Raw genomic sequence first — 57671 nt, 5'->3', positions numbered from 1 at the left:
CGATGAGACCATTTTCCAGAAAATCTCCGAAACGATTGCCGTGAACGGTACCGAGATCCTGATGCAGGGCGGGACCAATCCCAACCTGCCTTTCAGCTACTATACAGATCTGCTGCGCGGGATCAAACAGCGTTTCCCTGACATTACCATGCACTCCTTCTCTCCAGCCGAGATTATGAAAATGGTAGAGGTATCCGGCTTGCCGCTGGAACAGGTAGTACGTGAGATCCATGCTGCCGGACTGGACTCGCTGCCTGGCGGCGGTGCAGAAATTCTGGATGACCGGACCCGCCGGAAGATCAGCAGACTCAAGGGCTCCTGGCGAGAGTGGATGGACGTTATGCAGACTGCGCACAAGATTGGTATGAACACGACGGCCACTATGGTCATCGGTCTTGGCGAGAGCATGGAAGAACGGGCGCTTCATTTGCTGCGTGTACGCGAAGCCCAGGATGAATGCATTGCCAATAAATACGATTCCGAAGGATTCCTGGCCTTCATTTCCTGGACCTTCCAGCCGGATAATACGAACCTGAAGCTGGACAGGCAGACACCCGAGGAATACCTCAAGACCGTAGCCATCAGCCGTCTTGTTCTGGACAATATCAAGAATTTCCAGTCTTCCTGGGTAACCATGGGGCCGGAAGTCGGCAAGCTTTCGCTGCAATACGGCTGCAACGACTTTGGCAGCACGATGATCGAAGAGAATGTAGTCTCCTCGGCGGGCGCGACCTACAAGGTCAACATTGAATCCATCACCCAGCTGATCCGTGAAGCGGGCAAGATCCCTGCGCAGCGCAACACGCGTTACGACATCCTTCGGGTGTTCGACGATGCGAATGCGAAGATCGACAATGATTTTGTGATGCAGAACTAAATTTGAAGGCAATAATAACTATACGCCTATCGCTCTAATCCGGCTTTGTGGATTAGAGTAATAGGCGTATTTTGTCGTCTAGTGGCTGTGTATACCATTTCCTTTGTTAAACGCACAAAGCTTCGTTGAGAAGGAGTTGATTTTTGTAGGAGTCTGGTCAAATTCAAAGTCAATGACGGTTCGCTTTAAACTTGATGAAATGTGGTGTGAATGGTACCATTTTGGAAAAAGATAGAAGTGAACTTCGAATGTGTTGACGCACCATTAAATAAATAGGTTGAATATCAATGAAGTACATTTTGGAAGAGGCTTGTGAGAGCTTATTTTTAACGTGCTTCACAGTTGCAAAATCCAGATGGTCTGCTGTGCTTCGCGACGTGATGTTGATAATGTGTGCAGGAGTGCTTATTTCAGTTCAGTCCTATACTAGAAACTTTGGAGGATATTATGAAACTGCACGTACGATCATTAGCTTTAATACTTTTCTTACTCCTCTTAACAAGTTGTTATAATAACTCAATTACGGAAAAGGAATTAACTGCATTTATCGAGAGTCAGGATTTGAAGCATGTATCGATACAGAAGTTAAGCGACTCGGTATATTATATATTTAGTGAGCCTAGAATATTTGTTTATAAAGGTTCATCAGGGTACCACGCTTCCAATAGTTTAGAGCAAGATAAGATTTTAATAGGTGGTCTAGAGAAGGGATCTGTTGGTTTAATAATACGCAATACTAATATCTTAAGAAACGCAAAAACGTACTCAGTAGTGATTGATCAAAGAAATCGTGAATATGAATACAAAGGTGAAAAATTTCTTGTTATTAAAGATTATAGAATTTGGAACCCTACGCCTCAGATGAAAATTATTTTTTACAATGACAATAGTGAAATCATATACGAAACGGCTTATTAGAAAGGAAGGTTGCTTGGTCACAAGAATTCAACGCTGAGTAAAATTATCGGCAAGATCAACTTGACAAGCGGAGCACTATCGTGGAACATAACTATTTTGATAACTCAAGTAATTCTTACTTGCTCAACCACCAGGTTCCCGGCGAACCTGGTTTTTTGTGGTTTACAACAATATCCAAAAGTGATATCATAATTATATCAAATACATATCTTATTGGAGGTAAATTTATGAAAGAAAAAACGCTTCGTCCGGTTAGCGGATTCTGGGTGATTGCCTTACTGGCCATTTGCCTGGGTGGAGGAGTGTATGGTGCGATCCAGATGTATATTGCAGTGCCGATTGTCCTGTTCGTTGTGGCGGGAATACTGTGTACCTGCATCACCATTGTGCAGCCGAACAAGTCGGTGGTGGTCACTTTTTTCGGGCAATATGTAGGAACGATCAAAGTTAGCGGCATGTGGGCGGTGATTCCGTTCAGCATCCGCAAGACGGTCTCGCTGCGGGTACGCAATTTCAACAGTGCTACGTTGAAGGTTAATGATGTCGAAGGCAATCCGATTGAAATTGCCGCTGTTATTGTATTTAAGGTAATCAATTCGGCAAAAGCGTTGTTCGATGTAGACAAATACATGGCGTTTGTGGAGATTCAGAGTGAAACGGCACTGCGCCATGTGGCCAGCAAATACCCGTATGACAATTTCGATATCTCCGGCATGTCACTGCGGGCGAATGCCGATGAAATCGCCAAGGAGCTTGCCTCTGAGCTTCAAGCCCGTCTATCGTTATCCGGTGTGGAAGTCATTGAAGCCCGCCTGACTCATTTGGCTTACGCAACAGAAATTGCCAGCACGATGCTGCAGCGCCAGCAGGCTTCGGCGATCCTCTCCGCCCGTCAGATTATTGTGGAAGGTGCGGTAGGCATGGTCGACATGGCTATCAGACAGCTCAGAGAGAGCGGAGTGGTTGAGCTTGACGAGGAACGCAAGGCAGCGATGATTAACAACCTGATGGTAGCGATTGTATCGGAACGAGGAGCGAGTCCGGTTATTAATGCCGGTTCGTTGTACTAAGGAGGTTATGAGCAATCATGGCGGCCAAAAAAAGCTTTGCGCTGCGGATCGATCCCGACCTGCACGAAGCGTTGGAACGCTGGGCGGGAGAAGAGTTTCGCAGCGTAAACGGGCATATCGAGTACCTGCTGCGTGAATCTTTGAAACGCGCAGGCCGCTTGCCCCAAAGGAAACAACGGGAAGATTAAATTCTCTGTGTGTGTCTGGAACACTCTCTCTATGCACAGATACCCCTGTAGATGCTTTCCGACTTGACGGACAGGATACCGCGATTTATAATTACTCGTAATTAATGTTAACAGCGTTGACAAAGAAATGGATCGTTCGCCCGGGCCGTTCAGAGAGGGGAAACGTAAGGCTGTAATTTCCTCCGGCATCCAGCTTCGATTTACCCCTTTGTAGCTGCGGTTATGAACCTCTTGCTAAGCCTTCCGGCAGGGAGAGCTTAAGTCAGGGCAGTAAGAACCGCCGGGTCATGGCCGTTATTCCCATGCTTATGAAGGATTCCGTTTGCCGGAATCGAATTTGGGTGGAACCACGGGTGCAATCACCCGTCCCTTTGTGGGACGGGTGTTTTTTGTGTGCGCATATTGCATTCCATTCAGCCGTATGAAGCCGGCCGCGCAGGCCTTAACTTAGGAGGAGGAAATAACAATGGCAGTAAATATCAAGCTTCCGGACGGCTCCGTCCGGGAATACGCAGAGGGCAGCAGTATAGATGATGTAGCCGCCTCGATCAGCAGCGGACTCCGCAAGAACGCCGCCGCAGGCAAAATGAACGGAATCGTGGTGGATTTATCCACACCGCTGGAAGAAGGGGCACTGATTGAAATCGTTACCCTCGATTCCCCGGAGGGCCTGGAAGTAATGCGTCACAGCACCGCCCACCTGATGGCGCAGGCCGTCAAACGCCTTTACGGAGCCAAAGAGGTGAAGCTGGGCGTAGGTCCGGTTATCGAAGACGGCTTCTATTATGATATGGATCTGCCGCACCCGTTGAATCCGGAGGATCTGCTGAAGATCGAGAAGGAAATGGAGCGTATCGTTTCCGAGAATTTGCCGATTGTCCGTAAAGAAGTCAGCCGCAAGGAAGCCCTGGATATCTTTGGCGAGCTGGGTGATCCATATAAGGTGGAACTGATCGAAGCTTTGCCTGAAGAGAGCATCATCACCATGTATGAGCAAGGTGAATTTTTTGACCTGTGCCGGGGACCGCATCTGCCTTCGACCGCGAAGATCAAAGTCTTTAAATTAATGAGCGTGGCCGGAGCGTACTGGCGCGGGGACAGCAAGAACAAGATGCTGCAGCGCATCTACGGTACAGCCTGGATCAAAAAAGCCCAGCTGGATGAGCATCTCCGCCTGCTGGAAGAAGCGAAGAAACGCGATCACCGCAAGCTTGGCAAAGAGCTTGAGATCTTTACCTTTAATCAGCTGGTAGGCCAGGGGCTTCCGATCTGGCTGCCCAAGGGTGCGAAGCTGCGCAGCATCCTGGAGCGTTATATTGTCGATCTTGAAGCAAGCCTGGGCTACCAGCATGTATACACTCCGGTATTGGGCAACGTAGAGCTGTACAAGACGTCCGGACACTGGGAGCATTATCAGGAGGATATGTTCCCGAAAATGACCATTGATGACGAGGAATTTGTGCTTCGCCCCATGAACTGTCCGCATCACATGATGATCTATAAGAGTTCCATGCATAGCTACCGCGACCTGCCGATCCGGATTGCCGAGCTTGGCATTCAGCACCGCTATGAGATGTCTGGCGCTTTGACCGGCCTGCATCGTGTCCGTTCGATGACCTTAAACGATTCCCATATCTTCTGCCGTCTGGATCAAATCAAAGGCGAGTTCATCCGTGTGATCGAGCTGATCAAACAGGTCTACAGCGACTTTGGGATCAATGATTACCGTTTCCGCCTCTCTTACCGCGATCCGGCCGATACAGAGAAATATTATGCCAATGATGAAATGTGGGAGACTGCCCAGCGGATGCTGCGCGAGGTTGTAGAGGAAGCCGGTCTGCCGTTCTATGAAGCGGAAGGCGAAGCAGCATTCTACGGACCGAAGCTTGACGTTCAAATCAAGACTGTTCTGGGCAAGGAAGAGACTTTATCCACCGTACAAATCGACTTCCTCCTGCCTGAACGGTTTGAGCTGGAATATGTCGGCGATGACGGACAGAAACACCGTCCGGTCGTTCTGCACCGCGGAATTCTGGGCACCATGGAACGTTTTGTTGCGTTCCTGCTGGAGAACTTTGCCGGTTCGCTGCCACTGTGGCTGTCCCCGCAGCAGGTCAAGGTGATTCCGGTCTCGACTGCTTTTGACGATTATGCGAAGGAAGTTACCGACAAATTGCGCCGCCGCGGGATCCATGCGGATGCTGACCTGCGCAATGAGAAGCTGGGCTATAAGATTCGTGAAGCCCAACTGGAGAAGCTGCCTTACATGTTCATCGTAGGTGAGAACGAGCAGACAGCCGGCACTGTCTCGATCCGCAAGCGCGGCGAAGGCGATATCGGTGCGAAACCGCTGCAAGAGGTCATGGAGCTCCTGGCTCAGGAGATAGCGGACCGCGTAATTTCCTAAGAAATACCTGATTATTAGCAACACCAAAGCTTTTACTATAACCTCTGAGATCAACCCCGTGAAGATTTGCACAATTATCTTCATGTATAAAATTTTATGAATTGGGCAACCTTCGTGAGTAAGGGGGAGGTTGATCTAATGTATAAAATGGGTTTGTTTCAGAGGTTTTGGTGTCTCTTTATTACCATCGTTCTGCTGCTGACGGCAGCCGGTCTTCATCAGGATACGAAGCAGAGTTCAGCGGAAGCAAGCAGTTCAGGCGGAATGGTACATTTAGCATATAAGCAGGTATCAGCCCATGCGGCAGAAACAGCCAGGAAGAAGCAAACTTCCGGCAAGCCGCCGGCCTCTGTTCCGGTAGCGGCACCCGCCCCGGAACAGATTATCACTTCGCTGAAGGTTATGGCTACGGGCTACACGGCGGGGTATGAATCCACCGGCAAGACCACCAAACATCCGGAATACGGCATTACCTACTCAGGCGTAAAGGTACGGCGGGACAAAAATACTATTTCGACCATTGCGGCAGACCCGAAAGTACTGCCGCTCGGCAGTATTCTGTACGTTCCGGGCTACGGTTATGCTGTAGTCGCCGACACCGGTTCAGCGATCAAAGGGCGTAAGATTGATCTCTATTTCAACACCACAAAACAGGTGTATAAAGAGTGGGGCAAAAAAACGGTGGTAGTCCAGCTAATCAAACGCGGCAACGGGAAATGTACCGAAGCGATGTTGAGGAACCTCAGCCAGGGCATAGAGGCCTACCGTTCCGTTCCACAGTCATTGCTTGAAGAAATCATTTAGCGATTGGAATTTGAGGGTATCCGGGATGTAGAGCTTATTACATCACCGGATGCATAATAGTGGCCTGCGTGTCCCATAATATCGACTGGGGCAAAGCGCTAACCTCTGCCCAGACCTTCTCGTTACCAGCCTGGCTTTTAGGCTGGAGGGGAGAAAAAAGGGAGGTGAATACCACCATGGCTAATTCCAAAAAACCAAAGGTTCAAGAAAACTATAAGACACCGAATGAAAAATACAATGCTGAGTTCGCTGTAGAAAATGATGGCGCAACTAAGCAAACTGCCAAACCGGTACAAAAACCGCAACAATAAGGTCTGCTGTAAGCCTGCAAAGGAATAGTTAAACCCACGGACTGTCCCCGTAGCAGCATATACGCTGCGGGGACAGTCTTTTTGCTTCCGGTCTAACAGGATAAATGCGCATCGCTTAGGACTATTGTACTTAATAAAAAGCATATCCCGGAAAAAACCAGTGGTTTCTGTCGTATACTGCCGATATAGGGTTTAGGGTAAGCATAACCCTGACAGGAACAGATATATAGACAGGGAGCTGGGGATATACTTATGAAGAAAAAAAAGTTCAGATTTACCGTTAGGATCAAACTGATGTTGTCTTTTATCCTGATCCTGCTGGTGCCGTCACTTACGATGGGTGTGATTGCCACCGACAGCTCACGCAGCGGGATGGAGCAGCAAATGCTCAGCAGCACGGAACAGAGTGTGGAGACGGTGAATTCCATCGTCAGCAACCAGATCCAATCCAAAATGAATGATGCGGATTTTCTGACCAAGCTGTTCAAATCCACCATGATTAACGGGCCGAGAAGCCCGCAGATTGTCCCGCAGCTGGAGCAATATTTGAGTATGCATACGGACGTAAACGACATATACATAGGTACACCTGATGGGTTAATGATCCGCGGCAAAGCGAAGGACGACACCCAATATGACCCGCGGGAACGCGATTGGTACAAGCTGGCGATGGCAACGCCCGGCAAGATCAGTATTACTCCGGTCATTATTAATACTTCAGGGAATGCTGCTATTGTCATAGCCAAAACCCTGGAGGATGGCTCTGGTGCGCTTGGAATATCACTCAGTCTGGATGCGTTAAGAACATTGACTGACATACATATAGGAAAAGAAGGTTATGTCGTCGTGCTGGATGACTATAAAAAAGTGGTGGTGCACCCGGACCTGAAACCTTCTGAAGAAGGAGACAGCAGCTATGCCGTGCCGATGTTCGCCAAGGAAACGGGCAGCTTTGATTATCAGCTGGACGGCAGAGACAAGAAAATGCTCTTTGTCACCAACGAACTGACCGGCTGGAAGATTGGAGGGTCCTTGTACCTCAGTGAAATCCGCGAGGGTGCAGATCAGATTCAGACTAAGATATATGTGACCGTAGCCATAATTCTGGCAGTAATGCTTGTTCTCAGCCAGGTGATTGTTAATTCCATTACAGGTCCTCTGCGCAGACTCCAGGAATCGGCGGCTGCCATCAGCAAAGGCGATCTTACGATCAATGTGGATACCCGCAAACACGACGAGATCGGCAATGTGGCGCGCAGCTTCCAGAACATGGTCGATAATCTCAGAGCAATGATTATGGGCGTGCAGGAGTCGACTGAAATGGTATCCGCGTCGGCCGAGGAATTGGCTTCCGGCTCGGAAGAGACCAGCAAAGCCATTGAGCATGTGAGTGAATCGGTGCAGGAGCTGGCTACAGGCAGTGAGCAGCAGGCTGGCCGAGTGCAGCAGGGGTCGGAGAGTATGGAGCAGATTTCCGGCGAAATCCGCAACTTGTCGGGCCGGATGCAGGAAATGTCCACCGGCATGCTGGAAACCTCGGCATCCGCCCAAGCGGGCAATGAAGCGGCGGAATATGCAACCCGGCAAATCTACAGTGTACAGGAGACGGTAGAGCGACTCGATTCTACAGTAGTCAAGCTGGGTGAGCGTTCTCTTGAAATTGACAGCATTGTTGAAGTCATCGCCGGGATTTCCCGCCAGACCAATCTGCTGGCGCTTAACGCTTCGATTGAAGCGGCACGTGCCGGAGAGCATGGGCGGGGTTTTGCCGTGGTTGCCGAGGAAGTTCGCAAGCTCGCGTCCAACTCCGAGCAATCGGCGAACCAGATCAGTGAATTAATTCGGGCGGTCCGGCTTCATATTGAAGAAGTAGAAACCGAGATGAAGGCGGCCAAAGCAAAAGTGACCGACGGGATAGAAGCCGTGAACGGGTCGGGCCGTTCATTTGCCGAAATAACAGAGAAGCTGGGCTATTCCTCTTCTGCACTGGAAACCCTGGCCGGAACCGCGCAGGAAATGACGGAGGCGGCAGGTGTTGTGTCGGCGCATATGGAAGAAATCCGTTCCATCTCCGCCCATTCAGCGGAAATTACGGATTCGGTCTCGGCTGCAACCCAGCAGCAGCTGGCTTCCAGTGAGGAGATTGCCTCCTCTGCGGCTGGGCTCAGCAATATGGCCGAGCAGCTGCAGCAACTGGTATTACGCTTCAAAATTTATGACCATGAGAAAAAATAGTAGAATATCCCATTTAACTCGGTCTGGAGGATGAGAAGTATTTCCTTCTCCCGCCGCTGTTTCCCGCCTTTTCTATTCTGTAAAATGAAGTCATAAGGCTAAGAAGAGGATATGACTAATTTACAAGGGGAAATGAAGTATGAAAAGACGATTTACAAGCCAAATTCTAGGCGGACTGATCCTGATCGGGATCGGAGCTATGTTCCTGTTGAGACAGCTTGGGTACGCCGAGTTTAGCGTGGGATATCTGGTTTCCAACTTCTGGCCGGTTGTGCTGATCTTTTTCGGTATGCAGAACCTGCTGACTCCGGAGAACAAAGGCTCTTCGGCTTTCTGGGGGCTTTTCCTAATGGCCCTCGGAGTATTCTACCTGGGACGCAACTTGGATTGGTTCGATCTGTCAGCCGGGGATTTTTTCAAAATGTTTATTCCGGTCATGCTAATCGGCGGCGGGCTGTATGTGATTTTTAAGCCGCGTTCCGGCAACACGCCACCTCCGCCTCCGGCTCCTCCGGGCGGCTTCCCGCCGAAAGTGGACCCGCTGGATACACCTCCGCCGAAGCCGCTGGAGTCTACCTTGGACGAACAATTCGAGCAGAAATTCGGCAAGCCTTCATCACAGGAGAGCGATTGGACTGAACGCCTCACCAAAGATGTGCCTGAAGAACAGGAACGTTTCCAATCTGCGGCGCAGACGCGGTGGCAGGAGAAGCAGGAACGGCATGAGCGCAGACGTCAGGAGCGCCATGCCCGGCATACCCACTCACATGGTGAGTGGGGCAAGGATTATGATGGGGCGGGCAGCTGCAAGGATTCGACGAACCGGTCTGCTTTTATCGGGGATGTCCATATGGGCCGTGAGCATTTTCAATTAAAAAACACCAATATTTCGCAATTTATCGGCGATACGGTGCTTGACCTGACCAATGCGCAAATTGCCTATGGTGAGACCAAAATCAATATTTCCGCTTTCATCGGCGACATTAAGGTCTATATTCCGGATGATATGGACCTTGGGATCTCGGTCAACAGCAGTTCTTTTATCGGGGACATGGAGGTCCTGGATCAGTCGCGCAGCGGCTTTATGAGCAGTGTTCAATGCAAGACGCCTTACTACAAGGAAACCGGCAAAAAAGTACGCATCAACGTCAGTGCCTTTATCGGTGACATCAAAGTTAAAACGGTAGGTTAAAATGGGGACCATCTTTAAGAATACCAAATGGGTGCTGCTGATTTATTTCCTGCTTAGCGGGGGTGTGACCGCGGGACTGATGTACGCCGGAAGCTGTCTGGGCTATATTGATGTGGTAGATTCCCGGATGTGGCTGTATCTCTGCCTCGGTATCGTATTGTTTACTGTGATTATCGGTTACATCGCGGGACAGCGCATCCAGCGCCGGCTCGATCATCTGGACCTGAACATGCTGCAGGTGGCCAAGGGCAATCTGTCCGTACGGATGCCGGAGAGTGATGACCAGTCATTTGCAACCGTGTATCACGAATTCAACATTATGATGGACAGCGTGGAGAACAAAATGAAGCTGCTGCAGCGTTTGGGTGAGCAGGAAGTTATAGAGAAGGAAAAGGCGGCGGAGAGCGCGGTGCTTGAAGAGCGGAGACGAATGGCCCGGGATTTGCATGATACGGTGAGCCAGCAGTTGTTCGCAATTCATATGTCCGCCTCTTCGCTGCCTAAAGTGCTGGAACGCAATGAAGCGCAAGGACAGACGGTTATGAACCAGCTGATTACGATGTCCCAAATGGCCCAGAAGCAGATGAGGGCATTGATTGCACAGCTGCGTCCGGTGGAGCTGGAAGGGCGGAATCTGTTTGAAGCGCTCGAAAAATGGTTCCCCGACTATTGCCGCCAGAATGGCCTCAAAGGCATGAAAGAACTTGAGCTGCAAGGCGAGCTGTCCGAGGCGATTGAACACCAGTTGTTCCTGATTATACAGGAAGCTATGGCGAACATTGTGAAGCACGCAGGTGCGCGTCTGGTCAGCTTGTCGCTGCGGGAGACGCCAAGGCAGGTGGTGCTCAGCATCAGTGATGATGGACAGGGGTTTGAACATATTCAGCACAAGCAAGGCTCATACGGACTGACCACCATGCGGGAACGGGCGGAGAAGCTGGGCGGGCAGGTGGAAATTATCAGCCGCAAGGGTGCGGGGACGACGATTCGCGTACATATCCCTAAGTTTGTTCAAGGCAAGGAGAGTCTTGGGGAGTTGCATGCCGGCCGGCATGGATTGGATACCGTGGAAGGGGAGGAATAACATGAGCACAATAAGAGTGCTGCTTGTGGATGATCATGACATGGTGCGGATGGGGCTGAAGACTTATTTGATGCTGGAGCCGACCTTTGAGGTGATGGGCGAAGCGGCGAACGGACAGGAAGCGCTGGATATGCTGCGCGCCTGGGGAACGGAAGGTCTGCCCGACCTCGTGCTGATGGATTTGATGATGCCGGTGATGAACGGCGCAGAGACAACACGGGCCGTGTTATCCGAATTTCCGGGCCTCAAAATCGTCATTCTGACCAGCTTTTTGGAGGATGATCTCGTAGTCGATGCCATCGAAGCGGGGGCGGTCAGCTATGTGCTCAAGACTGTGTCGGCCGAGGAGCTGATCTATGCGCTGCAAGGCGCTTACCGCGGCATGCCGGTGATGACCGGCGATGTGTCGCAGGCCTTGACCCGCGGAATCCGCCAGCGTACGGTTCAGGGCGATTCCTCGGGGCTGACTGAACGTGAAAAAGAAGTGCTGCTGCTGATTGCCGAAGGCAAAACCAACAAGGATATTGGTGAAGAGCTGCATATCAGCATCAAGACGGTGAAGACACATGTCAGCAACCTCCTGATGAAATGCGAGCTGGATGACCGCACCCAGCTCGCGATCTATGCCCACCGCAAGGGCTGGGCTTGACCCCGCTTAAGGCCGGGGATTGATCATCCAGGCCAAGCCGAACAATACGAAGTTGAACAAGACTATAAATAAGGCTATCCCGAGTCCCCACCAGGCAAATGCCCGGTGGGTTCTTGGCGCTGCCAGACCGGTCAAGCCAAACAGAACTTCGGCAGCTACCAAAGGGGTAGGCAACAGGAGCTGTGTGCTGCGGGAGAGCAGCGCCGCATTTATGAGGGCCAATGCAAGCAGGCCGCACAGCATGGACAGCAGGGCAAAGAAGGCCAGCAGTTTGCCTGCTTTGTTTTTTAAGAATGCCAGTTCCATAATCGGGTATCCCTCACTTTCATGGCGCGAACCATTGGATGTTGTTCCAGCTTTTGCAGTTCGTTGACCGGTCCGGTGATGACCAGACCGTAAATTTTGACCGCATGGGATTGCAGATAAGCTGCTCTATCCGGGAGGGACAGTGATTTGCCCCTCGAAACTGCCGTAGCCAACGCTTCATTCTCTGCCAACTGCTGCACAATGGTCAGAAATTTATCCTGATTACTCTCCGCTTCCCCCGGGACGGAAAAGAAGGGTGACCAATAATCCTTGTCGGTCTGGGCCGGATAACCCAGCGGCGGTGTGAACAGACCTTGTGAATCCAGCATCTGAGCCGGGTCGCCGGTATCCACAGCAAACCAGATGGGGTCTGTATCTGCAGGCAGTGCCTCTTCAATTTCTTGCTGCGTATAGGCTTTTTTCAGCGAAACATAGACTTCCGCCACCGTCTGTGCGGGCAGCCCTTGCAGCACTTCAAGTTCTGTGCCCTGATCAAAAGTCATCTGGCCCTGAGGCAGGATAAAATAGTTATTATCCGAGGTCAGAATCTCCGGCACGGCCGCCTCAAGCAGGGGATTGCGCTCAAGCGCGGTCACCCGGTCCAATGAAAAATGGACAAGATACGAGGTGCTGCGAAGATCTTCTTTTCCTACTCTTTTCAGCGTAGTAAATTTTGCATCCATTGAGAACAAGCCAATCTGTTCCCGGACGGCCCGGGAGTCTATTCTCTGATTCGGCTCGGTAACATAGACGGCTTTTGCCGTAAGATCCAGCATATGATTGGCTTTGCCGGCATAATAAAGGTATGAACCCAAAGTGAGCACGGGCATAATTAACAATAGAATCGCCAGCGTAATGAGAATGGTGCTTCCCTTGGAGCGGAATTTGGCTGTCTTAACAATCTGCCGCTCCCGCTGGGCACTTAGACCGTTTAGAGATTGATAGTCGGCGAGAGCTCCCTGAAGCGCATCTTCATAAGCCTGCCCCTTATCCGGGACGGGTGGGTCCCCTTCCTTCTTGTTCATGTTAACGCTCCTCCTTTTGCAGCAGCAGTCTCATTTTTTTACGTCCCCGGGCCAGATGGCTCTTTAAAGTATTCAGATTCAGATTTAGAATGTCGGCGGTCTCGTGCAGCTTGAGCTGGTGGAAATCGCATAGCAACAGAGCATGGGCTTCATTGGGGGGAAGCGTGCGGATTAACCCCAGTATCCGGTTCAGCCCTTCCTGCTCCAGCCATGTTTTCTCCGGCGTCTGCTCGTCAGGTTTCGGATGCGGCTCCCCGAGATCCACCCGTTTTCCTTTACGCCAGTGGTCAATGAAGACCCGGTACCCTACTTTGAACAGCCAGGGCTTCACATTCTCCAGTTCATTGTTCTCCAAATACAGATAGGCCCGGTAAAAAGTTTCCTGCACCAGATCTTCCGCCAAGTAGTGGTCGTTTGTAAGGGAGAATAAATACCGGTACAGGTCGCTTACATGATCTTGGTACAAAGTATCCAGTTTCATTGTCCCCCTCTCACTGAAACCACGTGCAGCTTCATGAAATAGTTGCATTTTTCCCGCGGTTTGACCCAAAACGCTGTTCTTCCGCTATCTTTTATCTCCGCTTAAATTGTTTTTAATGTGACCTTAAGGTTTAAAGTACAAAATAAGTAACAAGAAAACAAATTTACTCCTTGTCAGACAGGCAGGGTGCGGGAGGAAAGAAACATGGACGATAACAAGAACGGCTATAGCCGCAATGATCAACCGGCACCGGATCGGGAATGGGACAACAATCAGGAACGCAGCACATCTAACCAGTCTTCCGAATCAGGCTCATCATACTACTATTCTTATGGACCTTTTAAATCTGTAAATAAAGACGAATTAAATGCAGAAGGCGTGGAGCATTATAACCGGCGGGAGCCGGAACGCGTAGAAGTAACCCCTCCTCAGCCTGTACAGCCTATTCCTTACAGCAACACTTCACTCCGCGCACCGGGATATGACGGAAACGGCGGCGGAGGCCGCGGCAATGGCGGAAACGGAGGAGAGGGCGGAAGCGGCGGCTGGCAGTATAAAAGCAAGCCAAAAAGCTCTCTGAAGACCGTGCTGATCTCCTTTTTGGCCGGGATGGTGGTTCTGTCGGGTTCTATGTTCATGGCTGACCGGGGCAACTGGTTTACCGGAGATGAGCCGGCACCGGTTGCTTCCAGTGCAACGGCTAAAGTAACCAATGAGAGTGCAGGATCGCTTCCTACCACCACCACTACCTCTCTAGTCACCGGATCCGGTGATGTATCCAGTGTGGTGGACAACGTAGGGCCGGCTGTGGTGAAGATTGATACCCTGGTGAATGCGAGCTCACGCGGCACAAACTCTCGTTCAACAGACCCGTTCTCACAATTTTTCTTCGGTGACCAGTTCGGAGGCGGCGGCTCCCAGCAGACCGAGCCCGATACCCAATCCGGTTCAGGATCTTCAAGCCAACTGGTGCCTTATGGGATCGGCACAGGATTTATTTATGACAAATCAGGCTACATTCTGACGAATCAGCACGTGATTAACGGTGCCGATGTCATTCAGGTTACGATAGACGGCACCACCAAACCTTATGAGGCCAAACTGCTGGGCGCAAGCAAGGATTTGGATCTGGCTGTGCTGAAGATTGAAGGCAGCGGCGATTTCCCAGTAGTGTCTCTAGGCGATTCGGATACGTTGAAGGTAGGCTCTGCTGTGGTGGCTATCGGGAACCCGCAAGGGTTCGATCATACGGTGACCACCGGAGTGCTAAGCGCCAAAGGACGCAGCATTGATATCAATGAGGAAGACGGCAGCGGCTCGCGTAACTACAAGAATCTGCTGCAGACCGATGCTTCCATCAACCCCGGCAACTCCGGTGGACCGTTGCTTAATATGAACGGCCAGGTGATTGGCATGAACGTTGCCGTTAGCACGGAGTCACAAGGAATTGGTTTTGCGATTGCAGTCAACACCATTAAAGAGGTTGTGGATAAGCTGGAAGCCAATCAGGCCATTCCTAAAGAACCGGTTCCTTTTATCGGTGCCACGCTCATGACGATTACCGATGAGGTCGCCAAACAAATGGGTACGGACATCAAAGAAGGCTCTGTAGTGGCAGAGATTATCTACAAATCCCCTGCGTATACCGCCGACCTTCGTCCGTATGACATCATTACGGGGATCAATGGCACGAAATATGCGACAAGCCAGGATCTGATTACGTTTATCCAATCCTTGAAGGTAGGCGACAAAGCAACCTTGAATGTGATCCGTGACGGCAAGACTCTGGACCTTCCGGTCACGATCGGGAACAAAAATGACTTTGACACTACACAAACACAGCAGCAGTAAATACCAAGATGTTGAAGTGAGAAACGGAAGGGGCTGCCCCTTCCGTTTCTTCTTGACCAGGATGCCAATGGCTTCATTCATTGGTACAATATAAATAAACATGAAACGAACAATGGGGGCTGCTTTGATGAGACCGACAATTCTGATTATTGATGATGATGAAAAAATTATTTCCATGCTGCGCCGGGGCCTTGCTTTTGAAGGCTATGATGTGAAGACGGCGGTCAATGGAGCGGAAGGGCTGCGGGCGGTTATTGCCAGTGATCCCGACGTGGTTATCCTTGATGTGATGATGCCGCAGGTGGATGGATTTGAAGTCTGCCGGCGATTGCGCGAAGGTGGCAGCACTGTGCCTGTCCTTATGCTTACTGCCAAGGATGAAATTGAGCATCGTGTGAAAGGCCTGGATCTGGGGGCTGATGACTATTTAGTCAAGCCATTTGCACTGGAGGAGCTGCTGGCACGGGTCCGTGCTCTCCTGCGGCGCAAAAGTGAGCAGGGAGGCGGCGGAGACCATGCGGTTGCCTATGAGGATATCACGCTGGATGTGGATTCGCGCGAAGTGACCCGCGGCGGCAAGCGGCTGGAGCTGACGGCTAAGGAATTTGAACTGCTGCATCTTTTTATGCAGAACCCGAAACGTGTGTTGTCCCGTGATTTGATTATGGATAAAATATGGGGTTATGACTACAGCGGTGAATCCAATGTACTTGAGGTGTATATCGCCATGCTGCGCCAGAAGACAGAGGAGCATGGCGGCAAACGATTGATTCAGACGATCCGGGGAGCCGGTTACATTCTAAGAGGTGACAATTAATATGTCCATAAGGTTGCGGCTGACAGCTTGGTATTCAGGGATTTTGGCCGTTATGCTGCTGGCCTTCTCAGCCGCAATTTACGGTTTTGTATATATTAATACGTATGGAGATATAAAGGAGAGACTTAAATATCAGTCCAATCAAGTTGTTCTGAGCCAAGCCTGGACCTATGATGGTACCATAAATCTTATGGTAGGCGGCAGTCTTGAAGGACAGAATCTTTTTGCACAAATGTATATCTATAATATCAATAAGATAATTTCCAATAACAATATGCATAACAATAACTTGAAATTCGAGATTCCTGAACAGGCTGTGGTGGACAACAAACAAGGTTTTATACGTGCGGTCTACGGTGGCAATTCTTTTTTAATCTATCAGAGATCCGTTGATATTCCAGGTTTTGATGGAAATCCCGCTGCAGTTCTTCAAATGGCTGCTTATGTGGGAGAGCAGGACAGACTGATGGAAAGGCTCAAAAATATACTGCTCGTCGGCTCTTTTGCCACCCTTATTGCCGCCTTCACGTTCGGATTGTTCCTGGCCCGCAAGTCGATGAGCCCGATTGGCAAGGTGATTGAGGCGGCGAGCGGTATTCAGACGGGCAACGACCTGAGCTCCCGGATAGAATATGACGGGCCACCCGATGAAATCGGACGGCTGATTGAGACGGTCAACAGCATGCTCGGGCGCATGGAAGGTTTCTATAAGGATCTTGAAGAATCCTATGCGGCCCAGCGCCGCTTTGTATCGGACGCTTCACATGAGCTACGTACGCCGCTGACGACCATTCGCGGAAATATCGACCTGCTGCAAAAGGTATGGGAGATGGAACCGGGTGAGGGCAAAATGACCGATGCGGAAATCCGCCAGCTGTCGATCGAATCGGTGAAGGATATAGCCGATGAATCCAAGCGCATGAGCGGACTGGTGGCCGATATGCTTTCCCTGGCCCGTGCCGATACGGGCCGCACCTTTGCCAAAGAGCCGGTAGCGCTGGAACCGATGATGACTGAAGTCGCGCGCCGCGCCTCCTTCCTGCCCCGCCAGGCAGAATGGACAGTCGGCGATATGACGCATCTGAACGGCAAATATATCGTCGGCAACAAGGATTATCTGCAGCAGATGCTGTTCATTTTTATTGACAATGCTTTCAAATATACTCCTGAGGGCAACGTATCCATGGATACGGTCTTCTACCAGAACCAGGTGGGCATTCGGATCACGGATACAGGAATTGGAATGGACAAGGAGGAGGTTCCGCATATCTTCGACCGTTTCTACCGGGCAGATGAGTCGCGGGGGATTACCGAAGGGATCGGACTTGGACTGTCCATTGCCAAATGGATTATTGATGAACATGGCGGGTCTGTCGAGGTAGTCACCCGACAGGGTGAGGGGACCACTTTTGTGATCTGGCTGCCGCTTCTCTTTGCTCCGCCGCTCGAATAGGGTATAATAGACGGGTCCTTAATATGCAGTCTAAGACAGCAGAAAGCTGGTGAAAGTGATGGAAGTCATCAAAATTTCTCCCCGGGGGTATTGCTACGGCGTCGTTGACGCCATGGTCATGGCGCGTCAGGCCGCGCAAAATCTAGACCTGCCCCGGCCGATTTATATATTGGGCATGATTGTGCACAACAGTCATGTGACCAACTCGTTTGAAGATGACGGAATTATTACACTCGACGGGCATAACCGTCTTGATATTCTGGATCAGGTAGACAGCGGTACGGTAATTTTCACTGCCCACGGCGTATCCCCGGAGGTCCGCAAGATGGCCCGGGCGAAAGGCCTGACCACTGTGGATGCCACCTGTCCCGATGTTACGAAGACGCATGATCTCATCAAGGAGAAGGTTGAAGAGGGGTATGAGGTCATCTATATCGGCAAGAAGGGCCACCCTGAGCCTGAAGGTGCCGTGGGAATTGCCCCCGAGCATGTACATTTGATCGAGAAGGAAGAAGAAATAGCCACTTTATCCGTTCCTTCATCACGGATTGTGATTACCAACCAGACCACGATGAGCCAATGGGATATCAAGCACATAATGAAAAAGCTGCTGGAGACCTTCCCCGGTGCGGAAGTGCACAATGAGATTTGCATGGCTACCCAGGTACGGCAGGAGGCCGTAGCGGAGCAGGCCGGACAATGTGATCTGCTCATTGTCGTCGGTGATCCGCGCAGCAACAACTCCAACCGCCTGGCCCAGGTGTCGGAGGAAATTGCCGGTGTAACCGCCTACCGCATCTCGGATGTATCCGAGCTGAAGACGGAGTGGCTGCAGGGCATTAATGTTGTTGGAGTCACATCAGGCGCTTCCACCCCTACGCCGATTACCAAAGAGGTAATTAACTATCTGGAGCAATATGATCCGGCGCTTCCCGAGACATGGGAAATTAAACGTACGGTGAATATGGCGAAGCTGCTGCCTCCGGTGAAGAACAAGACGGCCAGCACGATCTAGAGCGCGAACGGCGGCTACGTACTTTATATATTCATTTGAATGAGACAGTCTAGCTCGGTTTAATAACCGTGACCAGACAGAAGAGCAGCGATTCTCCCTTTACTGGAGAATCGCTGCTCTTCGTTTTTTTAGGGAAACCCATCCGTCTTCGAGCGTCACTTTTTCTGCTCAAAGCAGCGGAATCATGACAATCTGGAGCTGCACCCATTAATCCGACCGAAACAATCGAAACTCCGGTAACCAGGATAGTCTTTATCAGCGCCGGGCCCAGCTTGGACTGATTCCAGACAACCAGCGCCCTTGTTCATGGGGATATCATTCAGAAAAAGCCTCCCGGACGATTTCCTCCATAGCTGGAGCATTTACAGGTTTCGGGAGGGTTTAGTTATTGATTGGCTCCGTTAAAAGTCACATCCGTTTTCCTCTGCATGCCGTGGAGCTTACGGAGTCAGAAGATTTACAGGAGGAAAACCTATTGACGATATTTGGATTTTGCGTTAAAATAACTTTAGTGATTAAAAGCGTAGAAGCTTAAAAGCGTCGTAGCGCGATAGCGTCGTTCAAAAGATCCGTATGATCGAATATATTTGCATAAAAGGGGACTATTATATGATCGTTATTACATCCAATCAAACACCGGAAGAACAGGTTAAGGATATTATTGGCGTAATTGAAAGAGAAGGACTGCAGGTGCATCTTTCCCGTGGGGCTGACCATACGGTTATTGGCCTGGTGGGAACCGTCACACCGAAGCTTGCCGAGCATTTGCGTCAAATGAAGGGGGTGGAGAATGTCGTGAAGATCTCCAAATCCTACAAGCTGGCCAGCCGCGACTTCCATCCGCAAGACACCATCATTGATATTCGCGGCGTAAAGATCGGTGGCGAGAACCTCGTGATTATGGGCGGGCCTTGTGCGGTTGAATCCCCGGAACAAATTGACGAAATAGCCCGTCTTGTCAAAGCTTCGGGTGCCCAGGTACTGCGCGGAGGCGCATTCAAGCCCCGCACCGGACCTTACAGCTTCCAGGGTGTAGGCGTTGAAGGTTTGACCATGATGGCCGAAGCGGGCAGACGTCATGGCCTACTGACCATTACCGAGGTTATGACACCGGAATATGTAGACATTTGCGCTGAGCATGCGGATATTCTGCAGGTCGGCACACGTAATATGCAGAACTTTGATCTGCTGCGCAAGCTCGGTACCTGTGGACGTCCGGTGCTGCTGAAACGCGGCTTCAGTGCGACCTATGATGAGCTGCTCAATGCGGCGGAATACATCCTGGCAGGCGGCAACCGCGATGTCATGCTCTGCGAACGCGGGATTCGTACGTTCGAGACCTACACACGCAATACGCTTGACCTTTCGGCCATTCCGGTACTGCAAAGCCTGAGCCATCTGCCGGTCATCTCCGACCCGAGCCATGGCACAGGACGCCGGGAACTGGTGGAACCGATGGCAAAAGCTTCCGTGGCCGCAGGCGCAAACGGACTGATTATTGAAATGCATACAGATCCGGATAATTCCATGACAGGCGATGGCGTCCAGTCTTTGTTCCCTGACCAATTCGATAACCTGCTTCGCGATTTGGAGAAGCTGGCTCCGCTGGTCGGACGTAAGTTTTCCCCGGCGCCACAGGCGGTTTCGGCCGTCTGATCCTGGAGGTATAATTAAATATTACAGCCCTCTTTCCCCGCGCCAGTCAAGGGGAAGAGGGCTATTTGCAGTATTTGCACCCGTGATTTCGCAAGTGGTTCTTACGGCAAACCGAATTTCACGAAAGCGTCAGAATATCTTACATTGCAATAATAAATACCTGACATAAGCATTGACGATGTGAGGTTTGAGATTTATAATGACGACAGCAAAAAAAATTAAAACAAGAACATTTGCATACTGTGAACGGCTTAATGTTCGGAACTTGGGGAGGAAAAATTCATGTCGGTTGAAAAAGTGCTGGAAACAATTAAAGAGAACAATATCGAGTGGGTTGATTTTCGGTTTGTAGATTTAGGTGGACGTGCTCACCATATTTCACTGCCGGCTTCTGAAGTAGAAGCAGAAACATTTGTAAATGGTGTTGCTTTTGATGGTTCTTCCATTGCAGGTTTCCGCGGGATTGAAGAATCTGATATGGTTATGATGCCGGATACAAGTGCTACCTATATCGATCCGTTTACCGCACATCCGACTCTTAACATCATGTGCGACATCTTTACCCCAGACGGCGAACGTTATGAACGCGACCCTCGCGGTATTGCAGTTAAAGCAGAAGAGTTCCTGCAAGCAAGCGGTGTGGGCACAGCGGCATTCTTCGCGCCTGAATCCGAATTCTTCATCTTCGACGATGTTCGCTACGAGAGCGGAATGAACAGTGCTTCATTCTTCGTAGATTCCGAAGAAGCAGCTTGGAACACAAACCGCAAGGAAGAAGGCGGCAACCTGGGATTCAAAGTTGGTGTTAAGGGTGGTTATGTTCCTGTAGCACCTGTAGATACCCAACAGGATATCCGCAGTGAAATGTGCCGTGTGCTGGCTGAAGCAGGCCTGCGCATCGAACGTCATCACCATGAAGTAGCTACTGCAGGACAAGCGGAGATCAACTTCCGTTTCGACACGCTGAAGAAAACAGCCGACAACCTGCTCACATACAAATACATTGTGCACAACACTGCCCGTCAATACGGTAAAGTTGCAACCTTCATGCCAAAACCGCTCTTCGGCGACAACGGCAGCGGAATGCACGTTCACCAATCGATCTTCAACGGCAGTGAGCCTTTGTTCTACGAAAAAGGCGCTTATGCGAACCTGAGCGAAATGGCTCTGCACTATATCGGCGGAATCCTGTACCATGCACCGGCTCTGATCGCTTTGACTAACCCAAGCACCAACTCGTTCAAACGTCTGGTTCCAGGTTATGAAGCACCGGTTAACCTGGTGTATTCCAAAGGTAACCGTTCCGCAGCAGTACGTATCCCAGTAGCGGCTGTAACCCCTAAGGGCTGTCGTATCGAGTTCCGTACACCGGACTCCACAGCGAATCCATACCTGGCATTCTCCGCAATGCTTATGGCCGGCCTGGACGGAATCAAGAAGAAGATCAACCCGCAAGAGCTGGGTTACGGTCCTCTCGACAAGAACATTTACGAATTGCCTGACGCCGAGAAGGAAAAAATCCGCAGCGTTCCGGGCAGCCTGGACGAAGCGCTTGATTCCCTGGAAGCAGACTACGAATTCCTTACAGAAGGCGGCGTATTCACCAAGGACTTCATCGACAACTATATCGCATTGAAACGTTCCGAAGCGCAAGCAGTATCCATTCGGGTTCACCCACATGAATACTCCCTGTACTTCGACTGCTAATACCGAATAACCCTGAAACTCAAAAAGGCGGCTGTCTCAAGTGTATTTATACACGGAGACAGCCGCCTTTTTGCGTGCCATCTCCTCTAATACTGTAGGCCAGAATGCCAGCAGATTGGTTTAGGGATTGTTTTGGACTGCATTTTGTACAGTAGATTGCGGGGAAATCCTGCTGTTTTTCGATTTCGATGCAATTTATACATTAGGAAAAGCAGAAATCGGCTATGTTGGACTGTTTTCTAATTTCCCGATGTATGAAATACACCGGAATGGGTTTTCGAACGCTGCCAGAGAGATTGTGCGGCACAAAATACATTAGAAACACTATCCTTCTGAGTGGGGCGGCAGATGCCCCTTTTTTACGGCCAAGGATCGTCAAGATAGGGGCAAGATACGCTGCTGAACGGTGTGGAAGGGTTTACTGCATATAGTGTTGGTGAGCTGACGCTATACTTGCCGGAAATGTTTTGATGGGCGCGAGGACTGTGGGGGACTGCGAGAACTGGGAAGAGCTGTGAAGGCTGCAACTGCTGCGACGCTCCTACATATGTTGCAGCGTGATGAGAGAGGCTTCCCAAGCCGTCGTTAAGCTTCACAGCGGTGCAGTGGTATCCGAGGGAAGTGAGAGGAGGTGATTGTGCCCAGCGGCCCCACAGGAGCCTTTTAGCAATCAGCTTCGGTTCCACAATGAAGGAATTAGTGCCTGAGGATGAGCTATAAGAGCATAGAGCAACAGGCAGCTACTTTTCCGGGCTTGTTTATACTCTGGCGGAAAGTGCTGAGGGGGGGCGGATAAAGGGTTCGAGTTCTATAATTTTGATCCTGTTATCTTCCGAAACACGGCTATAGTAAGCCTGATTTTAGAAACTTAAAATACAAAATATCGTCAATTTTCGCTAGTTTTTTTGTATTATGACCATAAAAAGATACTATTTTCACGAAAAAACAGGAATAACGCCTAGCGGACAGACACTTATAAGTCATGATTGGATAAAAATAATCTGAAATATCGAAAATGCTTTCGGTAGTTATTTTATAGAGTTTCAGCGGCGTCGTCAATATAATTTTTAGGCGTTATTGCTGAGTTTATTGATAATATAAGGCTTGGTTTACATAAAAGTAATGAACATGCTGGTTTGAAAAAAACACTTTACAAAGAAAAATAAGGGTGTAATAATGAACACGACGAAACCGATTTCTGTAAAGTTTAGCTATATTTCCACTACGCAGCATACAGAGAAGATGTTTCGTAATAAAAATCCATTTATATTAGGGGGTAACAACAATGGTTAAAAGGCTTTCTGCAGTCTTGTTGAGCTCTGTTCTTCTGCTCTCCTTGGCGGCATGCGGAGGCGGCGGCAACGGTGCGAACAATGAGGCCGGCAACGCTCCGAAGAATGAGGCAACCGGGAAACCGGCTTCCGGGGAGAAGACCGTGGTCAAGATTTTACACTGGAAACAGGAGAATATTAACAAAGCGATTGAGGAAATCAATAAGAAATTCGAAGAGAAGTACCCGGAATACAAAGTGGAGTATACAACAACCGGTCCGGATGATGAGTTTAAGCAGGCACAAAGAGCCAGGATTACGGCAGGTGATGTGGATGTTCTTGCGGATTTGTCCGGTATGAGATTGTCGCCGAAGGAATGGACGCCGGGCGCGAAGGTGCCGGATTGGCAGCAGTGGATTGATTCCGGCTTGATCGCTGATCTGACGGACCAGCCTTTTGTGAAGAACTACAACGCCAATGATATTGCCAAAGCCGGCACGTACAAAGATAAAGTGTATGCGTTACCAACGGGTAAGGTGGCGATGTCTGGATTTTTCTATAACAAAGAAATTTTTGAACAGCATGGACTGGCCGTTCCGGCCACCTGGACAGAGTTCATTAAGGTGCTGGATACTCTGAAGGAGAAGAATGTCGTGCCAATTGTTGTGGCCGGCAAAGACGTGTGGCCGTTAAAGCTGCCGGTATTTGGACTGCAGGCCAAGATTCTGGGCGGCGGGGATCAGCAGAAATGGATTGAGGGTGTCTGGAAAGGCCAGGCCGCATACAACGATGCAGAAGCTGTAGAGGTACTGGACAAAATGAAAACGCTTCAGGATAAATACATTATCGACGGTTTTATGGGCATTGACTATGCCACTGCACCTTCTTTCTTTGCTACAGGCAAAGCGGCCTTGATTGCGGATGGAACCTGGGATGCGCCAACCATTGCGACTGCGAACCCGGACCTGAAATTTGGCTATTTCCCGATCCCGGCCACCGAGGATGCGGCCAAGAACAAGTCGCTTGTCGGCAAATATGATGTTACCTGGTATGCCGCAGACAAAGGCCCCAACAAAGAGGGGGCCCTGAAATGGCTGGAGTTCTTCTCCGAACCGGAGAATTACACTTCGTATGTCAAAGCTGCCGGATTCCTGCCGACACAGGATAATATTCAGACTGACAGTGAATTCATCGATAAGGAGCTGTCCCCGTACCTGTCCGGCGATTTTGAGCTGGCGTATGAGATTCTGATGATTAACCGCGACAACGTCGGCGAACATCTGGCGGCTGAAGGTGTACACACTGAATACCTGGCACCCGGCGGCGAATTCAAAACGGCGAAGGAACTGGCCGATGTGCAGCAGCAGGAATGGGAAGCAGCTGCTCCCAAATAAGTTTTATTCGTGTATGAGCCGGTAATTCAGCAAAGGAACCTACTGTGCAGTTTCCGGGGCCTGTGTTGTTCAGGCCCCGGGTTTGTATTGAATGAGGATAGGCAGGTGAAAGAGATGTATCCATTCGGAAAAGGCCTGGCACGTTATGTTCCGCTATTGCTGCTTATGCTGCCAATGGCGCTGTATATTGTTTTTTACTTCGGCCCTTCGGTAATGACGGTAATTTATTCTTTTACAGATATAACGAATGTGCCGGGAAGCAAGATGAACTTTGTGGGGCTGGATAATTATTATGATGTGTTTTTTGCAGGGAACTCTGGGGAACGTGTGGATTCCATCATCAGGACGCTTTATTTCATGTTTATTGTAACGGTTGTACAGAATGGGGTGGCCCTGCTGGTAGCTGTGATCATCAATCAAAGGCTGAAAGGCGATTATTTCTACAGGGCGGTGTTTTTCCTGCCGGTGGTCCTGGGTGTCGCTGTCGTCGCGCTGGTCTGGGGGATGATGTTCGATCCGCTCAGTGGTCCGGTGAATCAGCTGTATGATGTTATGTTCGGCTATAAGGATATGTTCTTCGGGAGCTTTACCCATGCTTTTGGCTATATTATATTTGTGCAAATCTGGATGTATATGGGTTATTCCATGCTTATTTTTCTGGCCGGCCTGCAATCGGTGCCTAAGGATCTGTATGAAGCAGGATATATCGACGGTACAAGCAAATGGCAATCCTTCAAGCATATTACCTTCCCGCTGATTGCACCTTCTTTTACGGTCAATATGCTCCTGTCGATCATCGGTGCGATGTCAACCTTTGATATTATCTTGGCGACAACCGACGGACGTTTCAACACCAGAACCATGGCCTATGATGTCTACAAGGAAACCTTCCGCGGCAGTCTGCAAATGGGTCTGCCCTCGGCTTTGTCCGTGGTGCAGTTTCTGATGATCCTCGTCTTTGTCGTGGTTGCAGTCAAACAAATGCGCAAGAGAGAGGTGGAGCATTAATGAAAGCTTCCCGTTCCTCCCGGATGCTCTCCTACGCTGCAGTGGCTGTGCTGCTGGTGGTATACATTGTGCCGCTGCTGTTTGTATTTAACGTGTCGTTCAAATCGTTTACCGAATATCTTCTGGACCCGATCGGCGTGGTCCAAAGCATACAATGGAATAACTACAAGGAAGCTTGGACGCAGGGCAATTTTGCCGATTATTTCTCGAACAGTTTGCTCTATACGGTTGTGGCGACGGTGCTTACACTGATCGTTTCGTTATTTGGAGCGTTTCCGGTAGCCAGAGGGTATGTGAAATGGAGCGGTTTTATCTATCTGTTCTTTCTGCTGTCGCAGTTTCTGCCAAATCCCATGGTGGCCCAGTTCAAGCTGATGCTGGCGCTGAAGCAGGAACTTGGGTTTGTAGGCTATGACACGAAGCTTGGTTATATCCTGCTCAAAACAAGCGGCACCGGCATCGTATTCATGATGTTCACCGGTTACATCAAAGCGATCAGCCGGGAGCTGGATGAGGCGGCGGGGATGGATGGCTGCGGCTATAACCGCTACCTGTTCCAGATCATTATGCCGCTGATGAAGCCGGTGATCGCAACCGGTGTAATTCTGACAGCCATCGGGATCTGGAATGACTTTGTCGGGCCCGTCATGTATTTGCCGAGCCCTGACAACTATCCTATCACCTTCGGGCTGAAGGAGTTCCGCGGGCAATACGGCAATAACTGGCCGATGCTGGCCTGTGGCATCATGATTGTCTCAGCCCCGCTGATTATTCTCTATACCTTTATTCAGAAATATATTGTCGATGGTGCATTGGCCGGGGCTGTCAAAGCGTAACCGCCAGCAACCTATGGAAAGGATGAATGAAGTGAAGCAAACGGAGCCTCAAGGCTGGGTGTTCACGGGAAATGAAGAGGAGTTTAAACTTCTGAATCCTGACCGGAGCAGCCATTTGTATTTTCCGCTGGTGAATGAAGGGGGGATGAAGTCCTCCGTGAGCCCCACGCAACATGGGATGGCTACTTCCGGGCACGATACCTTTCTGACTCCTCCGTTATCGGTGGAGGATCTGCATAACTCCCGGTCTTCCCGCAACTTCTGGGTACATATCGAAGGCCAGGGGGCCTGGTCGGCTGCCGGGAACTCGGCGGGTCAAATTGCGGGCTTCTATCAGCCCGATAAGGATGAAGTGGCTTTGGAGGCCGGATTTCTCTGGCACCGGGTGACACGCAGCAGCACAAGATTCGCAGTCAAAGCTGAAATCACTAACTTCGTACCCTGCGGTAATGACAAGGTCGAGCTTATGAAGGTAGTGCTTACGAACAAGGGGAATGACAGCATAACGGTGACGCCAACCGCTGCGGTGCCGCTTTATGCCCGTTCGGCAGATGATTTGCGCGACCACCGGCATGTGACCTCTTTGCTGAACCGGATCTATACTACAGCATACGGTGTTGAGGTTCAGCCTGCACTGTCTTTTGATGAACGCGGTCACCGGGTTAACCCTACCTCTTACGGTGTGTTCGGTGCGGCAGGAGACGGGAGTGCCCCTGTTGGCTTCTTCCCGGTGCAGGAGGAATTTATCGGGGAAGGGGGAAGCCTGGACTGGCCGGAAGCGGTGGTGCTGAACGCTGATCCTGCCCCGGCAGATCGCGGTGCATTCCGGGAGGGTTATGAGGCGCTGGGCGGAATCCGTTTTGCCACGGTTTCGCTGCTTCCCGAAGACAGCACGGTGTATATTGTTGTAATGGCTATCCATAACCAGCGTATGGATGTCCCGGCTCTGATGGCGAAATACGGATCAGCCGCAGCCTTTGACCGGTTATTCGCGGAGAACCAGATTTTCTGGAAGGCAAAAGTGAGTACGGTAGAGTTCCATACCGGTCATCCGGAAGCCGACCGATGGATGAAATGGGTTACCCTGCAGCCGGTACTGAGAAGGCTCTACGGCAACTCGTTTCTGCCTTACCATGATTATGGCCGGGGGGGACGGGGCTGGCGTGATCTGTGGCAGGATTGTCTGGCTCTGCTCATTATGGAACCGGCGGAAGTGCGCAGCCTGCTGCTGAACAACTATGCCGGGGTCCGCATCGACGGCAGCAATGCCACCATTATCGGCGCAAAACCCGGCGAATTTATTGCAGACCGCAACAATATTCCGCGGGTATGGATGGATCACGGAGCCTGGCCTTTCTTGACTACCGCGCTATATCTGAATCAGAGCGGAGATTTGGACTTCCTGCTGGAGCAGCAGAGCTATTTCCGTGATTCCTACAGGAGCCGCTGCCGTGAACGGGATATGGACTGGAACCCGGAGGCGGGAAATGAACTGAGAACCCGGACCGGAGCGGTCTATAGAGGGACGATTCTGGAACATATTTTGCTGCAGAACCTGGTTCCGTTCTTTAATGTCGGTGAACATAATAACATCCGGCTCGAGGGTGCGGACTGGAATGACGGGCTGGATATGGCAGCCGAGCGGGGAGAAAGTGTGACTTTTACCGCTTTTTATGCCAGCAATCTGCTGGAGATCTCGGGGATGCTGCGTACACTCCGGGAGCGTACGGGTCAGGAGACAGTGCAGCTTGCAGAAGAAATAACATTGCTGCTGGATTCAACCAGTGAACACCTCGACTACGGCTCCGTGAAGGATAAGCATGAACGGCTGGACCGATTCTATGCGGCAGCACCGAACCAAGTGAGCGGCGTCCGGCTGGCCCTTACAATAGAAAGTGTGGCCGATGATCTGAAGCGCAAGGCAGAGTGGATCTTCGGGCATTTGCGCCGCAGTGAATGGGTACAGGGGAAAGATGGCAGCGGCTGGTTCAATGGTTACTACAATAATGATGGCGAAGCGGTGGAAGGTAATTTCCCCGAAGGGGTGCGGATGACATTGACCGGCCAGGTATTCCCGTTAATGGGGCCTGCCGCTGCTCCTGAACAGGTTCCGCAGATCATTGCTGCGGTGGAGAAACACTTGCTTGATAAGCGCATCGGTTACAGGCTGAACACGAATTTCGGAGGGATTCAGCAAAATCTCGGGCGGGCTTTCGGCTTCGCTTTTGGCCACAAAGAAAACGGCGCCATGTTTAGCCACATGACAGTTATGTATGGGAATGCCCTCTATAAACGCGGATTCGTGGAGGAAGGGCATCAGGTGCTGAACTCCATTTACTGCCTGAGCAGCGATTACAGCGTAAGCCGGATGTACCCTGGCATTCCCGAATACATCAACGAGCAGGGCCGGGGGATGTATCCCTATTTAACAGGTTCGGCCAGCTGGCTTCTGCTGACGATGGTGACAGAGGTGTTTGGGGTAAAAGGAATTCTCGGCGATCTGCTGCTGGCTCCCAAGTTGGTCAAAGAACAGTTCGATGCAGACGGGACAGCCTCCATTCGCACCTTGTTCGCGGAGCGTACTTTGGAAGTATGCTATCGTTCTTCAGGAAGCCGCATGTATGGAGAGTACCGCATTGGCAAAGTCACCCTTAATGGAGCGGAGCTGGCACTGCAACATTCGCCGGAAGGAGTGCTTATCCCGCGGAGCCAGCTTGAAGCTCTGGCAGCAGGAGAATTACACCGCCTTGAAGTTGAACTGGTCTAGGCGGCCATTTGAATATTCGAGCGCCTGCACCGCTGCTTATAGCGGTTGCCGGTGTGAAAGGACATGTCATTATGGGTTATAAGTTGTCGAATGGTGTTCTGACGGTCGATATTGCCGATCTGGGGGAGTACCGGGGCTCACGTTTTGATTGGACGGGATTTATTACACAGGTGACACTGGAGCGCGGGGGGCACACTTTTTGTGTGCCGGAAAGCTTGATTCCCGGGGAGGGCAGCGGTGGCCAGGGGCTGTGCAATGAGTTTGGAATTTCCCGGGCAATAGGTTATGACGGGATCAAGGCAGGGGACTGGTTCCCCAAGCCTGGTGTCGGGCTGCTGCAGAAGCTGAATGATCAGCCCTATTCATTCACGGCGGACTACCCGGTCCAGCCTTTTGCCGTTAAAAGGGAAGAGAGCCGCCATGCGCTGGGGTTTACCTCAGAGCCTCTGGAGTGCGGTGGTTACAGCGTGTTATTCAATAAAACGATCTCACTTCAAAACGATATCCTTACCATTCAATACAAATTGGAAAATAAAGGTAAAAAACCCATTCATACGGAAGAGTATATGCATAATTTTATCGGAATCAATGGAATGACCACCGGACCGGAATTTGAATTGCGGCTGCCGGGTAATATCGTGATCGAAGCACCGGAATCCTCTTACACCAGTGAATTGCTGGCGCTCTCCGGGGATAGACTAAGCTGGCGGGCCAGGCCGGACCGTCCGTTTTACTGCAAGCTGGGAGGCTGGGAGCAGACGGGCGAAACCTTTGCCTGGGAGCTGCGGCATAAGCCAAGCGGTATTGGCGTACGTGAAAGCGGAGATTTCCGGATTGCGCGGATGGCCTTATGGGGAGAACAGCATGTTATCTCTCCTGAAGTTTTTGTGAACATTAGTCTTTTACCGCGTCAAAGCAAGCACTGGCGCAGAATCTATCGTTTTTTCAGCCCATCCTAGGCTCTGATCTTACCTCTCATGTGAATAATTATACTTGCTGGTGTCTGAGATTATTGCTATCATAGCCATATCCATATTCATAGGAGAGAAAGGGTGGGGAGCAAATTGAGCAAGAGAGCATACAATTTTAATGCCGGTCCTGCTGCGTTGCCATTGGAAGTACTGGAACGCGCACAGGCGGAGTTTGTCGAATTCCGGGGGAGCGGCATGTCCATCATGGAGATGTCACACCGTGGAGCGATATACGAATCCGTGCATAATGAGGCGCAGGAACGTCTGCTTTCGCTCCTCGGCAAACCTAAGGGTTATAAGGTACTGTTCATCCAAGGCGGAGCCAGCACACAATTTGCCATGATTCCGATGAACCTGATTTCAGAGGGACAGGTTGGCAGCTATGTAATGACAGGCAGCTGGGCAGACAAAGCGTTTAAAGAAGCCAAGCTGGTAGCCGGTGCCCACGTGGCCGCTTCTTCAGAGGATAAGAAGTTCCTGGCTATCCCGGAGCTGAGCTCTATTCAGGCTGCAGAGAATGCCGCTTATCTGCATGTGACTTCAAATGAGACCATTGAAGGTACCCAGTACGCGGAGTTTCCGGATTCCGGTTCGATTCCGCTGATCGCCGATATGTCGAGTGACATTCTCAGCCGTTCATTTGATGTGAACCAATTCGGACTAATCTACGCCGGTGCCCAGAAGAATCTCGGACCTTCCGGTGTGACAGTAGTTATCGCCAAGGAAGAGCTGATCGCGGAATCTCCGTCGAACATTCCGACCATTCTGCGCTACAGCACCCATACCAAAAACAACTCTCTTTATAATACGCCGCCATCCTTTTCTGTATATATGGTCAATGAAGTGTTAAAATGGATTGAAGAGCAGGGTGGTCTTGCCGGCATCGAATCCAAGAACCGGGACAAGGCAGGTTTGCTGTATGACCATATCGACGGCAGCGACGGTTTCTACCGTGGTGTCGCAGAACAAGGCAGCCGTTCGATTATGAACGTAACGTTCCGTATGCAGTCCGAAGAACTGGAGAAGCAGTTCGTCAAAGCTGCGGAGCAGGAAGGTTTCATCGGGCTTAAGGGCCACCGCAGTGTCGGAGGCTTGCGCGCTTCGATCTACAATGCCGTTCCTTACGAGAGCGTTAAGGCGCTTTCGGATTTCATGACTCATTTCCGCCAAACTCAAGGTTAATGAACTAAATCCCTAACCTTCCGCCTTTGGGTGGAAGGTTATTACATTTGGGGACATCAATTACCGGGCACTATTCCCGTTAGAGAGGAAATACACTTATTATGGCACTTCACATCGTGCTGGTTGAACCGGAGATCCCGGCCAATACCGGCAATATCGCCCGCACCTGCGCGGCTACAGGCACCCATCTTCATCTGGTCCGTCCCCTTGGCTTCCGTACGGATGATGCCACACTGAAACGGGCCGGACTGGATTACTGGCATGCGGTCACGATTGAATATCATGATTCGTTTGCCGAAGTACTGGATAAATACCGGGAAGGCCGGTTTTTCTATGCTACCACCAAGGCTGAGAAACGGTATTGTGATTTCACCTTTCAGGACGGCGATTTCTTCGTTTTTGGCAAGGAAACTAAAGGGTTGTCTGCCGAAATCCTGGAAGCCGGCAAGGAAACGAATATGCGTATGCCGATGAGTGATGCGGTCCGCTCACTTAATTTGTCCAACTCGGCTGCGATCATCGTCTATGAAGCGCTCCGTCAGCTTGATTTTCCCGGGCTTGTCTAAAAAAGACAAGTTTTTTTAATTATTTTCAAGCAGGATTCGACATTAACATAACGAAATTAACGAGTAGAACCGAAATAAGTAGTAGGTACTTATCAACTTTTGAATAGGAGAGGTGTAATTTAAATATGAAACCTGCTGGTGTAGTTCGCAAAGTGGATCAGCTCGGTAGAATCGTTCTGCCTAAATCCCTGCGTAAACGGTATCAAATGAATGAAGGCGATCCTGTGGAAATTCTGGTACAGGGCGACCATATTATTCTGGAGCGCTACCGTCCCAAATGCGTCTTCTGCGGATCGATGGAAGGGGTCAGCGAATATAAGGATCGTTATATTTGCTCAGGGTGCCTCACAGAAATGACGCAGCTGCCAAGACATGCTTAAGAACCTTTAACTTACATAAGAAAAAAGCCATGCACCGGCAATGCCGGGAGCATGGCTTTTTCTTATGGCCGCCAGCTGTCAGAAGAAACTACTCTGCAACGTAATTCTTCAGTGACAATAATGCTTGATCATCTCCGAAGCAGAATAAAAGCAGGAACCGTTATGAATATACAGCTTACTTTTCAAACAAAGTATTTAACTCAAAATAGTACCTTGACAGTCACAGTAGTGTGTCGTATTATACAAATACGGAGGTTGATTATATGAGCGAGCACAAAATTACATCCGATCTGCTCCGCGGACATACCGATACGATGATTTTACGGCTCTTATCCGAAGCTGACCGCTACGGGTACGAGATTGTGAAGCTGATTGCCGAACGCTCGGGTGGTGAGTATGAATTGAAGGAAGCCACCATGTACTCCAGCGTCCGGCGGCTTGAGGCGGACGGTGATATCGAGTGGTATTGGGGCGATGAAACTCAGGGTGGACGGCGAAAATATTTTAGGATTACCGAAAAGGGCAAGACTGCTTACGTCCGCAACAAAAGCAACTGGGAGTATGCAAAGCGCGTGCTTGAAAACTTATTATAAGGAGATGTGATGTGATGAATCAGAAATTGACGAACTATTTGAACGGCGTTTTTACGCCATACGATGGGGTAAAAAGCATCACCGAATTAAAGGCCGACCTGCTCTCCGATTTGCAGGAGCGGTATCGTGAACTCAAAGCCGAGGGCAAAGACGATGAAACAGCGTTTAAGATGACCATTGAAAGTATCGGGGACATCGAGGAAACGATACTGGAGGTCGCCAATCTCGCCCGCTCGCTGGAACGGCAGGTGGTGACAAACTTTAGCGCGAGTAACCTGCCAACGAGCGACTTTGCGGGCGTTATCGCGCATAAAGGACAATTTAAGTCAAGCGAGTTGCGAGGCTCTGATTTCACGGACGCGGACTTGACCGGCAGCTCGTTTGAGAGCAGCGACGTGCGTGATGCCAATTTTGACGGCGCAAATCTGACTGACTGCAGCCTATCACTCCTTGACCTTGCGAATGTAAGCTTCAATCAGTCGATCCTTGTACGCACTAACTTCAGCAAGTCGGGACTGGACGGAGCAAAATTCACAGGTGTAAAACTGACCGACGTCACATTCTCCATGATCGACCTTAGAAAAACAATTTTTGAAAACTGTATCTTTGACGGCGTGGAGTTCAAATCTTCCGATCTGGGAGGGCTGTGCTTTGACGGGCAAACCTTTATTGGCGTCAAGTTTGACAAGGCGGCAGTAAAGGAAGTTTCGTTCAGGGGCGCTACACTAAAGAATGTGTCTTTTCAGGCGTTTTTTTCTTTGACCAATAAGTATTACCGTGCCATCAAAACCATCTGCTTTGACGGCGCGATGATGGATAAGTTGACCTATGCTGCGCTTAAAGGCATGGGGGCCGATTTGTCAAAAACTATAGTTATATAAGGGAGGGGAAAACATGCGTAATGCTTCAATTCAAGTAAAAGGACTGCAAAAATCCTACAAGGAGCATCATGTGCTGAAAGGCGTTGATTTCGAGGCGGAAAAGGGTAAAATCTTCGCCCTGCTCGGCTCCAACGGGGCAGGTAAAACAACGGTTGTCAAAATCCTCACTACGCTGATTCAACAAGACAGCGGAACCGCGATCATCAATGGATTCGATGTTGCATCAAATCCGGTCAGTGTGCGGCAATCCATCAGTCTGACCGGGCAATTTGCCGCCGTAGACGAGATTCTGACCGGGAGGGAGAATCTCGTCATGATCGCCAAGCTGCGGCATCTGAAAGATCCGCATCAGATTGCGGCCGATTTGCTTCAACGCTTCGGCCTGACAGACGCCGCAGACCGTAAGGCGTCTACTTATTCGGGTGGTATGCGTCGCAGGCTCGACCTCTCCATGAGCCTTGTGGGGAAACCGCAGATCATTTTCCTCGACGAACCGACCACCGGACTTGATCCCGAGGCCCGCATCGAGGTCTGGAAAATTGTTAAGGAACTGGCGGGCGGCGGCACGACGGTACTGCTGACCACACAATATTTGGAGGAAGCTGAACAGCTTGCCGATCGAATTGCTATTCTGCATGAGGGCAGGATCATCGTAAGCGGCACGCTCTCGGAGCTAAAGAACCTGTTCCCGCCCGCAAAGGTGGAGTATGTTGAAAAACAGCCTACATTGGAGGAAATTTTCCTCGCAATCATCGGCAAAAAGGAGGCCATTTAAATGGAAACGACAAAAAACCATTTTTTCAGCGATTTAGGCGTTATGCTCGGACGTTCAATGCGCCATATTTTCCGCAGCATGGATACCATCGTCACGGTCACCATCATGCCGATCGCGATGATGTTGATGTTCGTCTATGTGCTCGGCGGCGCTATTCAAGCAGGTACCGACAACTACGTAAATTATCTGTTGCCCGGCATACTGCTGATTGCTATTGCCAGCGGCATATCCTATACGGCATACCGCCTGTTTATCGATGTGCAGCGGGGCATATTCGAGCGGTTCCACTCCATGCCGGTCGCACGTTCCACCGTGCTGTGGGGACATGTGCTAACCTCGCTTGTATCCAACGCCATATCGGTTGTCGTTATCATTCTCGTAGCGCTCATTATGGGCTTCCGTTCGTCGGCGGGGCTCCTGCCATGGCTTGCAGTGGCCGGCATGCTCGCCCTGTTTACGCTGGCATTAACTTGGGTCGCGGCGATTGCCGGATTGTCTGCCAAAACAGTGGATGGCGCCAGCGCATTTTCTTACCCGATTATCTTCCTGCCGTTTATCAGCTCGGCGTTTGTCCCAACTGAGTCGATGCCGTCGGTCGTTCGTGTTTTTGCGGAGAATCAGCCGGTGACCTCGATAGTGGAAGCCATCCGTGCGTTACTGTCAGGTCAACCGGTGGGAAATGATATATGGGTCGCTCTTGCGTGGTGCGTCGGGATCTTGTTCGTAGCCTATATCTTTGCAATGAGGGTGTATAAAAAGCGGGTGTAATAAAGGGTGAATTCTACGTTGCAGTGCATTTCCCGAGTACCGGAATATCAGCTCAGCTTAAAGCACCCAAGTGGTGCTTTTTATTTTCCCTTACAAGCTCTTTTTGCAGTCGCCTTCGTCATACGGCAGGAGTTATCCCTCTTAGGATAGTGCATCCAGCTGAGCATACCATGCGCGTTTTATTGAACTAAAATTCCCGATAGTTGAACTCCCATCAAGCCAGTTATATACTGACCGCCATATTTCTAAGGGGGGGCTTTATGACAGTTGTAGAAAACGTATGATTTCACCGTCAATTATTTCTTCGCCAGCGGCAGTCTAGGACTTTATTTGATCAAAGACTTACCGCTGTTTTTATTTTTGGTTATTTTCTTTACGCACCAGCAGCGTTAGCGGGTTGGGGTTCAAGAACAAAATCACCCTACGGGTGAATAACACCCGGAGCTTACGAGGCCCGGATTGTTGTACAATAGGCAAGATTATCGTCATTTAGCTTGCTTTGAGCTCACATTGTTGTACAACGTGCACAACTCTCGCCCATAAGCTAAGGTTAGGACATGCATGGTTGACCGTGCAATTTTACGTGGGTCCCTCAGCGGGCATGATGTGGTCCCTTCACGATCTATCCGCGGCTGATGCGGACAGGAAATCCGCTGATGATTGGAGAGGATTCGTCTATTCAGCAGGACAAACGGACAGAGATTCCGTTATTGGGGAGGATTTGTCTGTTCAGCAGGATAAACGGACAGAGATTCCGCTAATAGTCCTATCTCCCCTCATTCTAGGCTTAATCGAACGATATAACAGCTCCTGAGTCCGAATCCCCCAGGAAAGCAGACTTTTTCGCAAAATAGGGTCTTCTCTGTCCGCTTCACTCCGCTAATGGAGCCCAATCCCCCTGCCCCGCTATATCATCTGAAGCTTCCAGGATATTCATATTTTTGGGCGTTGCATCATTTCCTAAACAATAAAAAAGGTATCCTGCGGCCGGAGGGCTGCGGGATACCTTTGCCTTTACAGGCCTTTGGTTTTGTCATCGTTGTAGGATGATGTGAGGATGCCGGCCAGAAATAACACAAACACAAGTGTAACAATCCAAAAGGTCAATGAGAACGACATACTGGGCACCTCCAAAAGTCTGGATTCATTATCCTGATTATAACCCGTGATGTTAAAAAAATAAACGTAAATGTGATATGATGCATTGACAGGCCTCGGGAGATTATCTGAAAAATAAAAAACTGGTCGGAACGGCCCGCAAATTCCCGTCGGAAGGTTTGTTGATGACTCTTCCGTTAAAGATCAGGGAGGAGGAGCCTCCGCCATCCAGATTGTAGGCATCGACCACTCCCATGCTCCATAGCTTGTGCTGGATCTCTTCAAGGGTGGCTCCCGAGCTGCCGTTCTCGTTATATCCGTCCGCTACAAAAATCAGCAGCTGATCATCCTTATATTTGCCCATTACGGTACGCGGTGCGCGCTTAGGCGTTAATTTCCACTTCTCGGGTATCGCAGCTTTGCCGCCGTTCTTCAAAAGCACAGGCACAAAGGTGGCACCGAACACCGGCTCCAGCTGATCCAGCTGTGCCCGGCTTGCGAATTTACCACCGATTAACCGGCCGGACTTATTCAGTCCGACAAAGCTGAGATCCTTGTAGCTGGGCTCGAAGCCATACAGATATTGGCCGTCGACAACCGTTGTGCTCAAGGGGTAGCGCTGCCCTGCTTTATCGGCGAATCCGCCCGCGTTAATGCCGGCGACGGCACCGTAGCGCTGGACGGCATGCAGAGTAGTCTCGGCTCCGCGTGTGGATTCCTCCGCCAGACTCATGGTCATGGCTGCCGGGTCCTTCAGTTTGATTTTCATGGCGTAAGCTTTGTAGCCGCCCGGGTTCAGCCGATAGAGTTCAATGAGTATCCGGTCGCTGCTGATGACATCCGAAGGAATGCCCAGCCTGGAAGAGATCCGGCGGTTATAGATAACCTCGGGCCGGGTGGCCTGGGAACTGGCGGTCTGTACCAGTGCATTCATCGCTGTTGTAGTCTCCTGATACAGCTTGGCGCTGGCGCTCACGGAATCAATCGTATAGGAAGCGGCGGATTGAGCCAGGGTCAGATCCTTTTTTAGCTGGCCTGTCTCCTGCACAGGTCCGGGAGCGGGAGCGAAACGTCCCACCTCAAGGTTCAGCTGAAGCGGTGGATGATACCACCACAAACCTAGCAGCAGGCCGAAAAACGGTGCAGTCAGAAGCATGAAAAAACGGTTTACTTTTTGAACAGGAGTCCTCATTTGAGCAGGTCCATTTCTTTCTTGAGTGCATCGAGCTGCTTGCGGACTTCGCTTAATTGGGTGTAGAGCTTGTTGCTGTTGTCCGTCTTGGCACTTTGATTATCTTTGGTGAAGGTCAACAGCTCGTTAAAGGTCTGCACGGTATTCTGTAAAGCCTTCACTTCCTCAGAGAGTGTGGCAATCCTTGCTTCATAGTCGGTCTTCAAAACGGTAAGCTGCTGCTGGCTTTGCGTGCTAAGCTCACTGAGCACCTGCTGCTTCAAGTGGTTGGTATAGCTGTATACTGCATACACGCCAATTCCGATCACTATCATCCAGAACAGTAAAAACCATTTGACGGAAAGTCCGTTTCTCGCTGCAGCACGGCGCGATTGAACCGGTTTCGATTCCGCTAGCGGTTGCATTTTTATCACCTCAGGCTATTTTTTTTCAAGTTCCCATTCTACCAGACTTTAGCTATTTTCGCAAAAATGAAAGAGAGATCCGAAAAAAGAAAAAGTAATTGCATCCTATTAAACTACTGAGATACAATTTCTATAGATTGGAATATCTGATGGACGTATTCAAGGTAAAAAGAATGGACTGATGATCAAGACATCATGCACCCTTGCTTGCGTTTGAACGGAAACGCTGCGGCGCTTTCCACTCTGGGTAAATTACATATAAGCAGGAGGTCTGGGCGTCAATGGTAAAGGTTTGGCAGGTGGTCATTGTGGGTTGCCATCCTACAAGTATGCTGGGTACAAAACTGATTTTGGAGGAAGGGGGAGAGCTTAAAGTACTGGGCATGTATTCTTCCTGGGTCGAAGGGGCTGCTATTGTGCGGGAGAAAGAACCGGATCTGGTACTGGTGGATTATTATATGCCTGGCAGGGAGCTGGAACCCGCGTTGTCCGATCTGAAGCAAAGCTCCCCGGCCTCTCATGTGGTTGTGATGACCGAAGAGGACGGGCGGGATCTGCTGCAGCCGCTTATCGAACGGGGCGCCAGCGGAATTTTGTCCAAAGGGGCATCCCCGGGTCAGCTTTTACAGCTCATTCAAGGACTTAAAGAGGGATTTCTTTCGGTACCGCTGGAATGGATCCGGAAAGGTTTTCTGCCCATGCCTTCATCCAAAGAGCTGGGGGGAATGCTGCAGCTGACACAGACAGAGACTTTTATCATGGAACGGATCGTGCAGGGAATTACATATGACAAAATAGCGCTTGAAATCGAGGTGAGCCGCCGATCGATCGACAATTATTTGCGCAAGATTTATGTGAAGCTGGAAGTATCGACCCGGGCGCAGGCCATTGAGAAATTTGCCTTATTCTCCAGACAGAACAAGCAAATCTACGCATAACTTCTGTCCCGGCGACATAATGCCGGGGCTCCCGGAATATTCTGGGTACGAGGGAAGGGGGATTCGCATGAAATATGAATTTTCTGCTCGCGCACATACGCTGTTATCATCACCGCTTCTGAGCATTCGTACACAGACGCGCAGAGGCTCCATGATTTCGCTGGCCGAAGAATTGCCTGCAGAAGAACTGTTCCCTTTATCGCTGCTTGCAGAAGCTGCGGCCACAGTCATTTCTGCAGATGCTTCTGCCTTGCAATATGGGGACCCGGCAGGGTATGAACCGCTGCGGGAATGGCTGGCCGATGATTGGCTGCGGGGTAAAGGAGTGGCTGTTGCCGAAGGCGGACTTCTCCTGACAACGGGAAGTCAACAAGCGGTTGATTTGCTGTGCCGTGTCTATGTGGATCCTGGTGACCCTGTGCTGGTCGAGACTCCGACGTCACCGGGCTTTTTGCAGGCTTTGCGCATGCAGGGGGCTGTAATTATTCCGGTGGAGGGGGACCGGGAGGGGCTGCTGCCGGACCATCTGCGGGCCCAGATTCTGAAATACCGGCCGAAAATGCTGTTCGCCACACCAAGCTTCACGAATCCAAGCGGGATTCTCTGGAGCCTGCACAGGCGCAGGGAAGTACTGGAGCTGTGTACGGCACATCAGGTGCTGATTGTGGAGGACGATTCCTACGGAGATCTGCATTTTCAGCGCTCCGGCGAATCTCCGGCCAGGCAATATCCGTCCCTCTATGCGCTGGAGAATGAAAGTGAAGGCGGGCATGTGCTCTATATCGGTTCATTCAGCAAGACGGTTGCGCCGGCGCTGCGGACGGGCTGGGCTGCCGGCAGCCGGGAGCTGATCGGTATGATGACTGCCGCGAAGCAGATGGCCGACTGGCAGTCCAGCTCCTTGAATCAGCAGGTGCTGCACCATCTGCTGAATGTGTCCGCTTTTGATCTGCGGGAGCATATCGCAACTCTAAACCGTGAATATAACACCCGTCTGAAGCTGATGGCGGAGCTGCTCAAACGCCCGGCGTGGAAGAGCAGTACCTATCATATGCCGGCTGGAGGCATGTTCCTGTGGGTCTCGCTGCCGGAAGGGCTGGAGGCCCTTGCCCTGCTGAAATGCGCGCTGGGTAAGGGAGTGGCTTTTCTACCGGGACCGTTATGTTCTATAGAGGGGGGAGCTAACCATATCCGGCTTAATTTCAGCCATCCGGGCCGGGATGAGCTGCTGCTCGGGATGAATCTGATCAGCGAGGCCGTCAGCGAGTTCACCGCACGGAGCTGAGAGTATAAGGGCATTATTTTTGATTTTTTGGCTAAGCCCTGAGACGGGCTTTTTTTTAATCAGTCAGGATCAGGCATTTGTATTTCTTCTGGTGAACATCTGTAGAAAGCGGGCAGGCTACAGCTTGCCCGCGCTGATCTCCGCGATCGAAGCATATTCGATCAGCGCTGCGGTTCCGGCTGCCGTGAGCGTGTAGCGGCCGCGGCCCACCCGGAAGAACCACCCATAGTAGTTCTTCTGCAGGAACGCGGCGGCGCTAGGCACGCCGCTTCTCTTGCGCAGCTCGGCGGGGCTCACGCCGGGCGGTGCCTCCGCCCGGCTGCGCGAAGCCGCCGGGTTCAGGGCAGACGCGGCGGCTTCGGCCTCCGCCGCCTGCAGTGCCAGTGCCACGCGCAGCGCCTTCTCGCGGTACGCGGTTACCAGCTTCACACGGGTGCTGCCGCCCGTGTTGTAATCCCCGCTGCGCTCGCGGAATTCGTACAGCAGCCGCTCCCGCCGCCGACCGCCGCTGCGCTGCAGCGGCAGCGTCTCATCCGGCTCCACCAGCACCTCGACCAGCGGGGCCTTGGTCTTGTAGAAGATTACGGTGATCAGCCCAAGTCCGAGCCGGCGGCACAGTCCGCTCAGCTCACCCCAGCGCTGGTTCACCGCGCCTTTCTTCGCGCGTACACGTTCCACCGCGAGATATACGTTAGGGCTTAATTTAAGCCGTTCAACTCCCTGCAGCAGCAGAGCGAGGTTGAACGACTTTTTCATTTCCACGATTAGCGGCGGCTCCTCAGCCTCCCGGATGCCCACCAGATCGCAGGTCCGCACCTCCCCCTTCACGCTATATCCCTGCTTTTCAAAAAAAACCTTCAAAGGAGCATACAGCTCCGTTTCATGCTTTACTGCCATAGATTGTCACTCCTGCACCGCTTTTTTCGGGGACCCCGTCAAAAACCTGGTATTTACCATCGGAGCCAAAGCCCCGCATTGCGGGGTGATTTTTGCTTTCTCTAGTATAGCACAGCAAAAAAGAGGTCAACTATTCCGGGCTCGCCGCATAGGTATGTAATACACTTTTTTAAAGCTACGAGAGAGCTTAGGAGCGCAAGAGGAGGCAGCGAGCAATGGACATTTTTGAGCGTATAGCTTCGTATCGGGCAGAGAACAACCGGTTGGCGTGGAGCGGCACCTTTAAGGACTATATAGAACTGCTGAAGCAAGACCCCTCTCCCGCAAAAACGGCTCACTCCCGGGTATACGACATGATCAAGTCACACGGCGTAGAGGATATTAACGGACGCAAGCGGTATAAGTTTTTTGAACAGGAAATTTTCGGACTGGATCGGGCTGTGGAAAAGCTGGTGGAAGAATACTTTCACTCGGCAGCGCGGCGCCTGGATGTACGCAAACGGATATTGCTGCTGATGGGTCCCGTCAGCGGGGGGAAGTCGACGCTGGTCACTTTGCTCAAACGTGGTCTGGAGCAGTATTCGCGCACGGATGCCGGAGCGGTGTATGCCATTGAAGGCTGCCCGATGCATGAAGATCCGCTGCATTTGATCCCCTTGGAGCTGCGTCCGGAGATTGAGAAGGAGCTCGGTGTACGTATCGAAGGCAATTTATGCCCTTCCTGCCAGATGCGGCTGAAAAATGAATACGGCGGCGATATCGAAAAGGTGAGAGTGGTCCGGGTACTTTTGTCCGAGGAAGAGCGGGTGGGGATTGGGACCTTCAGTCCGTCCGACCCCAAGTCGCAGGATATTGCCGATCTGACCGGCAGCATCGACTTCTCGACCATTACCGAATTCGGCTCGGAGTCCGACCCACGCGCCTACCGGTTCGACGGAGAGCTGAATAAAGCCAACCGCGGGCTGATGGAGTTTCAGGAAATGCTGAAATGCGACGAGAAATTTCTGTGGAATCTGCTGTCGCTCACCCAGGAAGGGAATTTCAAGGCTGGCCGTTTCGCGTTAATCAGTGCCGATGAGCTGATTGTGGCCCATACCAATGAGACAGAGTACAAATCGTTTATCGCCAACAAAAAAAATGAAGCGCTCCAGTCCCGGATGATCGTCATGCCGGTGCCATACAATCTGAGAGTCTCGGAAGAGGAAAAGATCTACGCCAAGCTGATTGGCCAGAGCGACATGAAGCATGTGCATATTGCGCCCCACGCGCTGCGTGCCGCTGCGATCTTCTCGATCCTGACCCGCTTGAAGGAGAGCAAAAAGCAGGGGATGGATCTGATCAAAAAGCTGCGGATGTACGACGGTGAAGAGGTGGAAGGCTACAAGGAAGCGGATCTTAAGGAAATGCAGACCGAATATCTGGATGAGGGTATGTCCGGCATCGATCCGCGTTATGTCATCAACCGGATTTCCAGCGCCCTGATCAAAGGCGACCTCCAGTGCATGAATGCGCTTGATGTACTGCGGGCCATCAAAGACGGCCTGGATCAGCATCCTTCCATTACGAAGGAGGAGCGGGAGCGGTATCTGAACTTTATTTCCATTGCCCGCAAGGAATACGATATTCTGGCCAAAAGCGAAGTGCAAAAGGCCTTCGTTTACTCTTTTGAAGAATCCGCCAAGACCTTGTTCGAGAATTATCTCGACAATATCGAAGCCTTCTGCAACTGGTCCAAAATCCGTGACCCGCTCACGGACGAGGAGATGGAGCCGGATGAGCGGCTGATGCGTTCCATTGAAGAGCAGATCGGCATTTCCGAGAATGCCAAGAAGGCGTTCCGCGAAGAGATTCTGATCCGTATTTCGGCATACTCCCGCAAGGGCAAAAAGTTCGAATACAACAATCACGACCGGCTGCGCGAAGCCATTGAGAAAAAGCTGTTCGCCGACCTTAAGGATATCGTCAAAATCACCACCTCCTCCAAGACGCCGGATGAAAGCCAGCTGAAACGGATCAACGAGGTCAGCCGCCGCTTGATCGACGAGCATGGCTACTGCCCGATCTGCGCCAATGAGCTGCTGAAATATGTGGGCAGTCTGCTGAACCGGTGACGGATATGTAATGCAGATGTGTAATGCAATGGCTGAATTTGGCACCAAACAAAGGTAAGCCCCGCTAATGGGGGCTTACCTTTGTGATGTTGCAGCTCTGTCAGCTGCTATAGGGAATAGACTATGCCCGCTAATTTAGGGGGTTAGGCTTGGGCTGGATGACTATAGGGAATAACACCCGTTAATTTTGCGGGAAATCTTATTTTGGCTAATTTTGGCGATATTAGTGGGCGGAATTCCCGCTAAACCGGCAAGAATCAGATAGTTCACCTTTTTAGCGGGCGAAATTCCCTATAGTTCTACAAGGGGGCAGCGACTCAATGGTAGTCTTTCGTTGTTACAGCTGAATCGCGACGTAACTGCCGAACTCAAACATCTCAGCCGTGTCCAGCATGCCCGCATCCACCTGCTTCATGACTTTGGCGGTCTCATTCATCAGCTCCGAGCTGTCGGTATCGGCAACGACACGTAGTACGATCAAGCTCTCGTCCTGCTTCAGCAGTTCGGCCAGCTTGGTGCGGTAAGCTTCAAGCGAAGTGACTTCCAGGCCGCTTTTCACATAATAATCGTTGGCGTTGCTTTCGCCCTTGAAGAGCACCAGCTCACGGTCCAGCCAATAGGCTGTATCCATTACATATTCTACATCGGCTGCGGTGGCGTCATTGGAGTTGTACAACAAATAAGGGAGTCCTGAATTGGTCTCATTATTGGTAGTGTCCACATTCAGCCATTCCTCGCCAATCTTCACTTTGTTCCAGGCATGGTTCACACCGCCCATTTGCCCGGTGACTACAATGGAGGGCACCTCTGCCAGATCGGCGAGCAGTTGGAAGGTATGGGCATAACTCATGCATACACCGACCTTTTTGACCAGAATGCCATAGGTAGTAAAAGAGTCATTGAACTGCGCATCGACACTCTTGAATTGCTGCTGTTTGGCGTTCTCCAGTGCCGCATCGTCGTATGTGGTGTTGTCATTCAGGTAATTGTAGAGAGCCATCCGTTTCTCTTCATCGCTCATTCCATCCTTGATGGCGGCGGCAATGACTTTATCCGCCTCGGCCAGAATTTCCAGCTGCTTGGACTTGATGATCTCGGCAGAATCGTCGAACTCAATGTGCAAGGTCAATTTCTCATAGTCATAACCATAACTGCGGAAGCCGAGAATGAGCGGGTTCTGGTAAATGACTTTCTCGACTACATCCACCAGGGCGCGGGCATTTTGCGCTTCCGGGAAGGCCTTGAGCGAGATTTCAGTCTGTCCGCCTATCAGGTTCAGAGCCAGATATTCTTCCAGGGCGGAGTCGGCATGAATCAACTCAGCCGCAATGGCGGGTGCCGGAACAGCTTGTTTGTTTCCTTCGTCGACCTGGTTACGGGTGTTTTCTTTTTGCTGGTCAATGATATTGTCTCCGGATTCTCCAGGGTTCCCGCTATCATCAATGATCGTCGGTACATCGGGCGCCGGAACATAATCGGTATTGTTCTGCGGCTCCACATAACCCTGATTGGATACTTGGGCCTGGGCAGCCGCAAGACTTGCGATGTCGGCTTCCGTCAGCTGCTGCACTCTCACATATCCTTTGAGTGCGGTTCCCTGTATCGAGTACTGGAGATCTGTCGGGACGGAAGACTGGATGGTCACGGCGCCAGTGTCGTAAATTACGGTGCCTGAAGCCTTGGAGCCGTCAATAAATTGGACGGAGGCCTTCTTAGGCAGCTCGGCAGCGGTCTTGAACAGCTGCATATTGAAATTGTCTTCGGATGCTACCGTACGCGGCAGTTGTTTGGACAGGGCTACCGTGTCCACCGAGGCACTGAATCTGGATTCTTTGTCGCCCTGAACAGCGGTTACGTAGTATTCGCCCTGGACATTGTTGTTCTGGAGGCTGGTAATCATCTCATCCACAATGCCAAGCGCGCCGCGCCCGTCTTTCATGAAGTCGTTGTAAGCCGTATCCTTAACATTCGCGACAAGCAGCGGGAGCTGGTCCGCATACCCTTGCTCTGCGCCGCTTAACGCTTCATTGGTGTTCTCCATTGAGATATGTGAAGCATTGTAGATATTGTAGCTCTCCGCTCCGGGCACCTCGTCCCAGACCAGCGTCAATCTCCCGTCCGGGCTGATATCGGCCTGCAGATTGGGCACAGGCACATCCGATTTGACTGTAAACGGAATGACAATCGGCTGTTCTAGTGGAGTAGGCGTGGCCGCATCCAGGTCATAGTTGACCCGAATATAGTAGACGGGTGCATTCCCCCAGGAGCTCCCGCCAGCTTCCCGGAGTGAATCGGAAGCCAGAACCCCAAAGCCAAGCGGCTTAATGGAAAAGACGCTTTTGCCGTCCTCCAGCCGGGAATCCTCCAGGGTGCCCACTTTGCTCTCAGGCAGGACTTTGATATCGGTATGTACGGAAATTGCTTTTCCAATCGCTTCAGAACCCAAATCGCTGTTGAACTTGAAGACGAATTCCTTATCCTGCTTTACGTTATACACCGGCATGATACCGGGATCATTATCTGTATCGTACTTTTTCTTCAAATCCTGCACCGTCTGCGACGCATCCGGCGGCGGGTTCCCCGTCGTATCCTTTGCCTGTGTGCTTGCACTGGCCTCCGGACTGGGCGATGGTTCGGGATTTGCGCCTTCGCGGCCCCCCATACATCCCGTTAATACAACACACATTAGTACCATAATCATTGCAAGCTGCTTCAATTTCACTTACGTCCTCTCCCGTCTTGTTTGTCTGGCTGAGGGCAATTTCTCCATCAATCCAAAATTACCCATAGAACACAGGAGATATATAACCCATTTGTTTGGCTTTAAAACAAAAATGGGATAATTTATCTTTGGTGTCATGGAAACAAAGCAAATAAACCCTGAGAAACAAACTGCCCTGACCCAAAACGTAAAACAGCGATGCTCCGGGTAACGGGAGAATCGCTGTTTTGCTTATGGCTTCCCTCACGAATAGGGTTTTAGATAAACCGCCGCAGCACCTTTTTCCCATCATACGAGAACAAGGCTCTTTTTTCTTCAACCACAGTCTGCAAATGTACGGTCCGGCCCCATAAAGAGTAGATATGCGGCAGTGTGCGCTCCAGGTATTTCAGGTCCAGCTCAATACTTTCATAGCGATGTTCGATGAACAGCTCTCCGTTGCGCTCATAATCGGCATCCTTGACCATCAGGTAAGGGGAGCCGCCGTTCACCCGGGCCAAGACCAGCTGGTCGCGTACATTTTCCCAGGCCTTATCGGTGATCTTCCATTCCGGTCCTTTTTTCTCGAAGACGTAGAGGTCGAGGTCGTTCACCAGCTCCTTGGACAGATAGCTGCGGATAAAAGAGGTATCTGAATCCAGCTCCCGCACCTCGAAGATTTTGTCCCTGTCCCAGCGGCGTTCGATGTCCTCGAAGATTTTCAGGCCCAGGTAATACGGATTCAGGCTCTGGCGTGAAGGCTGCACCACAGAGGAGTTCAGCTTGGCGTACTCCACGGTTTCTTCAGAAGTCAGATCCAGCTCGCGCATAATCCGCTGATGCCAATACGAAGCCCAGCCTTCGTTCATAATCTTTGTCTCCATCTGCGGCCAGAAGTAGAGCATTTCGTCATGCAGCATGGTCATGATGTCTCGTTGCCAATCCTCAAGCACAGTGGAATACTGCTGGATGAACCAGACGATGTCCTTCTCTGGCTCGGGGGGGAAGGTGCGTCTCCCGGCAGATTCCGGTTCTTGGGGAGGGCTAAGCTTTTCTTCCAGATTCCATAGCTCGCTGTAGGGAGAGTCCGGCTGTTTGCTTCCCGGCGGCGAATCCTTGCGTGCCTTCATTTTGGCTTCCAGCAGATGCGTTTTGCCAAGGTTGCGGGGCTGAATCAGGCTTGGGTCGATATGCTCCTGGATGGCCAGCACGGAATCAATGAAGCCCTCCACAGCCTCGGTGCCGTAAGTGACCGAATAATCGGCGATCCGGTCCGCAGTGGCCGACATACTTTCGACCATGTTGCGATTGGATATGGAGAAGCGGACATTATTTTTGAAGAAATCGCAGTGGGCCAGCACATGCGCCACAATCAGCTTGTTCTGAATCAGGGAGTTTCCGTCAAGCAGAAACGCGTAACAGGGGTTGGAATTAATGACGAGTTCGTATATTTTACTTAGCCCGAAATCGTATTGGGACTTCATTTTATGAAAAGTTTTGCCGAAACTCCAGTGCCCAAAGCGGGTCGGCATCCCGTAGGCCCCAAAGGTATAAATAATATCAGCGGGACATATCTCATAACGCATCGGATAGAAATCCAGACCGAAGCCGGAGGCAATTTCAGTAATCTCAGCAATTGACCGCTCAAGGGCGCTAATTTCCTCACCGGGCATGAACCCATCTCTCCTTCCTACTCCTAAGGCGCCGCGTGCAGGCAGCACTTAATGAAAGTACCGCTTGCTTCAAGCCGGAGCCGTTCTTCTTATGTATATGGAGGGAGAGGGGGGAGTATGACGGGAGGCGCTGATGGAAAGGGGTTACTGTATTTCGGGCCATGTTTACCGCTTGAAGACAGCACTAGTCAACAACATCTGATTTTTGTGTTGTTCTATAAGTATTTTGCCGATAAAGAACTAGGATGCACTACTGGGGGAACTTTCTGCTAATCAGGCTGGGGAGCGACCATTTCGGTACATACACATTATTGAGTTAAGAGGAGTATAGAATGCTAATCAGCATAATATTACTTATTGCGAGCGCTGCTCTGGGAATTTGGATTCGTCATTTAGTCGTGGGGGTTGTTTTGTCTTTGTTTGGAGGAGGTTGGTTCAGAGAAGCCCATTATGATTATGATATTGCTGTTTTTAACGCAGTTATTTTACTCTTCATTGCTTTGTTCTATTTCTTGTTTGCAAAACATCTGATAGAAGAAAAAAAGGAACCGCTGCTCACGCTTTGTTTCTCCATTAGTGTGATTTTTTTCTTCACAGCACATTGGTTATTGGGCTGAAGTCCAGTTTGGCGAACTCTTCCACGCTGTCACTGTATGTGGAGATTCCATCTCTACGATCCTTCGGAGCTTGCTGAAGTTGAGAAAGAACACCTTTATCTTTAAAAATTATTGAAGTCATTCTATTCTTCTGTTCATAGTAAGATTAGGTATCTCCAAATCAATCTTTTTCTTTTCTCGAATACATAACAAGCCCCGCCAAATCCAGTACAATATTAGCCTTCATTAACAGATCTAACCCAAGTAGCCCATTTATGGCAAGCTTCTCGTGAAGAGATCCAACATCCAGCTTATAATTTTCAATATTAAAGTTGCCTAACTGAATTGAATCAAATGTTTTGCGAAAGCAGCTTTCTTCACCACCGATACCGAACGCAGTGACAATTTCATCTCCAGTCTCAAAGTAAACGCCAATATCTGCTACAGCATCAGCGGATAACAGGGTGTGAGACGCCCCTGTATCTATGACAAGTTTGTCTATAGTCAGAGGTTGTCCTTTGTATTTCAAGGTTAGGGACGTTTGCAGCAGTCCATCGACGTATTCAATTTTCATGTTGTACGACTCCCCGCAAACCACGAAGTGTACGAATCTCAACCTTCAGTTCTTCGTTTGCGGTGTGGGACACGATCACGCCATCCTTAGATTGTAACAGTTCTTTCGTCGCTTCTTTCGGGTCTTGAATGGCACGGATTAGTGCGACTTCATCAACAAACCTGGTGTTACCTTTGGTATGTGACGCGAGAATTTGCAGCTTGACGTATTGATCGGGATATATCTTACGAACTTCTTCCCATTGCATGGCTGGCACCTCCAATTGGGTTTGTCCTTTTATTGTATCAGATTACTGGCCATAAAAAAGCTCTCCATAAACGATAGATATCGTTCTTGGAGAGCCTATGTGCCCGCCCCCGCCCTAATACTCCACTGTTGGAGGGTTCACCTTATCAATAACGACCAGACCGTCGAACTGCTCTTTTGGAACAAACTTCATTGCCATGGGAACAATAACTTCCCGGGTAAGCCCGTCTTCGCCCGCATATACCGGTTTGAACATCCAGCTGTTGCCCGAATTTACTGCGGTATGTCTGGAGAGGTCTACGAAGGTGCGGGAGTATCCGCTTTGCAGGATTCGCGCTTCTAGTGTTCCTTTCGGCATTGGACCGATGGGGAATTCCTTCAGGGTTGAAATAGCGGCTGCTTTACCTCTGTTCATATAAAAACCCATCACATACATCTTGTCCTTCAGTCTCTGATGCAGCAGCTCACCCATGCTGGTAAAGCTGTTCTGCCATTTTCCTTGCTCCCATATACGTATTTTTGAAGTGTTTTTAGCCAAATGTTCATTGTGGGCCCAGAGGATTATTTTTTTGCCGGGATATCTGACCTTCATCAGCCATTCCACATGTTCAGCCATGATCCGGTCGCGGAATTCATAAAATTCCTGCGTATCTATGATCTGACCCTGCTGTAAATAATGAATCCGGTCCTCTAATCCCTTCAATATCGTCTCGGTCATATAGGGGTCCTGAGGATAAGCTGCGTCAAACAGTTCCCGCCGTTCACGAATGTACTGGATGTATTCCTTGTAGGTGGGAACAACTTGTTCGATGATCTGTTTGAGCTTCTGTTGATATCCCCGGTCCATCTTTTGTTCCAGGCCGTACTGTTCCCTCAGGCTGTAATACGATTGCATGGCTTCACTGTCAAAATCCATAAAAGCTTTTGCGTAGGGAATGTTCACTTTGGAGATAAAGCTGCGGACAGCAATCGTGAGTATCTGTGAGGTGTACTGCATGTCGTATCCAGCCAGCTGCAAGGGGGCGCTAGTCTGGCGCGTTTTTTTGATATAGTTGAACAGCTCCAGAGTCTCCTTAGATTTCCAGACATCGAATATGGAATTATACATCATTGTTGCGGCGTCTACCTCATCGGCAACGTTGTTGACCATAGCAGCTTCTCCCAGGCCCGATTCAAAAGCGATGACTTCAAACCCCAGCTCTTCATGCAAATATTTGACCAGTCTGGTCTTCAGGCTGGCATATTCGCCTACGCGGTGGAAATTTTCGCCGAGGCTGACGACAGTTTTACCTGCCAGGAGCGGCTTTAAAAAGGCCAGATCCTTGTAGTCTTCACTCGTGAGCGATTTGATTTCATGGGCATAAGGCATTGCATTCGTGGCGGCTTGCGCAGTTGAAGCCGGACTCAGACACAGGGAAGAGAGCACAAGGGCGGACAAGGCGGTGAGCATCCTTTGTGTGTATTTTCTGCTGAATATCATATGTATTCCTCCATTACAAAAATATGGGTTGCAGATTCATCATAAGGAATTCTTTGCCACCCTTGCTATGGATTTAGATGAACGATAGCTTACATTTGCGTTAAGGATATGTTCGCATGCAAAGGATACATAGTGCAATGTGCTTTATAGCAAAAGCCGTTCTTCCATGTAAAAGGAGGGAGAGGGAAAGCAGGCGGGGAAGGGGCTACAAGATAGCCCCATTGCTGCTCAATATATGCCGTAGCTGCCCGGTATCTACCTCAGCCGTGGAAGTTCCCGAAGCGCAAGCCAGCGCCGCCGCCGTACCGGCTGCTTCGCCGGTGGCCATACAGCTGGGGGTCAGGCGGGTGGTGGCCAGGGCTTCATGCGTCGTGGAAATGCAGCGTCCCGCGGCGAGCAGATTGGTGAAATTCCGGGCCACCAGACAGCGGTAGGGAATGTCATATGCTCCATCATTGTCAATGAAGGCAGACATCACGCCCTTGCCGGACGGATCATGCAGGTCGACAGGATAACCGCTGCGGGCAATACCGTCCGCAAAACGGCGGCCCGCCACCACATCTTTGAGGGTCAGCTTATACAATCCTTCAATCCGGCGGGATTCGCGAATGCCGATCTGAGCGCCGACCGAAGAGATTGAGGCCTGTGCAAAACCTGGAACACGTTCCCGCAGAAAGTCAGCCATCAACAGCACCTGCTTGCGGCCTTCCTCCTCCGCCTTGGTTAAATCTTCAACATCGGTAGCATCATAACCTTGCACCCTCGTACAGTTGACCAGCACTTCATCCGCCTCCGGTCCCGTGAAGAATAGCACCTGGTCCCGGTTAATCGGCGCATTTCCCGCATTCCATTCCTCATAAAAGCCGGATACGCCAGTCAGGGGGATATGTTCCAACTCAGCAAAAGGGGTTTTGGAGTAAAAGTTGCCGGGGTTCTTCAGCATCGCCCGCCGGATCGCTTCGAGATCCACCCCGCGCATCCGGAATTTCATTGTCATCGGCTGGGTCAGCCGGTCTTCTTCGCGTCCTTGAAGTGTGGGCGCTCCAGCCAGAAACGCCAGATCTGCATCGCCCGTCGCATCGACAAATACGTCACCCCCGACTTCGAACCGCCCCGATTTCCCTGTCAGCGCAAGTGATCTGACTGCCCCGTCCAAGCTGCTCACGCCATCGACAAAGCTATGGGCGAGCAGCTTAACACCCGCTTCCCGGAGCATATCGACGGCCAGAACTTTATAGATCTCGGCATGATAGGGGGTGACCGTATGGACGAAACCGACGGTGTCCCGCAGATGTCCCGGTGAGCCTCCCCGCTCCATTAACCTTTCGACAATCTCTTGGGCGATGCCGCCAATAACCCGTTCACCTGTTTCGGTATGAAAGGTCATCCAGGGGTACACCGCAGCGGCAGTGGACATTCCGCCCACGAATCCGTACCGTTCAATCAGTATGACTTTGGCACCTAGGCGTCCAGCGGCAACTGCAGCGGCGATACCAGCCGGGCCTGCCCCGGCAATGACTACATCAGCTTGCATTTTGTCTTTCATCATAAGTCCCCCTTGGTAGCATTGTCCTATCTATTGAAGCTATTCCTTTAATCCCGTCATCGACACCCCTTCAATAAACTGCTTCTGGGCGAAGAAGAACACAATCAGCAGCGGAAGCGTAGCCATGACCGAAGCGCTCATGAGCAGATGCCAGGAGGTCCCGGACTCGTTGGTGAACATGGACAGGGCCAGCGGCAAGGTCATCAGTTCACGGTCATTGATGAATATCAGCGGGTCAAAGAAATCGTTCCAGCTCGTCAAAAAGGTGAAAATAACCAACGTCGCTATGGCCGGCTTCGCAAGCGGAAGCATAATCGTAAGGTAGATGCGCATCCGGGAGCAGCCGTCAATCATGGCCGCTTCCTCCAGCTCTTTGGGGATACTCAAGAAAAATTGCCGCATTACGAATACTCCGAATACACCACCCGCTCCGAAGATGGGCAGCACGATCAGCGGAAGATGTGTATTAATCCAGCCGATGTCTCGCATAAACAGGAACATGGGAATGGCGATGACTTCATTGGGGATCATCATGGTGCTCAGCAGCATTAGAAAGACAAGGTTTCCGCCCCGGAAGGGGATACGCGCAAAGGCGTAGCCTGCAAGGGAAGCGAAAAAGACTGTACCTGCTGTTACCAAAGCGGCAATGTACACACTGTTCCAGTAAAAGAGATGAAACGGCATGCTCGTAATGACATCCGAATAGTTCGCCCAACGTATGGGTGAAGGAAGGAGCCGGGGCGGGAAAACGAAGATATCGGCCGGCTCCTTAAGGGAAGTGGACAACATCCAGACAAACGGAATCAACATGATAACGGAAACGGCCATGAGCACCGTATAATGCGGCAAATTGGCGGCCCCGCCCCGCAGCCGTTTCGCGGATAGATTAGCTCTCATGCAGAACCCACCTTTTTCTCAGCTGCCACTGGACAAGGGTCAGCAGCAGGATAATGATGAACAACACATAAGCAAGCGCTGAAGCATAGCCGAACTCAAACAGCTTGAACGCTTTTTCCCATATGGTATAGACCAGAACCTTTGTGCTTCCGGAAGGTCCGCCCTGGGTCATAACATAGATTTGCCCGAAGACCTTCAGAGAGCCGATAATGGTCATGATAACCGTCAGAAAAATCGTTGGTGTAATCATGGGGATGGTAATGGTAAAGAAGGTTCTGATTCTGCCAGCCCCGTCAATCCGGGCCGCTTCGTATAATTGCACTGGAACCTGCTGCAGCGCCGCGATAAACAGCACCATATTTAGGCCGACATTCTTCAGCAGGCTGGTTACAATAACAACGGGCATTGCCAGTCGGGTATCATACAGCCAGGAGGGGCCCGTCAAGCCGATCAGTTGCAGCAGCTGATTGATAAAACCGGAGTCGGTAGCGAACATATACTTCCATACGATGGACCAGACCACCAGTGAAGTCATGACCGGGATGAAAATAATCGTGCGGAACAACCCGGCTCCTTTAATATTTCGGGCCAGCAGTACAGCCAGCAGCAGCGCCAGGATAATATTCAGCGGGACGAGTCCTGCAGCAAAATATAACGTGTTGCCGAGTACTGTCCAAAATTCCTGGTCGGAGATGATAGAGGTGTAATTATCCAGGCCGACGAAATGTGCCTGCCCGAGCAGCGGCCAATCCGTCAGACTCATATAAAGGGCCATACCCAGCGGTACCAATAACAACAGGATAAAGCCAAGTACCAGAGGGGATATAAACAGCCAGCCTGTCAAATGATCACCCCGGGAATGTCTGCTTGCCTTTTTTTTGCTGCGCCGCCTTGCCATTCCAGTTTCCAAGCGTTCCATTGAGCTCATATTGAAGTCCTCCAAACAACATACTGGATTCTAAAAGAGTTAGAGCCGGTCCATTGCATTGCGCAAACTTGCCACGCTGCGGCGGATACTCTCTTCGCCTTTGCCTGTAACTATAGCGCCTATCAGCAGAACCTTAATCCCGCAGTCGGCCAGAGCGGGGATATCTTCCCCGGTAATGTTGCGTTGGGATGGGACGATGACCGGCACCCCCGAATGGCGGACCAGTTGGCGGTATTTCAGCAGATCGGCAAAACTGAGGGGGCTGCCATATTCGCTGCCGGGGACAATTGATGCTTCTAATGCCGAGATGCCAAAGCTGCGGCAATCTTCAATTAATGACGTATCAAACTCCGAATCGATGGCGAACGTTCTGGCCAGACCCGGTACACGCAGCAGGAAGGAGGGCATATGAAAGGCATAAATGGAGAAGAAGTCGATTCCGGTTTCCGGCAGCAGCCGTGCCTCTACGGCGGAAATCTCCTGAAGCGATCCTCCCGGCACAATGCCGAGGGGACCGTCAAATAAGGAGCGGATCTCGCGAAAAGGATCTTGATACTGGCTGAGAGGCCCAAAATGATTGCCGCTGGCCCGGTGGCTGACGTTAATATGTACCTTCAGTCCGTCGGCCCCTTCGGCCAGAGCGGCAGCGGCCAATTTAACATTATTTTCAGGGAGGCTGACGAACAATTGCAGCTTTTCCCGGTTCAACGCTACATGCAGACGGTTCAATAGGTTCACCTTCCTATTCGGCAAGCAGCGGATCAACCTTGCGCTTTACCGTTTCCTGGATTTGAGCGGGCTCTGCCTTCTGCCCGAACAGTTCATCGAATCCGGACAGGATCTCCGTATCGATATTCTGCCATTTGATATGACCCGGTTGGACGATTGCTTTCGGCATTTCGTCGATGACCGCCTGCTTGATATGTTCCGGATCCGGATTCCCCTCTACGTTAAGGAACTCAGCGGAGTCGAGGACGGACTTGCGCGGCGGTACAAAAAATGCCGATGTTTTCTGTATGCCCTCCTTGCCGGAGAGGAATTTCAGCAGTAATTTGGCTTCTTCAGGGTGTTTGCCATCTTTGAACAGTACGTACCCGGCTTGCCCCATCATCGGAACGCTTCCTTCAGAGCCTGAAGGCATGGGGGCTATGCTCCATTTGAAATTCTGAATCTCCCGGGCTTTTGAGACAAAACTGTAGTTATCAAAGATCATGCCGATCTGGCCAGACTCAAAGTTCACCTGTTCGCCCGCTTTTGGATGCGATTTGTCGACAAACATCATTTGATCCAGCATTTCCATAGTCTCTACACCGTAGGGGTCGTTCCAGGTGTATTCGGTCATATCGTCATTGAATGGACTGCTTCCATTGGACCAGGAGTAGGAGGCAAGGATAATCCAGGTCTTCCAGTCGCGGAAGAAGTTTGCCCCGTATACATTGGCGGAGCTGGCCTTGTCTTTAATCGCCTTGGCTGAGGCTACGAATTCCGCCCATGTCCATTTGCCCTGCCGGGCAAGCTCGTTCGGGGAGGTTAGTCCGGACTGTTCAAACAGATCAGCATTGTAGAATACAACGCTGGGCGGCGTGGAGAAGGGCAGACCGTACAATTTCCCGTCCCGGCGGAAAAGCTCAAGTGTGGAGGGGATGATATCCGCGCTGTCAAAAGAAGTGTCTTTCTCAATTTCCGAGATATCCTCCAATATTCCATTTTCCATGAATTGGGGCACCATACGTTCCGAGATCCAGGCAATGTCCGGCAGCTCCCGCCCGGCGGCCAGCACCGACATCTTTTGCTGATAATCAGCAAACGGAATGGAATCAATTTGTATCCGGATATTCGGATGTTGTGCCGTAAACTCGTCAGTCAGGTTTTGATACAATTCCAACTGTGCCGGATTCCCCCAGGTTGCGAATTTGAGGACAATTTCTTCCGCATCTTTTTTGATGCTTCCGGCGGTATTGGTTTCCCCGCCCCCGCAAGCTGTCAATCCGGCGGTCAAGGTTAACGCCAATAGACTGGTCCACCATTTTTTCATACCGGGTTGCCTCCTTCAATTTCCAGTAGTATGTAGTTCATGAGTTAATTATAGTGACATGAATGCCGACTAAAAATCACTTATCGTTTAGAAAAGGTACGATATTTTTAGGTTATAAGTAAAAAAAGCCAAAAAAAAGATGACAGTAACATGTACTGTCACTTTACTTTACGAAAATTCGTGATCTCTGTAAGAACTTGGAGTCAATCCGGTATGTTGTTTGAACACCAGCATGAAATGCTTGGGGCTCTGATAACCCGACAGTCTGGCGACATCATAAATCTTGAGTCCGGTTGTCCTCAGCAAACGGCAGGCCTCCCGAATCCTCATCTCGGCGATATAATCGGAAAGATTGATGCCTTCTGTCTGTTTAAACAGTTGACTAAGATAAGAAGAATTTAAATGAACCCGTTCCGACAACGTTTGTAACCGCAAATCTTCGCCAGGATGCGCTTGGATATAGGCTTTAAGCTTGTGGATTAACCTCCGCCCTTCACTGTCGTTCGGTGTGCCTGTTTCGGTTGTGTTGCCGGCCGATGGAGCGTCAGTCTGTTCTTCACCCGGGTGCAAAGCCAGACGGATTTTATTCAGTGAGGTCATAAATGCCTTGCGGTCAACCGGTTTGAGCAAATAATCGGTTACTCCCTGTTGGAGCGCCTTCTGGGCATACCCGAAATCACCGTACCCGCTGACAATGATCACCGGAAGGGTTTCATACTGCGAGCGCAGCTTCTCGACCATCTGCAGTCCGTCCATTTCCCGCATCCTGATATCCGTAATAATGGCGTCAACTACATTGTGATTCAGGTATTCAAGCGCCTCCCGCCCGTGATGTGCTTCCTTGACGACCCTGAAGTCGGGAGCGCCTCTACTGATCAAATCGAGTATGCCTTTGCGGATCACCTCTTCATCCTCAACTATCATAATACGTATCATAAAGGACCTCCTTGTCTTTTAATGGAATGGTGAGTGTGAATGACATTCCCTGTCCGGGGCTTCCGTCCACGTGAAGATCGTATTCGGAGCCGAAAATGAGTGTGAGGCGCTGCTGTATGTTTCTCAGCGCAACTCCGTGCCCCTGATACTCCGTGCCTCCAATAGATATCCGTGTCACAGTCCCGTTAAGGGAGTGCCGCAATGAATCCAGGTCCATCTCGGACATGCCCCGTCCGTCGTCTCTGACGGTCAACAGCATATGGTCATAGAAACGGACAGCAGAAATCCAGATCGTGCCCCCTTGTTCGCTGTCGTTTATCCCGTGGACAATCGCATTTTCAATCAGCGGCTGAAGCACCAGCTTGGGCACCGGGTTCAATTCCAGCCCTTCTTCAATATCGAATACTGTCCTGAGCCGCGGGCCAAGACGCATTTCTTGAATCCGCACATAAGATTCGGCCGCTTGCAGTTCCTGGCCAAGCGGGATCAAAGTACCGTCCTGCTGCACTGCATTGCGGATCAGGCGCCCCAAGGAAGTGACCATGTCCGACACATCATCATTATTTCTCTGCCTGGCGAGCATGCTGATAGATTCCAGCGTATTGTAGATGAAGTGGGGGTTGATCTGGCTTTGCAATGCGGCCAGCTCTGCTTCCTTTTCCTTCAGGCCGAGCATGTAGACCTCATGGACGAGCC

Annotated in this window: 51 protein-coding genes (2 of these 51 cut by a window edge); 33 read left to right on the top strand and 18 right to left on the bottom strand. The window is 50.7% G+C overall.

Going from position 1 to position 57671, the window contains the following annotated elements; translation table 11 throughout:
• From mqnC to IEY53_RS09280, 11 genes are all read left to right on the top strand, one after another.
• On the top strand, nucleotides 1–877 hold the 3' portion of the coding sequence (mqnC, locus tag IEY53_RS09325; protein WP_189024183.1) for a cyclic dehypoxanthinyl futalosine synthase. The gene continues 260 nt to the left of window position 1, outside the view; 877 of the gene's 1137 nt are visible here — the last part of the coding sequence; the start codon falls outside the window, past its left edge; it ends in the stop codon at nucleotides 875–877.
• A gap of 447 nt (nucleotides 878–1324) precedes the next feature.
• Complete coding sequence (locus IEY53_RS09320) at nucleotides 1325–1795, top strand: hypothetical protein (protein ID WP_189024181.1); 471 nt, start codon at nucleotides 1325–1327, stop codon at nucleotides 1793–1795.
• Nucleotides 1796–2022: 227 nt separating this feature from the next.
• Nucleotides 2023–2865, top strand: coding sequence for an SPFH domain-containing protein (locus IEY53_RS09315; protein WP_189024179.1), 843 nt, complete (start codon nucleotides 2023–2025; stop codon nucleotides 2863–2865).
• Between the two features lie 17 nt (nucleotides 2866–2882).
• Nucleotides 2883–3053 (top strand): type II toxin-antitoxin system antitoxin, encoded by a 171-nt coding sequence (locus IEY53_RS09310; protein WP_189024177.1) that lies wholly within the window; start codon nucleotides 2883–2885, stop codon nucleotides 3051–3053.
• A gap of 466 nt (nucleotides 3054–3519) precedes the next feature.
• Nucleotides 3520–5460: a threonine--tRNA ligase gene (gene thrS, locus IEY53_RS09305; protein WP_189024175.1), complete on the top strand. Its 1941-nt coding sequence runs from the start codon at nucleotides 3520–3522 to the stop codon at nucleotides 5458–5460.
• Between the two features lie 138 nt (nucleotides 5461–5598).
• Entirely contained in the window at nucleotides 5599–6264 is a 666-nt protein-coding gene (locus IEY53_RS09300; protein WP_189024173.1) for a 3D domain-containing protein, read from the top strand.
• Between the two features lie 176 nt (nucleotides 6265–6440).
• Nucleotides 6441–6575, top strand: a complete 135-nt coding sequence (locus IEY53_RS35715) for a hypothetical protein (protein ID WP_268240762.1) — start codon at nucleotides 6441–6443, stop codon at nucleotides 6573–6575.
• Nucleotides 6576–6827: 252 nt separating this feature from the next.
• Complete coding sequence (locus IEY53_RS09295) at nucleotides 6828–8810, top strand: methyl-accepting chemotaxis protein (RefSeq protein WP_189024171.1); 1983 nt, start codon at nucleotides 6828–6830, stop codon at nucleotides 8808–8810.
• 139 nt (nucleotides 8811–8949) lie between these two features.
• The gene (gene liaF, locus IEY53_RS09290; RefSeq protein ID WP_189024170.1) at nucleotides 8950–10002 is read left to right on the top strand and encodes a cell wall-active antibiotics response protein LiaF; all 1053 of its coding nucleotides are present in this window, start codon (nucleotides 8950–8952) and stop codon (nucleotides 10000–10002) included.
• 1 nt (nucleotide 10003) lies between these two features.
• Nucleotides 10004–11086: a sensor histidine kinase gene (locus IEY53_RS09285; protein WP_189024168.1), complete on the top strand. Its 1083-nt coding sequence runs from the start codon at nucleotides 10004–10006 to the stop codon at nucleotides 11084–11086.
• Between the two features lies 1 nt (nucleotide 11087).
• Nucleotides 11088–11735: a response regulator gene (locus IEY53_RS09280; RefSeq protein WP_189024166.1), complete on the top strand. Its 648-nt coding sequence runs from the start codon at nucleotides 11088–11090 to the stop codon at nucleotides 11733–11735.
• A 6-nt stretch (nucleotides 11736–11741) separates the two neighbouring features.
• Here IEY53_RS09280 and IEY53_RS09275 read toward each other — a convergent pair whose 3' ends face one another.
• Genes IEY53_RS09275 through IEY53_RS09265 form a run of 3 tightly spaced genes read right to left on the bottom strand, consistent with a single transcriptional unit; the run spans nucleotide 11742 to nucleotide 13547 of the window.
• Nucleotides 11742–12041: a hypothetical protein gene (locus tag IEY53_RS09275; RefSeq protein WP_189024164.1), complete on the bottom strand. Its 300-nt coding sequence runs from the start codon at nucleotides 12039–12041 to the stop codon at nucleotides 11742–11744.
• On the bottom strand, nucleotides 12023–13066 hold the full coding sequence (locus IEY53_RS09270) for an anti-sigma factor (protein ID WP_189024162.1): 1044 nt from the start codon (nucleotides 13064–13066) through the stop codon (nucleotides 12023–12025). The genes IEY53_RS09275 and IEY53_RS09270 overlap by 19 nt, the downstream gene beginning before the upstream one ends.
• Nucleotide 13067: 1 nt before the next feature.
• On the bottom strand, nucleotides 13068–13547 hold the full coding sequence (locus tag IEY53_RS09265) for a sigma-70 family RNA polymerase sigma factor (RefSeq protein WP_189024160.1): 480 nt from the start codon (nucleotides 13545–13547) through the stop codon (nucleotides 13068–13070).
• Between the two features lie 204 nt (nucleotides 13548–13751).
• On the opposite strand from IEY53_RS09265, the gene IEY53_RS09260 reads away from it, so the two are divergent.
• The 18 genes from IEY53_RS09260 (at nucleotide 13752) to IEY53_RS09175 (ending at nucleotide 35438) form a co-directional block, all read left to right on the top strand.
• Nucleotides 13752–15398, top strand: a complete 1647-nt coding sequence (locus tag IEY53_RS09260) for a S1C family serine protease (protein WP_189024158.1) — start codon at nucleotides 13752–13754, stop codon at nucleotides 15396–15398.
• Between the two features lie 127 nt (nucleotides 15399–15525).
• Nucleotides 15526–16215 (top strand): response regulator transcription factor, encoded by a 690-nt coding sequence (locus tag IEY53_RS09255; protein WP_189024156.1) that lies wholly within the window; start codon nucleotides 15526–15528, stop codon nucleotides 16213–16215.
• Between the two features lies 1 nt (nucleotide 16216).
• Nucleotides 16217–17668 (top strand): sensor histidine kinase, encoded by a 1452-nt coding sequence (locus IEY53_RS09250; RefSeq protein ID WP_189024154.1) that lies wholly within the window; start codon nucleotides 16217–16219, stop codon nucleotides 17666–17668.
• Nucleotides 17669–17726: 58 nt separating this feature from the next.
• Nucleotides 17727–18683, top strand: a complete 957-nt coding sequence (locus tag IEY53_RS09245; RefSeq protein WP_189024152.1) for a 4-hydroxy-3-methylbut-2-enyl diphosphate reductase — start codon at nucleotides 17727–17729, stop codon at nucleotides 18681–18683.
• 609 nt (nucleotides 18684–19292) lie between these two features.
• Entirely contained in the window at nucleotides 19293–20339 is a 1047-nt protein-coding gene (aroF, locus tag IEY53_RS09240; RefSeq protein WP_189024150.1) for a 3-deoxy-7-phosphoheptulonate synthase, read from the top strand.
• Between the two features lie 282 nt (nucleotides 20340–20621).
• Nucleotides 20622–22046, top strand: a complete 1425-nt coding sequence (glnA, locus tag IEY53_RS09235) for a type I glutamate--ammonia ligase (RefSeq protein ID WP_189024148.1) — start codon at nucleotides 20622–20624, stop codon at nucleotides 22044–22046.
• Between the two features lie 1285 nt (nucleotides 22047–23331).
• Entirely contained in the window at nucleotides 23332–24711 is a 1380-nt protein-coding gene (locus IEY53_RS09230) for an ABC transporter substrate-binding protein (protein ID WP_189024146.1), read from the top strand.
• A 114-nt stretch (nucleotides 24712–24825) separates the two neighbouring features.
• The gene (locus IEY53_RS09225) at nucleotides 24826–25719 is read left to right on the top strand and encodes a carbohydrate ABC transporter permease (RefSeq protein ID WP_189024333.1); all 894 of its coding nucleotides are present in this window, start codon (nucleotides 24826–24828) and stop codon (nucleotides 25717–25719) included.
• Nucleotides 25719–26555 carry a carbohydrate ABC transporter permease gene (locus tag IEY53_RS09220; RefSeq protein WP_189024144.1) on the top strand — a complete coding sequence of 279 codons (837 nt, stop codon included), beginning with the start codon at nucleotides 25719–25721 and terminating at the stop codon, nucleotides 26553–26555. Before IEY53_RS09225 ends, IEY53_RS09220 begins: the two co-directional genes overlap by 1 nt.
• Nucleotides 26556–26577: 22 nt before the next feature.
• The gene (locus IEY53_RS09215; RefSeq protein WP_189024142.1) at nucleotides 26578–29322 is read left to right on the top strand and encodes a GH36-type glycosyl hydrolase domain-containing protein; all 2745 of its coding nucleotides are present in this window, start codon (nucleotides 26578–26580) and stop codon (nucleotides 29320–29322) included.
• 8 nt (nucleotides 29323–29330) lie between these two features.
• The gene (locus IEY53_RS09210; RefSeq protein ID WP_189024140.1) at nucleotides 29331–30281 is read left to right on the top strand and encodes a hypothetical protein; all 951 of its coding nucleotides are present in this window, start codon (nucleotides 29331–29333) and stop codon (nucleotides 30279–30281) included.
• A 105-nt stretch (nucleotides 30282–30386) separates the two neighbouring features.
• Nucleotides 30387–31475, top strand: coding sequence for a 3-phosphoserine/phosphohydroxythreonine transaminase (gene serC / locus IEY53_RS09205; RefSeq protein ID WP_189024139.1), 1089 nt, complete (start codon nucleotides 30387–30389; stop codon nucleotides 31473–31475).
• A 101-nt stretch (nucleotides 31476–31576) separates the two neighbouring features.
• Entirely contained in the window at nucleotides 31577–32041 is a 465-nt protein-coding gene (trmL, locus tag IEY53_RS09200; RefSeq protein ID WP_189024137.1) for a tRNA (uridine(34)/cytosine(34)/5-carboxymethylaminomethyluridine(34)-2'-O)-methyltransferase TrmL, read from the top strand.
• Between the two features lie 125 nt (nucleotides 32042–32166).
• Entirely contained in the window at nucleotides 32167–32421 is a 255-nt protein-coding gene (locus IEY53_RS09195; RefSeq protein ID WP_189024135.1) for an AbrB/MazE/SpoVT family DNA-binding domain-containing protein, read from the top strand.
• A gap of 263 nt (nucleotides 32422–32684) precedes the next feature.
• The gene (locus IEY53_RS09190; RefSeq protein WP_189024133.1) at nucleotides 32685–33014 is read left to right on the top strand and encodes a PadR family transcriptional regulator; all 330 of its coding nucleotides are present in this window, start codon (nucleotides 32685–32687) and stop codon (nucleotides 33012–33014) included.
• Nucleotides 33015–33028: 14 nt separating this feature from the next.
• Complete coding sequence (locus IEY53_RS09185; RefSeq protein ID WP_189024131.1) at nucleotides 33029–33895, top strand: pentapeptide repeat-containing protein; 867 nt, start codon at nucleotides 33029–33031, stop codon at nucleotides 33893–33895.
• A 13-nt stretch (nucleotides 33896–33908) separates the two neighbouring features.
• Nucleotides 33909–34670 (top strand): ABC transporter ATP-binding protein, encoded by a 762-nt coding sequence (locus IEY53_RS09180; RefSeq protein ID WP_189024129.1) that lies wholly within the window; start codon nucleotides 33909–33911, stop codon nucleotides 34668–34670.
• Nucleotides 34671–35438 carry an ABC transporter permease gene (locus IEY53_RS09175; protein WP_189024127.1) on the top strand — a complete coding sequence of 256 codons (768 nt, stop codon included), beginning with the start codon at nucleotides 34671–34673 and terminating at the stop codon, nucleotides 35436–35438.
• A gap of 1222 nt (nucleotides 35439–36660) precedes the next feature.
• On the opposite strand, the gene IEY53_RS09170 is transcribed toward IEY53_RS09175, so the two are convergent.
• Entirely contained in the window at nucleotides 36661–37728 is a 1068-nt protein-coding gene (locus IEY53_RS09170) for a phosphodiester glycosidase family protein (RefSeq protein WP_189024125.1), read from the bottom strand.
• Entirely contained in the window at nucleotides 37725–38132 is a 408-nt protein-coding gene (locus IEY53_RS09165; RefSeq protein ID WP_189024123.1) for a hypothetical protein, read from the bottom strand. Before IEY53_RS09165 ends, IEY53_RS09170 begins: the two co-directional genes overlap by 4 nt.
• Before the next feature lie 281 nt (nucleotides 38133–38413).
• Between IEY53_RS09165 and IEY53_RS09160 the strand changes: the two genes are divergently transcribed.
• Entirely contained in the window at nucleotides 38414–39070 is a 657-nt protein-coding gene (locus IEY53_RS09160; RefSeq protein WP_189024122.1) for a response regulator transcription factor, read from the top strand.
• A gap of 67 nt (nucleotides 39071–39137) precedes the next feature.
• Nucleotides 39138–40355 carry an aminotransferase-like domain-containing protein gene (locus tag IEY53_RS09155; RefSeq protein ID WP_189024121.1) on the top strand — a complete coding sequence of 406 codons (1218 nt, stop codon included), beginning with the start codon at nucleotides 39138–39140 and terminating at the stop codon, nucleotides 40353–40355.
• Between the two features lie 117 nt (nucleotides 40356–40472).
• On the opposite strand, the gene IEY53_RS09150 is transcribed toward IEY53_RS09155, so the two are convergent.
• Nucleotides 40473–41252, bottom strand: a complete 780-nt coding sequence (locus tag IEY53_RS09150; protein WP_189024120.1) for a DUF2161 family putative PD-(D/E)XK-type phosphodiesterase — start codon at nucleotides 41250–41252, stop codon at nucleotides 40473–40475.
• 215 nt (nucleotides 41253–41467) lie between these two features.
• On the opposite strand from IEY53_RS09150, the gene IEY53_RS09145 reads away from it, so the two are divergent.
• Nucleotides 41468–43363, top strand: coding sequence for a PrkA family serine protein kinase (locus IEY53_RS09145; RefSeq protein WP_189024119.1), 1896 nt, complete (start codon nucleotides 41468–41470; stop codon nucleotides 43361–43363).
• Between the two features lie 337 nt (nucleotides 43364–43700).
• On the opposite strand, the gene IEY53_RS09140 is transcribed toward IEY53_RS09145, so the two are convergent.
• Nucleotides 43701–46085: a transglutaminase domain-containing protein gene (locus tag IEY53_RS09140; RefSeq protein WP_189024118.1), complete on the bottom strand. Its 2385-nt coding sequence runs from the start codon at nucleotides 46083–46085 to the stop codon at nucleotides 43701–43703.
• A gap of 257 nt (nucleotides 46086–46342) precedes the next feature.
• Nucleotides 46343–47737 carry a SpoVR family protein gene (locus tag IEY53_RS09135; RefSeq protein ID WP_189024117.1) on the bottom strand — a complete coding sequence of 465 codons (1395 nt, stop codon included), beginning with the start codon at nucleotides 47735–47737 and terminating at the stop codon, nucleotides 46343–46345.
• Between the two features lie 332 nt (nucleotides 47738–48069).
• On the opposite strand from IEY53_RS09135, the gene IEY53_RS09130 reads away from it, so the two are divergent.
• On the top strand, nucleotides 48070–48354 hold the full coding sequence (locus IEY53_RS09130; RefSeq protein WP_189024115.1) for a hypothetical protein: 285 nt from the start codon (nucleotides 48070–48072) through the stop codon (nucleotides 48352–48354).
• Between the two features lie 160 nt (nucleotides 48355–48514).
• Here the strand turns inward: IEY53_RS09130 and IEY53_RS09125 are convergent, their stop codons facing one another.
• The 10 genes from IEY53_RS09125 to IEY53_RS09080 form a co-directional block, all read right to left on the bottom strand.
• On the bottom strand, nucleotides 48515–48907 hold the full coding sequence (locus tag IEY53_RS09125) for a retropepsin-like aspartic protease (protein ID WP_189024104.1): 393 nt from the start codon (nucleotides 48905–48907) through the stop codon (nucleotides 48515–48517).
• Nucleotides 48897–49154 (bottom strand): hypothetical protein, encoded by a 258-nt coding sequence (locus IEY53_RS09120; RefSeq protein ID WP_189024102.1) that lies wholly within the window; start codon nucleotides 49152–49154, stop codon nucleotides 48897–48899. Before IEY53_RS09120 ends, IEY53_RS09125 begins: the two co-directional genes overlap by 11 nt.
• 114 nt (nucleotides 49155–49268) lie before the next feature.
• Nucleotides 49269–50633, bottom strand: coding sequence for an erythromycin esterase family protein (locus IEY53_RS09115; RefSeq protein ID WP_189024100.1), 1365 nt, complete (start codon nucleotides 50631–50633; stop codon nucleotides 49269–49271).
• Between the two features lie 205 nt (nucleotides 50634–50838).
• Nucleotides 50839–52179 (bottom strand): FAD-dependent oxidoreductase, encoded by a 1341-nt coding sequence (locus IEY53_RS09110; RefSeq protein WP_189024098.1) that lies wholly within the window; start codon nucleotides 52177–52179, stop codon nucleotides 50839–50841.
• Between the two features lie 39 nt (nucleotides 52180–52218).
• Nucleotides 52219–53076, bottom strand: a complete 858-nt coding sequence (locus tag IEY53_RS09105) for a carbohydrate ABC transporter permease (protein ID WP_189024097.1) — start codon at nucleotides 53074–53076, stop codon at nucleotides 52219–52221.
• Complete coding sequence (locus IEY53_RS09100) at nucleotides 53066–54004, bottom strand: carbohydrate ABC transporter permease (RefSeq protein WP_189024095.1); 939 nt, start codon at nucleotides 54002–54004, stop codon at nucleotides 53066–53068. Before IEY53_RS09100 ends, IEY53_RS09105 begins: the two co-directional genes overlap by 11 nt.
• Before the next feature lie 39 nt (nucleotides 54005–54043).
• Entirely contained in the window at nucleotides 54044–54742 is a 699-nt protein-coding gene (locus IEY53_RS09095) for a hypothetical protein (RefSeq protein ID WP_229696057.1), read from the bottom strand.
• A 4-nt stretch (nucleotides 54743–54746) separates the two neighbouring features.
• The gene (locus IEY53_RS09090) at nucleotides 54747–56039 is read right to left on the bottom strand and encodes an ABC transporter substrate-binding protein (RefSeq protein ID WP_189024093.1); all 1293 of its coding nucleotides are present in this window, start codon (nucleotides 56037–56039) and stop codon (nucleotides 54747–54749) included.
• 168 nt (nucleotides 56040–56207) lie between these two features.
• Complete coding sequence (locus tag IEY53_RS09085) at nucleotides 56208–56975, bottom strand: response regulator transcription factor (protein ID WP_189024092.1); 768 nt, start codon at nucleotides 56973–56975, stop codon at nucleotides 56208–56210.
• Nucleotides 56953–57671, bottom strand: the 3' portion of a protein-coding gene (locus IEY53_RS09080) for a sensor histidine kinase (protein ID WP_189024091.1). It continues 1138 nt past the right edge of the window; 719 of the gene's 1857 nt are visible here — the last part of the coding sequence; the start codon falls outside the window, past its right edge; the stop codon is at nucleotides 56953–56955. The genes IEY53_RS09085 and IEY53_RS09080 overlap by 23 nt, the downstream gene beginning before the upstream one ends.

The organism is Paenibacillus albidus, from assembly GCF_014644435.1.
Taxonomy (GTDB): domain Bacteria; phylum Bacillota; class Bacilli; order Paenibacillales; family Paenibacillaceae; genus Paenibacillus_AQ; species Paenibacillus_AQ albidus.
This window is presented reverse-complemented; position numbering and strand designations above follow the sequence as displayed.

Excerpts from the sequence above, each read along its gene's own strand:
- IEY53_RS09320 (WP_189024181.1), top strand. The coding sequence starts at position 1,325 with ATGAAACTGCACGTACGATCATTAGCTTTAATACTTTTCTTACTCCTC.
- IEY53_RS09315 (WP_189024179.1), top strand. The coding sequence starts at position 2,023 with ATGAAAGAAAAAACGCTTCGTCCGGTTAGCGGATTCTGGGTGATTGCC.
- IEY53_RS09310 (WP_189024177.1), top strand. The coding sequence starts at position 2,883 with ATGGCGGCCAAAAAAAGCTTTGCGCTGCGGATCGATCCCGACCTGCAC.
- thrS (WP_189024175.1), top strand. The coding sequence starts at position 3,520 with ATGGCAGTAAATATCAAGCTTCCGGACGGCTCCGTCCGGGAATACGCA.
- IEY53_RS09300 (WP_189024173.1), top strand. The coding sequence starts at position 5,599 with ATGTATAAAATGGGTTTGTTTCAGAGGTTTTGGTGTCTCTTTATTACC.
- IEY53_RS35715 (WP_268240762.1), top strand. The coding sequence starts at position 6,441 with ATGGCTAATTCCAAAAAACCAAAGGTTCAAGAAAACTATAAGACACCG.
- IEY53_RS09295 (WP_189024171.1), top strand. The coding sequence starts at position 6,828 with ATGAAGAAAAAAAAGTTCAGATTTACCGTTAGGATCAAACTGATGTTG.
- liaF (WP_189024170.1), top strand. The coding sequence starts at position 8,950 with ATGAAAAGACGATTTACAAGCCAAATTCTAGGCGGACTGATCCTGATC.
- IEY53_RS09285 (WP_189024168.1), top strand. The coding sequence starts at position 10,004 with ATGGGGACCATCTTTAAGAATACCAAATGGGTGCTGCTGATTTATTTC.
- IEY53_RS09280 (WP_189024166.1), top strand. The coding sequence starts at position 11,088 with ATGAGCACAATAAGAGTGCTGCTTGTGGATGATCATGACATGGTGCGG.
- IEY53_RS09275 (WP_189024164.1), bottom strand. The coding sequence starts at position 12,041 with ATGGAACTGGCATTCTTAAAAAACAAAGCAGGCAAACTGCTGGCCTTC.
- IEY53_RS09270 (WP_189024162.1), bottom strand. The coding sequence starts at position 13,066 with ATGAACAAGAAGGAAGGGGACCCACCCGTCCCGGATAAGGGGCAGGCT.
- IEY53_RS09265 (WP_189024160.1), bottom strand. The coding sequence starts at position 13,547 with ATGAAACTGGATACTTTGTACCAAGATCATGTAAGCGACCTGTACCGG.
- IEY53_RS09260 (WP_189024158.1), top strand. The coding sequence starts at position 13,752 with ATGGACGATAACAAGAACGGCTATAGCCGCAATGATCAACCGGCACCG.
- IEY53_RS09255 (WP_189024156.1), top strand. The coding sequence starts at position 15,526 with ATGAGACCGACAATTCTGATTATTGATGATGATGAAAAAATTATTTCC.
- IEY53_RS09250 (WP_189024154.1), top strand. The coding sequence starts at position 16,217 with ATGTCCATAAGGTTGCGGCTGACAGCTTGGTATTCAGGGATTTTGGCC.
- IEY53_RS09245 (WP_189024152.1), top strand. The coding sequence starts at position 17,727 with ATGGAAGTCATCAAAATTTCTCCCCGGGGGTATTGCTACGGCGTCGTT.
- aroF (WP_189024150.1), top strand. The coding sequence starts at position 19,293 with ATGATCGTTATTACATCCAATCAAACACCGGAAGAACAGGTTAAGGAT.
- glnA (WP_189024148.1), top strand. The coding sequence starts at position 20,622 with ATGTCGGTTGAAAAAGTGCTGGAAACAATTAAAGAGAACAATATCGAG.
- IEY53_RS09230 (WP_189024146.1), top strand. The coding sequence starts at position 23,332 with ATGGTTAAAAGGCTTTCTGCAGTCTTGTTGAGCTCTGTTCTTCTGCTC.
- IEY53_RS09225 (WP_189024333.1), top strand. The coding sequence starts at position 24,826 with ATGTATCCATTCGGAAAAGGCCTGGCACGTTATGTTCCGCTATTGCTG.
- IEY53_RS09220 (WP_189024144.1), top strand. The coding sequence starts at position 25,719 with ATGAAAGCTTCCCGTTCCTCCCGGATGCTCTCCTACGCTGCAGTGGCT.
- IEY53_RS09215 (WP_189024142.1), top strand. The coding sequence starts at position 26,578 with ATGAATGAAGTGAAGCAAACGGAGCCTCAAGGCTGGGTGTTCACGGGA.
- trmL (WP_189024137.1), top strand. The coding sequence starts at position 31,577 with ATGGCACTTCACATCGTGCTGGTTGAACCGGAGATCCCGGCCAATACC.
- IEY53_RS09195 (WP_189024135.1), top strand. The coding sequence starts at position 32,167 with ATGAAACCTGCTGGTGTAGTTCGCAAAGTGGATCAGCTCGGTAGAATC.
- IEY53_RS09190 (WP_189024133.1), top strand. The coding sequence starts at position 32,685 with ATGAGCGAGCACAAAATTACATCCGATCTGCTCCGCGGACATACCGAT.
- IEY53_RS09185 (WP_189024131.1), top strand. The coding sequence starts at position 33,029 with ATGAATCAGAAATTGACGAACTATTTGAACGGCGTTTTTACGCCATAC.
- IEY53_RS09180 (WP_189024129.1), top strand. The coding sequence starts at position 33,909 with ATGCGTAATGCTTCAATTCAAGTAAAAGGACTGCAAAAATCCTACAAG.
- IEY53_RS09175 (WP_189024127.1), top strand. The coding sequence starts at position 34,671 with ATGGAAACGACAAAAAACCATTTTTTCAGCGATTTAGGCGTTATGCTC.
- IEY53_RS09170 (WP_189024125.1), bottom strand. The coding sequence starts at position 37,728 with ATGAGGACTCCTGTTCAAAAAGTAAACCGTTTTTTCATGCTTCTGACT.
- IEY53_RS09165 (WP_189024123.1), bottom strand. The coding sequence starts at position 38,132 with ATGCAACCGCTAGCGGAATCGAAACCGGTTCAATCGCGCCGTGCTGCA.
- IEY53_RS09160 (WP_189024122.1), top strand. The coding sequence starts at position 38,414 with ATGGTAAAGGTTTGGCAGGTGGTCATTGTGGGTTGCCATCCTACAAGT.
- IEY53_RS09155 (WP_189024121.1), top strand. The coding sequence starts at position 39,138 with ATGAAATATGAATTTTCTGCTCGCGCACATACGCTGTTATCATCACCG.
- IEY53_RS09150 (WP_189024120.1), bottom strand. The coding sequence starts at position 41,252 with ATGGCAGTAAAGCATGAAACGGAGCTGTATGCTCCTTTGAAGGTTTTT.
- IEY53_RS09145 (WP_189024119.1), top strand. The coding sequence starts at position 41,468 with ATGGACATTTTTGAGCGTATAGCTTCGTATCGGGCAGAGAACAACCGG.
- IEY53_RS09135 (WP_189024117.1), bottom strand. The coding sequence starts at position 47,737 with ATGCCCGGTGAGGAAATTAGCGCCCTTGAGCGGTCAATTGCTGAGATT.
- IEY53_RS09130 (WP_189024115.1), top strand. The coding sequence starts at position 48,070 with ATGCTAATCAGCATAATATTACTTATTGCGAGCGCTGCTCTGGGAATT.
- IEY53_RS09125 (WP_189024104.1), bottom strand. The coding sequence starts at position 48,907 with ATGAAAATTGAATACGTCGATGGACTGCTGCAAACGTCCCTAACCTTG.
- IEY53_RS09120 (WP_189024102.1), bottom strand. The coding sequence starts at position 49,154 with ATGCAATGGGAAGAAGTTCGTAAGATATATCCCGATCAATACGTCAAG.
- IEY53_RS09115 (WP_189024100.1), bottom strand. The coding sequence starts at position 50,633 with ATGATATTCAGCAGAAAATACACACAAAGGATGCTCACCGCCTTGTCC.
- IEY53_RS09110 (WP_189024098.1), bottom strand. The coding sequence starts at position 52,179 with ATGAAAGACAAAATGCAAGCTGATGTAGTCATTGCCGGGGCAGGCCCG.
- IEY53_RS09105 (WP_189024097.1), bottom strand. The coding sequence starts at position 53,076 with ATGAGAGCTAATCTATCCGCGAAACGGCTGCGGGGCGGGGCCGCCAAT.
- IEY53_RS09100 (WP_189024095.1), bottom strand. The coding sequence starts at position 54,004 with ATGAGCTCAATGGAACGCTTGGAAACTGGAATGGCAAGGCGGCGCAGC.
- IEY53_RS09090 (WP_189024093.1), bottom strand. The coding sequence starts at position 56,039 with ATGAAAAAATGGTGGACCAGTCTATTGGCGTTAACCTTGACCGCCGGA.
- IEY53_RS09085 (WP_189024092.1), bottom strand. The coding sequence starts at position 56,975 with ATGATACGTATTATGATAGTTGAGGATGAAGAGGTGATCCGCAAAGGC.